At 38.4% G+C, this 57,671-nt stretch carries 44 protein-coding genes (2 of these 44 cut by a window edge); 29 read left to right on the plus strand and 15 right to left on the minus strand.

Features of this window, described 5'->3' with window-relative positions; genetic code table 11:
• Positions 1-575 carry the beginning of an alpha-ketoacid dehydrogenase subunit alpha/beta gene (locus MM214_RS01925; protein ID WP_241291355.1) on the minus strand. Its footprint begins 1,432 nt before the window's first position, so the window shows 575 of its 2,007 coding nt (coding positions 1-575); its start codon is at positions 573-575; its stop codon lies beyond the left edge, outside the window.
• 333 nt (positions 576-908) lie between these two features.
• Between MM214_RS01925 and MM214_RS01930 the strand changes: the two genes are divergently transcribed.
• A complete protein-coding gene (locus MM214_RS01930) occupies positions 909-1,466 on the plus strand; it encodes a helix-turn-helix domain-containing protein (protein WP_241291357.1) in 558 nt (185 codons plus the stop codon).
• A gap of 94 nt (positions 1,467-1,560) precedes the next feature.
• On the opposite strand, the gene MM214_RS01935 is transcribed toward MM214_RS01930, so the two are convergent.
• Positions 1,561-4,356 (minus strand): TonB-dependent receptor, encoded by a 2,796-nt coding sequence (locus MM214_RS01935; protein ID WP_241291359.1) that lies wholly within the window; start codon positions 4,354-4,356, stop codon positions 1,561-1,563.
• A gap of 1,092 nt (positions 4,357-5,448) precedes the next feature.
• Between MM214_RS01935 and MM214_RS01940 the strand changes: the two genes are divergently transcribed.
• Positions 5,449-6,099 carry a hypothetical protein gene (locus MM214_RS01940; protein WP_241291361.1) on the plus strand — a complete coding sequence of 217 codons (651 nt, stop codon included), beginning with the start codon at positions 5,449-5,451 and terminating at the stop codon, positions 6,097-6,099.
• Between the two features lie 41 nt (positions 6,100-6,140).
• On the plus strand, positions 6,141-7,055 hold the full coding sequence (locus MM214_RS01945) for a glutaminase (protein ID WP_241291363.1): 915 nt from the start codon (positions 6,141-6,143) through the stop codon (positions 7,053-7,055).
• Between the two features lie 112 nt (positions 7,056-7,167).
• Here the strand turns inward: MM214_RS01945 and MM214_RS01950 are convergent, their stop codons facing one another.
• Entirely contained in the window at positions 7,168-9,867 is a 2,700-nt protein-coding gene (locus MM214_RS01950; protein WP_241291365.1) for an OmpA family protein, read from the minus strand.
• 3 nt (positions 9,868-9,870) lie between these two features.
• Positions 9,871-11,031, minus strand: a complete 1,161-nt coding sequence (locus MM214_RS01955; protein WP_241291367.1) for a hypothetical protein — start codon at positions 11,029-11,031, stop codon at positions 9,871-9,873.
• 312 nt (positions 11,032-11,343) lie between these two features.
• Here MM214_RS01955 and MM214_RS01960 point away from each other — a divergent pair, with 312 nt between their 5' ends.
• The 6 genes from MM214_RS01960 (at position 11,344) to MM214_RS01985 (ending at position 16,232) form a co-directional block, all read left to right on the plus strand.
• The gene (locus MM214_RS01960) at positions 11,344-12,351 is read left to right on the plus strand and encodes a DUF4407 domain-containing protein (protein WP_241291370.1); all 1,008 of its coding nucleotides are present in this window, start codon (positions 11,344-11,346) and stop codon (positions 12,349-12,351) included.
• A gap of 93 nt (positions 12,352-12,444) precedes the next feature.
• Positions 12,445-13,248 (plus strand): alpha/beta fold hydrolase, encoded by an 804-nt coding sequence (locus tag MM214_RS01965; RefSeq protein WP_241291373.1) that lies wholly within the window; start codon positions 12,445-12,447, stop codon positions 13,246-13,248.
• A 263-nt stretch (positions 13,249-13,511) separates the two neighbouring features.
• The gene (locus MM214_RS01970) at positions 13,512-13,961 is read left to right on the plus strand and encodes a MarR family winged helix-turn-helix transcriptional regulator (RefSeq protein WP_241291375.1); all 450 of its coding nucleotides are present in this window, start codon (positions 13,512-13,514) and stop codon (positions 13,959-13,961) included.
• 91 nt (positions 13,962-14,052) lie between these two features.
• On the plus strand, positions 14,053-14,568 hold the full coding sequence (locus tag MM214_RS01975; protein WP_241291377.1) for a YceI family protein: 516 nt from the start codon (positions 14,053-14,055) through the stop codon (positions 14,566-14,568).
• A gap of 112 nt (positions 14,569-14,680) precedes the next feature.
• Positions 14,681-15,631, plus strand: a complete 951-nt coding sequence (locus MM214_RS01980) for a ring-cleaving dioxygenase (protein ID WP_241291380.1) — start codon at positions 14,681-14,683, stop codon at positions 15,629-15,631.
• Positions 15,624-16,232, plus strand: a complete 609-nt coding sequence (locus MM214_RS01985; protein ID WP_241291383.1) for an alpha/beta hydrolase — start codon at positions 15,624-15,626, stop codon at positions 16,230-16,232. The genes MM214_RS01980 and MM214_RS01985 overlap by 8 nt, the downstream gene beginning before the upstream one ends.
• A 61-nt stretch (positions 16,233-16,293) precedes the next feature.
• Here the strand turns inward: MM214_RS01985 and MM214_RS01990 are convergent, their stop codons facing one another.
• Positions 16,294-16,458 carry a hypothetical protein gene (locus MM214_RS01990; protein WP_241291385.1) on the minus strand — a complete coding sequence of 55 codons (165 nt, stop codon included), beginning with the start codon at positions 16,456-16,458 and terminating at the stop codon, positions 16,294-16,296.
• Between the two features lie 204 nt (positions 16,459-16,662).
• Here MM214_RS01990 and MM214_RS01995 point away from each other — a divergent pair, with 204 nt between their 5' ends.
• On the plus strand, positions 16,663-16,854 hold the full coding sequence (locus MM214_RS01995) for a hypothetical protein (protein ID WP_241291388.1): 192 nt from the start codon (positions 16,663-16,665) through the stop codon (positions 16,852-16,854).
• Positions 16,855-16,933: 79 nt separating this feature from the next.
• On the plus strand, positions 16,934-18,085 hold the full coding sequence (locus tag MM214_RS02000; protein ID WP_262916568.1) for a DUF4221 domain-containing protein: 1,152 nt from the start codon (positions 16,934-16,936) through the stop codon (positions 18,083-18,085).
• Between the two features lie 338 nt (positions 18,086-18,423).
• Here the strand turns inward: MM214_RS02000 and araA are convergent, their stop codons facing one another.
• The 3 genes from araA to MM214_RS02015 form a co-directional block, all read right to left on the minus strand.
• Entirely contained in the window at positions 18,424-19,923 is a 1,500-nt protein-coding gene (araA, locus tag MM214_RS02005) for an L-arabinose isomerase (protein WP_241291393.1), read from the minus strand.
• Between the two features lie 31 nt (positions 19,924-19,954).
• Positions 19,955-21,829, minus strand: a complete 1,875-nt coding sequence (locus MM214_RS02010; protein WP_241291396.1) for a sodium/sugar symporter — start codon at positions 21,827-21,829, stop codon at positions 19,955-19,957.
• Positions 21,830-22,143: 314 nt separating this feature from the next.
• Positions 22,144-22,854 carry an NUDIX hydrolase gene (locus MM214_RS02015; protein ID WP_241291398.1) on the minus strand — a complete coding sequence of 237 codons (711 nt, stop codon included), beginning with the start codon at positions 22,852-22,854 and terminating at the stop codon, positions 22,144-22,146.
• Between the two features lie 839 nt (positions 22,855-23,693).
• Here MM214_RS02015 and MM214_RS02020 point away from each other — a divergent pair.
• The 9 genes from MM214_RS02020 (at position 23,694) to MM214_RS02060 (ending at position 36,428) form a co-directional block, all read left to right on the plus strand.
• Positions 23,694-26,051, plus strand: coding sequence for a glycoside hydrolase family 127 protein (locus MM214_RS02020; RefSeq protein WP_241291400.1), 2,358 nt, complete (start codon positions 23,694-23,696; stop codon positions 26,049-26,051).
• Positions 26,052-26,090: 39 nt separating this feature from the next.
• Positions 26,091-27,638 carry an alpha-N-arabinofuranosidase gene (locus MM214_RS02025; RefSeq protein WP_290294017.1) on the plus strand — a complete coding sequence of 516 codons (1,548 nt, stop codon included), beginning with the start codon at positions 26,091-26,093 and terminating at the stop codon, positions 27,636-27,638.
• Between the two features lie 164 nt (positions 27,639-27,802).
• Positions 27,803-29,755 carry a glycoside hydrolase family 97 protein gene (locus MM214_RS02030; RefSeq protein ID WP_241291403.1) on the plus strand — a complete coding sequence of 651 codons (1,953 nt, stop codon included), beginning with the start codon at positions 27,803-27,805 and terminating at the stop codon, positions 29,753-29,755.
• 14 nt (positions 29,756-29,769) lie between these two features.
• The gene (locus MM214_RS02035) at positions 29,770-31,446 is read left to right on the plus strand and encodes a ribulokinase (protein WP_241291405.1); all 1,677 of its coding nucleotides are present in this window, start codon (positions 29,770-29,772) and stop codon (positions 31,444-31,446) included.
• Between the two features lie 79 nt (positions 31,447-31,525).
• Complete coding sequence (locus MM214_RS02040) at positions 31,526-31,864, plus strand: four helix bundle protein (RefSeq protein WP_241291408.1); 339 nt, start codon at positions 31,526-31,528, stop codon at positions 31,862-31,864.
• Between the two features lie 119 nt (positions 31,865-31,983).
• The gene (locus tag MM214_RS02045; protein WP_241291411.1) at positions 31,984-32,682 is read left to right on the plus strand and encodes an L-ribulose-5-phosphate 4-epimerase; all 699 of its coding nucleotides are present in this window, start codon (positions 31,984-31,986) and stop codon (positions 32,680-32,682) included.
• A 12-nt stretch (positions 32,683-32,694) separates the two neighbouring features.
• Positions 32,695-33,843, plus strand: coding sequence for an aldose epimerase family protein (locus MM214_RS02050; RefSeq protein WP_241291414.1), 1,149 nt, complete (start codon positions 32,695-32,697; stop codon positions 33,841-33,843).
• 183 nt (positions 33,844-34,026) lie between these two features.
• Entirely contained in the window at positions 34,027-35,691 is a 1,665-nt protein-coding gene (locus tag MM214_RS02055) for a Na/Pi cotransporter family protein (protein WP_241291417.1), read from the plus strand.
• A gap of 83 nt (positions 35,692-35,774) precedes the next feature.
• Positions 35,775-36,428: a Crp/Fnr family transcriptional regulator gene (locus MM214_RS02060; protein WP_241292006.1), complete on the plus strand. Its 654-nt coding sequence runs from the start codon at positions 35,775-35,777 to the stop codon at positions 36,426-36,428.
• Positions 36,429-36,486: 58 nt separating this feature from the next.
• On the opposite strand, the gene MM214_RS02065 is transcribed toward MM214_RS02060, so the two are convergent.
• Complete coding sequence (locus MM214_RS02065) at positions 36,487-37,302, minus strand: hypothetical protein (protein ID WP_241291420.1); 816 nt, start codon at positions 37,300-37,302, stop codon at positions 36,487-36,489.
• 123 nt (positions 37,303-37,425) lie between these two features.
• Here MM214_RS02065 and MM214_RS02070 point away from each other — a divergent pair, with 123 nt between their 5' ends.
• On the plus strand, positions 37,426-38,298 hold the full coding sequence (locus MM214_RS02070) for an SDR family oxidoreductase (protein ID WP_241291423.1): 873 nt from the start codon (positions 37,426-37,428) through the stop codon (positions 38,296-38,298).
• A gap of 60 nt (positions 38,299-38,358) precedes the next feature.
• Here the strand turns inward: MM214_RS02070 and MM214_RS02075 are convergent, their stop codons facing one another.
• Together MM214_RS02075 and MM214_RS02080 are read right to left on the minus strand one after the other, a co-directional pair.
• The gene (locus tag MM214_RS02075) at positions 38,359-38,874 is read right to left on the minus strand and encodes a hypothetical protein (protein WP_241291426.1); all 516 of its coding nucleotides are present in this window, start codon (positions 38,872-38,874) and stop codon (positions 38,359-38,361) included.
• Positions 38,875-38,941: 67 nt separating this feature from the next.
• Positions 38,942-40,135 (minus strand): ATP-binding protein, encoded by a 1,194-nt coding sequence (locus MM214_RS02080; protein ID WP_241291429.1) that lies wholly within the window; start codon positions 40,133-40,135, stop codon positions 38,942-38,944.
• Positions 40,136-40,438: 303 nt separating this feature from the next.
• On the opposite strand from MM214_RS02080, the gene MM214_RS02085 reads away from it, so the two are divergent.
• The 5 genes from MM214_RS02085 to MM214_RS02105 all read left to right on the plus strand — a co-directional run bounded on the left by MM214_RS02085 (position 40,439) and on the right by MM214_RS02105 (position 49,358).
• Positions 40,439-40,819: an HYC_CC_PP family protein gene (locus MM214_RS02085; RefSeq protein ID WP_241291433.1), complete on the plus strand. Its 381-nt coding sequence runs from the start codon at positions 40,439-40,441 to the stop codon at positions 40,817-40,819.
• Positions 40,820-41,251: 432 nt separating this feature from the next.
• Entirely contained in the window at positions 41,252-45,118 is a 3,867-nt protein-coding gene (locus MM214_RS02090; RefSeq protein WP_241291436.1) for an efflux RND transporter permease subunit, read from the plus strand.
• A gap of 313 nt (positions 45,119-45,431) precedes the next feature.
• On the plus strand, positions 45,432-45,824 hold the full coding sequence (locus MM214_RS02095; RefSeq protein WP_241291439.1) for a four helix bundle protein: 393 nt from the start codon (positions 45,432-45,434) through the stop codon (positions 45,822-45,824).
• On the plus strand, positions 45,821-47,449 hold the full coding sequence (locus MM214_RS02100; protein WP_241291442.1) for a TolC family protein: 1,629 nt from the start codon (positions 45,821-45,823) through the stop codon (positions 47,447-47,449). The genes MM214_RS02095 and MM214_RS02100 overlap by 4 nt, the downstream gene beginning before the upstream one ends.
• A 190-nt stretch (positions 47,450-47,639) precedes the next feature.
• Complete coding sequence (locus tag MM214_RS02105) at positions 47,640-49,358, plus strand: efflux RND transporter periplasmic adaptor subunit (protein WP_241291444.1); 1,719 nt, start codon at positions 47,640-47,642, stop codon at positions 49,356-49,358.
• Between the two features lie 70 nt (positions 49,359-49,428).
• On the opposite strand, the gene MM214_RS02110 is transcribed toward MM214_RS02105, so the two are convergent.
• Together MM214_RS02110 and MM214_RS02115 are read right to left on the minus strand one after the other, a co-directional pair.
• Positions 49,429-50,112: a PAS domain-containing protein gene (locus MM214_RS02110; RefSeq protein ID WP_241291447.1), complete on the minus strand. Its 684-nt coding sequence runs from the start codon at positions 50,110-50,112 to the stop codon at positions 49,429-49,431.
• 516 nt (positions 50,113-50,628) lie between these two features.
• Entirely contained in the window at positions 50,629-51,282 is a 654-nt protein-coding gene (locus MM214_RS02115) for a DUF4494 domain-containing protein (RefSeq protein ID WP_241291450.1), read from the minus strand.
• Positions 51,283-51,431: 149 nt separating this feature from the next.
• Here MM214_RS02115 and MM214_RS02120 point away from each other — a divergent pair, with 149 nt between their 5' ends.
• Positions 51,432-53,723, plus strand: coding sequence for a patatin-like phospholipase family protein (locus MM214_RS02120; RefSeq protein ID WP_241291453.1), 2,292 nt, complete (start codon positions 51,432-51,434; stop codon positions 53,721-53,723).
• A 1-nt stretch (position 53,724) separates the two neighbouring features.
• Here MM214_RS02120 and MM214_RS02125 read toward each other — a convergent pair whose 3' ends face one another.
• Complete coding sequence (locus tag MM214_RS02125; RefSeq protein WP_241291456.1) at positions 53,725-55,743, minus strand: monovalent cation:proton antiporter family protein; 2,019 nt, start codon at positions 55,741-55,743, stop codon at positions 53,725-53,727.
• 143 nt (positions 55,744-55,886) lie between these two features.
• Entirely contained in the window at positions 55,887-56,366 is a 480-nt protein-coding gene (locus MM214_RS02130; protein ID WP_241291459.1) for an Mpo1 family 2-hydroxy fatty acid dioxygenase, read from the minus strand.
• Between the two features lie 90 nt (positions 56,367-56,456).
• On the opposite strand from MM214_RS02130, the gene MM214_RS02135 reads away from it, so the two are divergent.
• On the plus strand, positions 56,457-57,578 hold the full coding sequence (locus tag MM214_RS02135; protein ID WP_241291461.1) for an NAD(P)/FAD-dependent oxidoreductase: 1,122 nt from the start codon (positions 56,457-56,459) through the stop codon (positions 57,576-57,578).
• Positions 57,579-57,630: 52 nt separating this feature from the next.
• Positions 57,631-57,671, plus strand: the beginning of a protein-coding gene (nhaC, locus tag MM214_RS02140) for a Na+/H+ antiporter NhaC (protein ID WP_241291464.1). The gene runs 1,441 nt beyond the window's last position; 41 of the gene's 1,482 nt are visible here — the first part of the coding sequence; its start codon is at positions 57,631-57,633; its stop codon lies beyond the right edge, outside the window.

Consider the following 57,671-nt stretch of genomic DNA (forward strand, 5'->3'; position numbering starts at 1 on the left):
AGTCCGTAACCATTATGTTCTACCACAAAAATCACAGGTAGTTTCCAAACTGCTGCCACATTCAAACCTTCATGGAAATCCCCTTCCGAACTTGCTCCATCTCCAGTAAAGACCAAAGTAACTTTGTTTTCATTAGATAGTTTGTGAGCAAGTGCTATTCCATCAGCAATTGCAAGCTGTGGTCCAAGGTGTGATATCATTCCAACGATAAAATGCTCCTTGCTTCCAAAGTGGAACGACCGATCCCTTCCTTTAGTAAATCCAGATTTTTTTCCTTGAAATTGCGCAAACAATCTCTCTAAAGGAATTTCTCTTCCTGTAAAAATGCCTAAATTTCTATGCATAGGAAGAATATACTCGTCTTTTTGCAAGGCATTCACAGCGCCAATTGAGATTGCCTCTTGTCCCCAGCCGCTAAACCATTTTGATATCTTCCCCTGCCTTAGCAAAATGAGCATTTTCTCCTCAATCCTTCTAGGTAAAAGTAGAGACTTATACAATGAAATTAACGTTTGATCGCTGTAGGCCTTTCGGTCAAAAATAACAGGAGTCTCGGCTGTGATATCTCTATTCATTATGGGTTTATTTTGGTATACCAAAATAGAGTTTTCTTTTTGAAAAAATTAAATCACACTAACAATTTTGTAATTTTTTCTACCTTGGTTTGTATCCCCAAAGACCCCAGATCCCTCATTTTGATAAAACAATCCTTTTATTACATTCTCTTAGACTGTACACTTGGACTTAATTTATCGAGAACAAGTAATTAGCCTTTTCTCATCCTTGCACTATGTCATTAGGAATTATAAATAAAAGTTGACCATAAGGTGAGGCCTCAATACTTTTTACATACATTTTGTTTAAAAAGCTTTTCATTAGAAGTGGGATTCTTTTGTAACTTTACTGATATGGATACATTATTGATCAAAAATATGGTATGTCCGAGATGTGTAATGGCTGTAGAGCAATTACTTATCGAGGAGTCAATTTCATTCCAGAATGTGTTTTTAGGGAAAGTTTTGCTTGATAAACCACTTACAAATCAAGAAAAATCGAAAGTGGAGTTGAAGCTGAAAAACTTGGGTTTTGAGATTCTTGAAGATAGAGACATAAGAAGAATTGAAATGATCAAAAATAGTCTTAGAGAAGTTCTCTTAAATAATGAATTATCATCAGAGTTTAACTTATCTGGATATATAAAATCAAGGCTTACGGAAGATTATAGTATGTTGAGTCATCTATTTAGCAGTATGGAGGGGGTTACTATAGAGAAATTTTTTATAGAACTTAAGATTGATAAGGTGAAAGAGCTTTTGTTTTATGAGGAATTGACCTTAAGCGAGATTTCATATCATCTAGGGTATAGCTCAGTTCAGCATCTTTCAAATCAATTCAAGAAAGTCACAGGAATGACACCTACAGCCTATAAGAATCTTGTCAAAGGAAAAATGACTGGATGGAAATAATTGGATGGGTTTTTAGAGAAATTGGTTGATTGATAAAAAAAGCCTCTTGAAAAAATCAAGAGGCTTTTAATATTAATTTAAAAAAGTTGGTGGTTTAGAAGTTGAAGTTCAATCTAGCAAACAAGAACCTTCCATTGAAACCCATTTGCTGCACTCTTCTAGAGTATACAAATCTTCCAAGGCTGAAGTTGTTGCTGTGTGTATGTACATCTTGGTACGTGTCGAATACATTATTAGCTCCTATATTGAACCTGAAGTTTTCATTGAATTTATAGCTAACTGTAAGATCAGTAACTACTTTAGGGCTGAATGTTTGATCAAGTGTTTCTCGCTGTCCAGTGAAAGTATTTACAGGCCAAGTATTAGGATCTGTGCCCATAGTAGGATCAAGGTATGTGACTGCACCAAACCTAACAGCTCTAGCCATAAAAGTAAATTTCCCAACATTGTAATTAGCCATGAAGCTCACTTTGTCTCTTGGATTGGCAACTTCGATTCTACTTTGGTCTTCTCTATTGAAATAGTTCCCAAGTTGTCCAGTGGCTTCAAGTATTGGAGACCCATTGATGATAGGATTGCCATTGGCATCTTTTTCCACTGAATTGTCTATCAAGGTTCCTGCTAAGATCAAGTTCAAACTAGAGTTGTTTTGGAAAAATATATTGTATGTGATTACGGATTCTATTCCTCTAGCTCTTGTGTTGATGGCATTGGTGAAAAAAGTAGCTCTTTCTGCTCCGGCAGCTCTTAGTTGAGATTCTAGATTTGGGTCCCCACCTGCAGTGAAGTTATTCGTCAAAACAATTCTATTGTCAATGTCGATTTGATAAGCATCGATTGTGATTTCGAGATTGTCAAATGGGGTAATGGTAGTGCCCAATGTAAAGCTTCGTGATGTTTCTTCCTGTAAAGTTGGAATACCAAGAATTCTGGCTGGCTGACTATCATTTCTAAAAGTACCTACTTCGAAAGGAGTAAGGTTTCCAGCATTGTCAGTAATGAATAGCGTACTTACATTAGAGTAAAATCTTTGCTGCATGGATGGTGCTCTAAATCCAGTAGAAGTCGAAGCTCTCAATACGAAAGCATCTGAAACTTTATACCTAGAGGCAAGCTTATAGTTCAAAGTACTTCCGAAATCAGAGTAGTTTTCAAATCTTAAAGCACCCGCGAGCATAAATGACTTGCTAAATTCTTGCTCTAAGTCTAGGTATATACCTACATTGCTTCTATTCCATGATCCTTCAGTAGCAGGAGGGAATCCTGGGAAGACTTGTGATCCAGCTGCTACTCCAGCACTTGGATCAAAATTTCTATATGATGACTCTTCTCCGGCGTTGATGCCGAAGCTTTCTATTCTATATTCTGCTCCAGCTGCCACATTCAATCCATGCATCACATCATATTTTTTTGATGCATCAAAGTTGATGGTGTTTTGTAAGTAATTGAGACCACCTGCATTGAATTCAGTCTGAAAGTTTGGTGTAGAAATAGCTTGAGAATAATTGACTGAGTTTCCAATCATGAAGTCAAACAAGTTTTGTCCATATGTATTTGATAGGTCAAAATTCCATTCTCCGAGCTTACCAGTTATGCCAACTACACCCGATAAATCAGTAATGTTTGTATTGATCTCTGGCAGGAAGCCATTTGGGTAAGTTTGAAATACATTGTTTCTAGCAGCAGCAGGGACAGCATTTGGGTATCTGTAGAAACCAGCTGCATTTCCTCTTTTGTTGTTGTATCCACCAAATGAATAGAACTCCAAGTCTTTTTTGATAGGTAATGTAAGGTTGTACATGATTCCACCACTATTGATTGCTGAATTACCAATTCTCATGTCAAAATCCGCTCTTGTCAAACCTCTAGCGGCTAGTTCAGTGTCGTCAACATTATTTCCACCTACAGCGGGGAAGATTTGTCCAGTGTAAGTGCCTGATCTATTGGTGTAGCCTCTACGTGCGTATTCGCCAGTAAGGTTCAAGAATCCCTCTTTACCTAGTTTTACACCATAGTTTAAAGCAGCGCTGACCATTGTTCCATCATTTGCTGACGCACCTGCATTCTGTCCATTATTGATCGCAAAATTCCTGTCATAATTAGTAAGGTGTGTTCCTGAGGCGATATTCCCAGATATACCTTCTTGCTTTTTCAAAACAATATTGATTACACCAGCAATTGCATCAGAACCATATTGAGCGGCAGCTCCATCTCTTAGGATTTCTATTTTTTCTACTGCATTGGCTGGGATCGCATTTAGGTCTGTTCCAACCTGTCCTCTGTTTACGGTGCCGTTTACGTTCACCAGGGCTGACTGATGCCTCCTTTTTCCGTTTACCAAGACTAATACTTGGTCTGTTCCAAGACCTCTTAATTGAGCTGGATCCATGTGGTCTGTTCCATCAGAAATTGTCTGACGGCTTGACTGAAACGATGGGGCTATGTAGGTAAGGATTTGATTCAAGTCAATCTGGCCTACTGCATCTATAACTTTGGATACGGGGATGATATCTACAGGTACTGGAGAGTCGATTCGAGATCTGGCGCCTACTCTAGTTCCTGTTACGATTACTTCAGAAAGATCTTTATCGTCACTTTCGAGTACCACATTGACCTCGCTTCTATTGGCAATGTTGATTTCCTGAGCCTTAAGACCTACGAAAGAGACAATAATAATGTCTCTACCTGCGGGTACTTCAATACTAAAATACCCATCAATATCGGTTGTAGTTCCCAAACTTGTTCCCTTTACGCGTACAGACGCACCAGGAAGACCCAGCTCATCTTCATCCGTAGTCACTTGCCCTTTGACAATTTTAGATTGGGCAAATGCTGTCTGACTAAAGCTGAAGAGCCCTAAAATCAAGCAAAATAGTAATTGTTTCTTCATAGGATTATAGTTTATTTTAAATAGTGATTGTTTAAAAAAGCGAAAAGAGAAGATGCCTTTTCATCTTAAAATTTATTCATATTCTAAAGCGATTACCTATCGAGAGATATTCCGGAAATCAGTTGCAGCGTAAAATTTTAGTGTGTTCATTTTTAGGAGATACATTATTGTACAGCTTAAAGCATCTCGAATGATCTAGAATTTAAACTATTATGATGTTAGTCTATTTGATAAAAGTATTTCTTATTTTTAATCATTGCCAGTAAAGTCTCATGCCTAATGTTGAAAATTCCTGATAAGCAGTTCTTATTCCTGATAAACGGCGAGATGCAAAGAAATAAAATTAAAATTCATTTTTCCAATTTTGCGTAGTTAAAAAAGAAAAATCAATTGATTGTTTTGTGTTTTGGATTTGCGTAGTGCCGAGATTTTGGGAAAACGAAGTTTTTTATAATTGAAATGTCTTAATTTCTATCTAAGAATGGAAATTGAAGGGTTCGTATGTAAATCATCCCTGCGGGACTTTTTGGAAGGTGGAGAGGTTTTTGATTCCGTGGGTTGAAAACCACGGGTAAGATGTCGTTCGTGCCGCTGGCACTTTGGGGTGGTGCTGAATAGCTTTTTCGAGATGGATGGATTCTGATTTTTATGTAATCATTGTAGAATTGTTGATTTGGCATTGAGTAGCTCCATAGGAGCGGTCGACATCTTGACAACGGGTTTCAACTCGTTGAGAGTAGGCATGAACGACAGGCTCTAGGCATGCTTGATATATGGTCTCTGTAAATCATCACTCTCCATATAACTGAATCAAAGCCTCGGTGTCAGCAATGCTTCTGTCCAAAATACGAGGTAAGATAAAAATACTGACAAATAGAAAAGCTATTGAAGTTAAAATCATTCCCATAAATAACTTAGCAAAAAAGCCCTCTTGTACTCCTTGTTGCCTGTAAACAAAAGTATAGCCGTGCATACTTATTATGGTATTTGAATCAAGAGGGTGAGTAGCTTTGATTAATATTGATTAAATATTGAATTAGTTTTATTGGTGAAAAATTAATGTATATTTGTATAAAACAAATTAGAAGTAAAATGGAAACATGTTTTAAAGTGATTATTGCATTTATCGGTGTTTTGTTTTTTACTAGAGCTGAGGCGCAAGGCTTAGTAGACTTAGAGCTATATGGTGGGTTAAATATTAACTATTTTGAAATGGGACAATTCTCTAATCTGCAAGATACTGAACTTTCAAGTAGACTAGGTCAGCATGCTGGAGCAAACCTTCTTCCGAAGATCAATGAAAAATGGCAACTGAGTTTACAAGGAGAATGGATGAGGTCTGGAGTACATGTTGAAACCACTAACTTAAATGAAAATACTATTTACAGAAACTATGGTAACTATGCCATAGGTGCAAGGTATAATTTTAACAAAGGGGAAAAAGCTTTCTATGTTCAGCCTTCTGCTGGTATTTCGCACCATAAGTATAATAAAAGATTGCTTGGGCTTGTTTTTGAGGATTATAGAGAAGTTGTTTTTGTGGCGAGAGTGGAAGCTGGAGTTAAGTTGTACACGAGAAAAAGTAACTATGTAAATATAGGGCTTAGACATCAGCAAGGTTTTGATGGTACTACTCCGTACGGTAGTGAAGAAACGGGAGGACTTCCATTGACAAGTAGGAATTCCTACACGGGATTATTTGTTGGTTATGGGTTTAGTTCGAAGAGTTGGTTCAAAAGGTAGTAATCCATGATAGAGGTCTGATTTTTGCCTATTTATTTATTATGGATTATCAAAAAATTATAGAGGAAGTATACGAAGAAGTGCAGTCAGAGAATTTGCGCGGAAAAGTAGCAGATTATATTCCAGAATTAGCTAATGTAGATCCAATTCAATTTGGAATTGGATTGGTAGATTTGGATGGTAATGTTTTTGGTGTTGGTGATTACGAAGTACCGTTTTCTATCCAAAGTATTAGCAAAGTTCATACACTTGTAATGGTATTTCATGTTTTCAAAAGTAAGCTTTGGTCTAGAGTGAATGTAGAGCCTAGCGGCAACCCTTTCAATTCTATAGCTCAATTGGAATTTGAGAAAGGGATACCCAGAAATCCATTTATCAATGCTGGTGCTTTGGTCATTACTGATGCTTTGTGCAGTAAGTTTGAAAATCCAATAGAACAAATCTCTAATTATATCAATGAGCTTTCGGGCAAGTCTTGTGTTCGGATCAACTCTTCTGTAAAGGAATCAGAGAAAAACCACGCAGAAAGAAACACAGCGTTAGCGTATTTTCTAAAAGCTTATCAGAATTTTGAAAATGAAGTAGACGAGGTTTTAGACGTTTACTTTTCTCACTGCGCGATGGAAATGAGTTGTGTGGACTTGGCAAGATCATTTTCATTTTTGGCCAATGATGGTTATTCTATATTTGCGGACAGAGAAATTGTTTCCGAAAGCCATGCTAGGAGAATCAATGCTTTGATGCTGACTTGTGGTTTCTATGATGAGGCTGGCGAATTCGCATTCAGAGTGGGTCTACCTGGTAAAAGTGGTGTTGGTGGTGGAGTGGCTGCTGTGATGCCTCATAAATTTAGCATTGCAGTATGGAGTCCCGAGCTCAATGAAAAGGGGAATTCTGTAAAGGCAATCAGAGCTCTTGAATTACTGACAGATAAATTATCCTTTTCATTATTTTAGAAAAAAAGGCTTTGGAAATATCTATCCAAAGCCTCTACCAATTAGCTATAAAAAAATAATTTTATTCCATCGGACAATAGAATCATATATCACCATTGATCCTTAGTGGGTATCAATTGTTTTTTTCTACCCTGACTTCTACTCTTCTATCCTGATCATTGCTACTTCTTTGTGATCCTCGGATCACTTGCCCACCTGATTCGGTTATGATTTTTGATTTAGGAATACCGAATTGTTCAGAAAGAATTTCTGCTACTGAATTTGTTCTATCTTCGGCTAACTTCAAGTTGTAAGCGACATTGCCTGTATTGTCAGCAAATCCTGTCAAAATAAGAATGTGGCCTTCATTTTCTTTTATAAAATCAGCTAAATCAGCAAGTTTTCTTACCTCTTCTATATTTGGGCTGCGTTGGTTTATTTGAAAAAAGATGGTCTCCTTAAACCTCAATAATTTAATCTCAATCTCTGGATCTCTTTCTATAAATACAGTGTCAGCTTTTGGTTGTGGACGTTCATTGATCAGTTTTTCGTCAGTAGGTTGTTCCACTTTTTCTTGGGTATTGGCTCGCTCTTGCTGAGCTAACATGTCAGGGCTTATGCCAAGCATTACAAATCCCACGCTTTGAGCTACTCTTTTGGATCTTTCAAGTTGCTCTTTTTGCAGTTCTGTTTGATTGGCTTGATTGTTTCTATATTCTTGAACTGGCCCACTAACCACCTCTCTGCTTACCATTGGGAAGTTGTTATTTGTGTTTTGTGACCTTGAATCCAAAGCCCTAGAGGCAGCTGCACCTCCAAAAAAAGCAGCGATCGACCTCCATAGGCCACGTCTTTCTCTTTCTTCTTGTACCGCTACATTATTATTGGAAGTAGCAGCTGGCTGTTGTTGATATATGACAGTTTCTTGAGGTCTATTTGTGTCTCTAAATGATTGGTTGATCATGGATGGCCTTTCATTTGTGCTTGCTTGTGAAGTGTTGGTGTTATTACTTCCCAAATATATCACCTCTCGTGGGAGAGCGTTTAAGCTATCTTTTTGTCTCTGAAGTGACCTTGTTTGATCCTCTAATTGTCTTATCCTTTGTTCCTGCTGCGCCACTCTATTGTCGTTTAGCTGCTGATTTGCTAAGTTGGTTGCGATCAGGTTTTCTTTTGAATTCGGAGCTACTTCTTTTGTTTGCTTACTTGCAGAATTATTACTCAAGCTCTCACTTGGTAGATCTGATAGTGGTTTTATTGAATTTTCATTAGATATATTATTTCTGCTTACAGGAGCATTCTTTTTATCATATAAACCGGTCGTATCTGAAAGTATTTTAGGTTCTTCTCTACCAAAAGTGCTGTCAAGATTGGATTTGTTTACATCGAATCCAAAAATACTTCTATCTAAGAAGACAGCTCTTCCTTTCCTCAATTGCTGATTCTTGATCAGGTTATTCAAACTATCAACTTGAATAAGCAATTCCGCCTCTCTTCTCTTAATACTATCCAATGAATACCTTAAGTCGAACCTTTTGGCTTCTGTGGCTTTCAACAAGGAATCCTTAGAAGTTGCTCTTAATAATGTATCAGCTTTAAGAGCAAGTTCTTGGTCAGCGACTCTTTGTTGAATATCCACCAGAGATTTTTCTTTAACTTTTCCCTCTAAGATTTGTCTTTTTTTTCCCTCTATTTGTTGGTTCCACGAGAGAGCTTGTGTTTGGAATTGGAGGCTATCTAATTTCTCTTGATCGGTTATTTGAAAATTATTGAAGTAGTTATATATATTTCCTCCAAATGGTTTACTCGGTATGGAGTCCAATGTAAGGATCTCTTCGTCGATCTTTTTAGGTGCTTCTATTTTTGTTGGCTTAGACCCAACTGGCTCATTATAATCTGGATAGTGTGTGCTAAGTTTTGGTGCTCTAAATGAAGATTTTCTTGCTCCAAAGTTATATTTCAATCCAACTCCATGATAGATTATCCAATCATTTTGACCATTATTTTCACCTCTATTTCTAGTATTCGGATCAATTATATTGGTTCCTGGCTGTGCGGCATATGCTTGAAAAGCGTTGTCGTAGGTCTCCCGATAGGTACCACTCACATCATCAAGATAACCTGTAAAAGAGTGTATCAAATCTGTTTGAGCGAAGAGTTCCACTCTGTGTCCTAATCTAAATCTAATTCCAAGACCTAAATTGGCATAGAATACCCCTAAGTCATAGCCATTCTCTAGTTCTGTTCTGAGCGGAGACAATTCTGTTTCATAAATCCCATTTGGGGAAACCGTGGGATCGAGGTAATTGTAAGGATTCCCATTGTCATCAAGAAGGTCTCCCTTGACAGTATAGTCTATCAATCCAAATCCCAAGGTAGCATAAGGTGCTATCCAAGATTTAGCGGGAAGTAATCTATCGTTGTCCGTTTTGAAGACAAAAGCAATTCCCATGTCTCTTGCATCAGTCTGGAAGTTGAGTGCACGGTCAAAGTTTCTTGCATCAGTCATAAGCTGACCATTGCGCATTCTGTACCTATCAGACATGGCAAATTGATACTGACCATAACTAAACTGCAAGCCAATGGTAGGGCTCAATTGTCTTTCCAAGGAGACTTTCCAAGAGTATTGGTCGAAGTAGTTCTCATTGAAATATAATAAATGCTGAATGGCATCTAGATTTGAAATTCCACGTATTCTATGGGGAGTGAGATCCCCATAATAGTTGCTATAGCCTCCACTTACTCCTATCCTCCAGTCATATGCTTTTTGCTGTGCATTTAGGACAGATAGTGTGAATAAGCTGAGGCAAAATATGATCATCAGCTTTTTCATGGATTACCTCCTATTATTAAACCCTAACCAAAGATTGAGTTCCAAACTCATACCTACATAAGGTTGGATGTAGTCAGTACGCGTATTCATATTAGAATCGTCCATATTGATAAGCACAGCTCCTGCATTGAATCTCATCACATTGAATAACTTGTAACCAAGACCTGCGTAGATTGGTAGATTTACTATGGGTCCTGAAATTCTTTCTCCACTACTTGCATTGAAATTTTGAAGAAATACACCTGTAGAAAATGAAGCATTACCCAGAAATCTTTTGAAGGTTTTGTTGCCTAATGGTAAAGAAAGACCGACATAAGGACCGTTAAAATATTCAGTAGAGCTTAGGTGTCTTTTGACTGCAAATGCGCCATACCCGAAATTGAGAGGCAAAACGCCAGGCTTTCTCTCAGTAGGATACGAACTGATATATCTCACATCTACCAATGACATCAAGCTTCGGGATAAGTATTGGTTAAGTTCATTTTCTACAGCTTCTTCTAGTTCACTTATATATTTGTTGGCGTAGGCTGCCTTATCATTATCTTTTTCTGCTTTTCCTAAGATATTGAATCTAGCTCTTCTCAGCTTCAATTTATTCCTTTGATCTAATTTTTGTCTCACCAAATCAGAAAATCCACTAAAATCTCTACCCAGAAAATGCCTATAGTCTTCTAGTCCATTTTCTACTATTTGATTCATCTGTGTTATCATCACTTGATCACTATTGGACGACCTAATACCACTTGCGGTAACTTCAAAATTTGCTCTGATGTAAGAAGATAAATTGCTTGATATTGACTCTTTTACTTCTTGCATTTGTTCTTCACTTGCTCTTTCATAAAAAGTGAATTCAAAATCATAGTTCGTATTGCTTTTTAGTGGTTCACCAATAAATAGTTCATATTGATTCACTTCATAATCGAAAGCTCTTTTCCATTCGTAGGTATCGGCTTGCTTTAGACCCTTGTTTGGCCTGTTTACCCTTACTTTAACATACTCGATTCCTCTTGGTAATGAACCTCTGATGTAAAAAGGTTCTTCTGCAGGTAGTGCTACACCTGAATTAATTTGGTTTGCAACTACATCAAAAGCTACCGATTTAATTTGTGCTTGACTGAAATTCATCAAGCCAACCAAAAGCGTAAGTAAAACCAGTTTTTTCATAAAATTTTGTTTTGGAAAATGAAAATAATTTAATGGGCCAATTGGCAAGCCCTTCTCTTAATTGTTTAATTATAAATTGATTCTTTTTCAATATCGAACACTTATTGTTCGAAAATGTTGGAAATGGAACACCTTGAAAATAGGTAAGCTGGGTTGATAAGCATTTAGTGTTTTGTATTTCAAAACAGGTTATGTACTCTTTGACCCAAATTTGTGCGTTTGGTCACATTTTTTTCTCAAATATTTTGTCTGTTCATAATTTGGCTTGAAATTATCATTGGATTTTACTTAACATCTAAATCTAAATACGAAATGAACAATCTGAAAAGATTCCTATGGTTTTGCTCGGGCGCTAACTTTAATTTGCTTAAAAGAACTCCCACAGAATCAAGCAAATATGTTGGAATTGGGGGGACTGTATTGTTCACAGGTATTTTGGCTTCATTGTCTGCTGGATATGCGCTTTTTACTGTATTTCAATCACTTTGGTATGCTGTAGGCTTTGGAGTACTCTGGGGTCTTATGATTTTCAATTTGGATCGGTTTATCGTCTCAAGTATGAGAAAGGAAGTCAGTAAAAAGTCTGAATGGAAAATGGCAATACCAAGATTTATGATGGCAATCATATTGGCATTGGTTATATCAAAGCCTTTAGAATTAAAAATTTTTGAAAGGGAAATCAATAGGGAGTTAGACAAGAAAAAGATTGAAATGGTAGCTGAAAGTAAGGCCAAGATTGCTTTAGGGTTTCCAGAAGTGCTGCACTTAGAAGTTCAAAAGGATAGTCTAAAGGCTGAACTCAAAGCTATGGAAAATTTTAGAGATCAGTTGCAAAAGGAGTATGATCTGGAGCGATTTGGGGTAAAAACAAGTGGGAGCTCGGGCATAGTTGGACTGGGGACAAATGCAAAAAAGAAAGAACAACAATTAGATGCGGCTCAAAGAGATTTGGATCAATTTAAAAAAGAACACCAAGTGCGAATCGATAAAATTGACGATAGATTGGTAGAATTATCAAAGATAAAAGAAGCTGAGTTTGCCAAAATTCAACCGCAAATCGATGGTTTTGATGGAATGGCAGCGCGAATAGATGCGCTTTCTGCCATCAGTAGTCAGAGTGAGTCTGTCAAACTTGCTAATTTAATGATTGTCTTGCTCTTTATCGCTGTAGAAACAGCTCCGATATTTGTAAAGCTAATCTCCCCTGTAGGTCCTTACGATCGACTTTTGGGTTTGACTGAAAAAAAAGTAGAAGTATATGTCCATGAAAAAACTACTCTATTAGTCCGAGAAAGTGAATGGAGGTTAGAAAATTGTTGATTTGATAAAGTTTTTGTTTTGATGCCGTAACTTTTTTGAAGATTTTGGATTTGTATGGTTGAAACCTTAACTTGAGACCTTAACTCATCCATCATGCCATCCATAAAGATCAATCAAGTTGAATTATTTTATACCGATACTGGAGAGGGAAAGGCTACTGTAGTCCTGTCACATGGATTGCTTTGGGATCACAGGATGTTTGACAAGCAAGTGGAAGTACTCAAAAGCAAATATCGCGTGATAGCCTTTGATCACAGAGGTCAGGGGAAGTCTTCTTTATCAAATGAGGAGTTTGATATGGATGATCTCACCGAAGATGCTCGTGAATTGATAATTCATTTGGTAGGTAGTGCTGTTCATTTTGTAGGTTTGTCTATGGGTGGTTTTGTGGGAATGAGATTGGCTGCTAGATATCCAGAGTTGATCAAGAGCTTGGTGCTGCTAGAGACATCTGCTAATGCAGAACCTGTAGAAAATATTCCAAAGTATAAGATGCTAAATGGAACGGTGAAGTGGTTTGGAGTTTTACCAATGGTAGCACAAGAGGTGATGAAAATATTGTTTGCTCAGAGTTGGCTAGAGAACCCTAAAAATAAGACAGAGGTTAAGAAGTGGTTTAAAATCCTCAAATCAAATAAAAAATCTATTGCTAGATCTGTAGATGCTGTAATGAGCAGGTCCGGTATTGAGGACGAGATCAGGTTGATTTCATCTCCCACCATGATCATTGCAGGGGATGAAGATGTAGCAACTAAACCTGAAAAAGCGAAATTCATTCAAATGTCTATTCCCAACGCCACTTTGCACATGATTCCGGGTGCAGGTCATTCCAGTACCATTGAAAAGCCTCATGAAGTGAATAAACTACTCTTGGATTGGTTAGATTCTTTTAAATAGCTGAATAGTTTTTCGCATAAATGTATTTTTAGAAATTCACTTAAATCCTTGATCAAGCAATATTCAAGGATACTCTCCAATTGAAATTTAGAATCAAGTTTTTTTGCAATGAAACTATAGAATCAACTCTTTTCACATCCATTTTTTTTATCATATGAAATTAAATGACTGAAAAACAAGGTGTTAAAATATTTTATTAGAAAGTGAGGAACATTTTTATACATTTGCATGTATATACATTATATACAATTTAAGGTATTTCCATGAGGATAGAAGATGAGATCAAGCAAAAAGCTTTCAAAGACCCTTATAATAAAGTAGTGGTAAACTTACTTTATACCCACAGTTACTTCGTTACCAAGCAAAGTGCCTTGTTCAAGCCGTATGGTCTTTCCCCAGAACAATACAATGTGATGCGAATACTTAGGGGTCAGCAGGGGAAACCAATTACAGTCTCTTCGATTCAAGATAGGATGCTAAATAAGATGTCGAATGCTTCCAGACTGGTTGAAAAACTTAAGCAAAAGGGCTATGTGGTCAGGGAGGAGTGCCCTTCTGATAGACGTCAAGTGGATATAGTTATCACAGAGAGTGGGCTTGATATTTTGAATCAACTGGAAGAATCTGTGTATGCTTTCAATAAAACTGTCGTTAACCTGTCTGAAGAAGAAACAATTCAACTTAATGAATTGTTAGACAAATTCAGAGGCTAAGCTTCGGAGGTAAAATATTTAATCTAATAATTGTATATACATAAAATGTAATCACAAATAAATTTCAAATCACTCAATAAACAAGAAAATTATGAGCAACTTAACAAAATGGTCTATAGACCCAACACATTCAGAAGTATCCTTTAAAGTGAAGCATTTGGTAATCTCTACAGTTACTGGTTACTTTAGAAAATTTGAAGGAGGAGCAGAGTCTTCTTCAGATGATTTTGAGGGAGCAAAAGTTAACTTTACTGCCGATATCGATAGTATAGATACTAATCAGGCAGATAGAGATGGTCACTTAAAGTCGGATGACTTCTTCAACGCTGAGGCTTATCCTAAGCTTTCATTTGAAGGTGTGGTAAGCGGAGGAAAGTTGAAAGGTGACCTAAGCATCAGAGAAGTTACCAAATCAATAGAGCTAGATGTAGACTTTGGAGGAGTAGCAGAAGATCCATATGGAAATACAAAAGCGGGATTTGAAATCGAAGGAAAGATTAGCAGAAAGGACTTTAATTTAAAATGGAATGCAGTAACTGAAGCTGGATCGGTTGTTGTTTCTGATTCAGTTAAGCTTATCCTGAGTGTACAATTGGTGAAGCAATAATCTGAATTGGATTTCAAATACTTCAAAAACTCAAACCTAGATATTGAATAGAATACAATAGGCTGAAGCAATTTTGCTTTGGCCTTATTTAGAATTATAAATCCCACAAAATATGACAGCCTTAATCACTGGTATTCATCACATCACTGCGATAGCAGGCAATGCTCAAAAAAATGTAGATTTCTACACGGGAGTCTTGGGGCTAAGGTTGGTCAAAAAAACGATCAACTTTGATGCACCTGATGTTTATCATTTCTATTTTGGAGATACTTTAGGTACGCCTGGGACGGTATTTACCACATTTCCATTCGATGGTGCTCGCAAAGGCTCTAAAGGAACTGGAGAGCTTACCTATACTGCATTCTCTATTCCATTAGATGCCATATCTTACTGGAAGGAAAGGTTAGGGCGGTTTGGAGTGCCTACTTCAGATGTGTTGACTAGATTTGGTGAGCAGCTGATTAGGTTTGAAGATCATGATGGGATGGGAATAGAGCTGATCGCTACGGATAAAGATGATCGCAAGGGTTGGATTGGAGGACCTGTGCCAGAAGCATATGTGATAAAGGGATTCTATGGTGCTACGCTGAATTTGAAAGCGAAGGAATTAACTGTGAAATTGTTAACCCAATTTATGGACTACAAATTCATCGCAGACGAAGATGGGAGATATCGCTATGGTACTGAGGGAAAAGCAGGGGATATCGTCGATATAGTGACAAGTCCATCAGGTAGACAAGGTATTCAAAGTGCTGGATCAGTTCATCATATAGCTTTCCGAACAGCAAACACTCAAACTCAATTAGAAGTACAAAAGTTACTAATCAACAATGGCTATCAAGTCACTGAGGTGAAGGATAGGAATTACTTCAAATCCATTTATTTTAGAGAGCCTGGAGGAGTGTTGTTTGAAATAGCCACTGATGAGCCAGGATTCGCTATAGATGAAGATGAAGCACATTTGGGTGAATTGCTAAAATTACCAGAATGGGCTGAAACTCATAGGGGACAGATTGCCTCAAATCTTCCAAAAATACATCTAAACACAAGCAAGTATGAGTGATATGAAAATAGCAGGATTGCCTTTGGGTGAAAGCACAAAAGTGGCTATCATGATCCACGGTAGAGGTGCTTCGGCATCAAGTATCCTGAGTTTGGAGCGATATCTCAAGTTGAATAATTTTACACTTATTGCTCCTGAAGCGTATGGAAATACTTGGTATCCTTACAGTTTTATGGCTCCAGATCAAAGCAATGAGCCCTCTTTGAGCCAAGCGCTAGATAAGATTGAAAGTATCGTTCATGATTTTTTGAAGCAAGGATACTCTTCAACTCAGATTTACTTCATTGGGTTTTCCCAAGGTGCTTGTCTTTCATTAGAGTACGTGGCGAGAAATGCCAAGAAATATGGAGGAATTGTGGCTTTTACAGGAGGTTTGATAGGTGAAAAGCTAGACACTTCCAAGTACCTGGGCGATTTCGATGGCACACCGATTTTTATCGGTTCAAGTCAACAAGATATGCATGTTCCATTGGATAGGATCTATGCTTCAGTAGAAGTGTTGGAGAAAATGCATGGAAAAGTAAAAACCTTGATATTTCCAGATCCTGAACATACGATAAGAGAAGAAGAAATCGATTGGGTGAATTCCCATATCTTGTAAACTTTATTATAGTTTGTTTCTGATTGAAAAGAGCTGGTGGTTTCACTGGCTTTTTTTATACCTAAAGTTCTGTTTCCCCTACAGGATTTTTCCCAAGTTCTGTTTCCTCACACACCTTCAATCCTCCAAGTTCTGTTTCCTCACACACCTTCAATCCTCCAAGTTCTGTGTCCTCACAGAGCTTTAATGCCGAATACTCCAATAAGTTTGTGGGGATACAAACCATGGGGAGGGATTTTAATGAAAATAGGCTTGTGAGGACACATGCCAAGGGACTAATTTCAGTTTCCTCAAGCTTCTATCAAAAAAACTATAGATTTAATGGGCTAATTTTGTAATTTCATATTATTATTATTGAGGAAATCAAATTTAGTTTGGTTAGGCTTTTGCCCTGTCTGCATATTGTTAAGGGTATGAAATTATAACTGGTATGCGTAAAGTGTTTCTATTTTCTTTTGGGCTTATGTCCCTAGTAGCTTTTACGACATTTACTTCTCAACCTACTCAAGCACTTTCTGGTCGTTGTATGTGGAGTGATTTTGAATTGGGTTGTGATCCATCATATGCAGATGGTCACTGTGCGGTACCTGATGGTTGTACGGATGTTGTTGTCGTTGAATAGTTTGACTTTTCCACCGATCTGTAGTATCTGATCGGTGGTTTTGATTTTATGATTTTTGACTAAAAACTGTTTATACAAAATGCCTGAAATTAAATACTTAGGATTATTTATTAGCTTCTTAATATTTCTTTCTTGTGTTTCAAAAAACGTTGACTTTGAAGATATCTTAACTTATCGTACTGAATCTATAATAATACCGATTGACCATACGGTAGTACCCAACACTTTATATATGCAATATGTTGATGGAGAATTGTACTGGATGAGCAGAGATAGAAGAACAGTCCATATATTTGATTTGAAGTCCAAGGAGTTTTGTCTATTATTTAAATATCAGGAAGAGGGGCCAGATGGTTTGGGTAGTCCATTGGGTTTTTATGTGGTGAATCAAGACTCTCTATATTTCCCAGTACAGCATAGGCTTTCTCTTGTTAATCACAGGGCAGAACTCTTAAGAACTTATGATTTTTCATCAACTCAACTTATTGGGCCAATGTCTTCTCGAACAAGGTATTCTCATCAGTTTACGAGACTTAGAGATGGGATTTTAATTGGTTTAAATTCTGGTTTAGTTTCAAAAAATTTATTGAATAAAAGTTTTTTGGATAGCTATTATCCATTTGTGATTTTTGATTCAGTAAATGAAGAAATTAAAGATTTTCCATTCAGATTTGATCAAAAGTTGTTTGATAATGGTGCTAATCTCATAGGGTGTAGCTACTCAGGAGATAAAGATGATTTGTATGTGATTACCCAATACAGTGATTTAATTCATCATTATAATGCTAGCACTGAGGAGACTAAGATTATTACTTTAGCATCTAGTTTGGTTAATAACTTTTCTGATACGTATTTCAAATCTGACCCAAGGAATAATTCTGCAAGTGAAAATGTTCGGATGATCTATCGAAACTCTTCAAATCTTGGTTTACTTTACGATTCTCATCGAGGCTTGATTTATAGAATGGGTTGGAAAGGAGAAGAAATCGGGAAGAATTTTAATTTTATGAAGTTTTCGGAGTTTTTGCCCCACTTTGTGGTTGGGGTATATGATGCTGAGACCTTTGAATTACTGGCTGAGTTTGACCTTCCAAGGAACAAATACCTTGCGCATCATTACTTTGTCAGTGAAGATGGCTTGAATCTTTTCTTGAACCATCCAGATGATCCAGAAGCCAAGGAAGACGAGATCAATATAGAAGTATTTGATTTTTCTAAATTGAAGCATTGAATTCATATGAATTAAATCAAATGAACAGATTAAATAAATTATATCGACTAGAGTTGGTTCCCTCTTCCCAAGATTTGTAACCTAATAATCTTTTATCAATAATGTTCCAAGTTCTACGTACTTACAGAACTTTAATTCCCAATATTCCAATAGGTTTGTGGAGACACAAACCACGGGGGAGGAATCATATTATAAATTGGTTTGTGGGGATACAAACCATGGGGAAGGTAATTCATTAAAAATTGGCTTGTGAAGACACAAGCCAAGTAGTGTTTGAAAATACAAAGGAGATTGGCGTCAGCCAATCTCCTTTTATTCTTTTCTAGAGTTTTATCAGCTTAAAGACCTAGCTTATGAAAAGTGTCACTCCATTTGATTTCATTCTGGAGTTGTCTAAGGTTGATATCTTTATCGATAATGATATTTTCTATACCAGCAATTTTTGCAAAGTCAGTCAAATGCTCCGAAGTCAAGCTTTGGCTAAAGCAGGTATGGTGTGCTCCGCCTGCATAGATCCAGCCTGCACAGCCTGTATTCATGTCAGGAAGTGGTTTCCACATTACCCTAGCTACAGGAAGTTTCGGCAAAGCATGAGGAACTTCCACAGCTTCTACTTCATTGACTACTAATCTGAATCTATTGCCCATGTCTACAAGGGATGCATTGAGCGACGCTCCAGCTTTACCATTGAATACCAATCTCACTGGATCTTCTTTTCCACCGATTCCAAGAGGATGAACTTCACAAGTTGGTTTTCCACTTGCCAAGACTGGGTCTACTTCTAACATGTGTGCACCAAGTACCATGCTATTGCTTGGGTCAAAATGGTAGGTATAATCTTCCATAAATGCATTTCCACCTTCAAGGCCTGTCCCCATTACCTTCATGGCCCTTACCAAAGCGGCTGTCTTCCAGTCACCTTCTCCGGCATAGCCGTATCCTTCTGCCATCAGTCTTTGGGTAGCAATCCCAGGAAGTTGCTTCATGCCATGCAAGTCCTCGAAGGTGTTGGTGAAGCCTTTGAAGCCACCATCCTTTAAGAAATTTCGCATTCCAATTTCGATTTGTGCAGCATCGATAAGTGAAGATCTTTTTGCTCCGTTGGTTTTCAAGTTATCTGCTAAAGTATAACTTGATTCATATTCCTCTATTAGGGCTTTTACTTCAGCATCAGTAGCCGCATTGATTCGCTCTACCAAGTCACCCACTGCAAAAGTATTGACAGCAAAGCCAAATTTCAATTCAGCTTCCACTTTGTCCCCTTCGGTCACGGCTACATTTCTCATGTTGTCACCGAATCTTGCAAACTTCGCTCCTTGCCAGTCATTCCATCCTGATGCAGCTCTTGCCCATGTGTCAATTTGTGACTTTACTTGTGGGGCTTGCCAATGTCCTACGACAACTTTGCGCTCGATCTTCATTCTAGACACGATAAAGCCAAACTCCCTGTCTCCGTGAGCACTTTGGTTGAGGTTCATGAAATCCATATCGATGCTTTCCCATGGAATGTCTCGATTGAATTGTGTGTGGAGGTGAAGCATGGGTTTTTGAAGAATTTTCAATCCATTGATCCACATTTTTGCTGGAGAGAAAGTGTGCATCCAAGCAATTACACCAATACAATTTTTGCTCTGATTTGCTTCTTGGCATACTGCGTAGATCTCTTCCGTGGTCTTTACCGTAGGCTTGAAGATTATACTTACACTGATTTCTTCAGCTTGATTGAGTTCTTTGGCTATGATTTGAGAGTGTTCAGCAACTTGACGAAGCGTTTCTTCTCCATATAGGTGTTGGCTTCCTGTGAGAAACCAAACCTCATTTTGTTTGAGGTTAGTCATGTTTCTATTTTATTTTTATTCATTATTTTAATTACATCCAGAAGAAATAGTAGAGTAATCCTACTATAAGAATGATGCCTGCTGCACCAAGGTTAAAAGGAGTGGCAGTGTTATAGAGTTCAGGATCTACTGTAAGTGACTTTGGATCTGCCGTTTTCATTTTTACATTAGTATATAGTATTACTCCTAGCATCAGTAGCATTGCTGACATCATGAAAGCAGACTCTATCCCTATTGACGCCCAAGTATTGAATTGAACGATACCTACTATTGTCATCATTATACCGAGTAGCATGAAGAAATATCCTGCATTCAAGGTGGTACTTCCTCTTCCATCTGCCTTGTAACCTGGGTTTTGATAGGTTTTTTTCTCTGCAAAACTTATCAAAGAAGCGATAAGTAATAGGATAATAAATACATATCCCATTCTTAAAATAAATGGCATATCAGGATATATTACTTTGAATACTATGCCAGCTGGTATCGTAGCTATAGCTGTCCATAGGGCCGCGTTTCCGGTGATTTGCCTCCAGAAGAGTCCCATACAGAAGACAGCAACCACGCCTGGGTAAATATACCCTGTGTACTCTTGGATATATTGGAACACTTGGTCTAAAGATGCCAGCTGTGGAGCTACAAGCATGGCTATACCTAAAGCGACAATTGCTACCAATCTTCCAGATCTTACCAATTGATTGTTTGATGCGTCTGGTTTGAAGTATACCTTATATATATCCATGGTGAATATGGTAGAGGTACTGTTGATCATAGATGCCAAAGAAGACACGATAGCAGCAGCTAATGCGGCAAAGGCAAGTCCTCTGATTCCGGCTGGTACAAAATTCTTCAAAAGCCATGGATATGCTTCATCGGACTTGTCAATGGTGCCGATTTGCTCGAAAGGTACATTTAGCATTGCCGATAGTTCTTCAGGAGTAGATTTGTTGATCAAAACCCATGCGGCAATCCCTGGGATCACAACCAATAGAGGGATAAGAATCTTTAAATATCCCGCAAAGATTAGACCTCTCTTAGCGTCTTCAATACTTTTGGCAGCTAGTCCTTTTTGGATTATGTATTGATTGAAGCCCCAATAGCCAATATTGGTGAGCCACATACCTCCAAGGATTACAGCTATACCGGGTAAGTCCTGAAAAGCATCCTTAAGACCGCCAGTACCATCTGGGATCATAATTTCTCCTTTGGGAATGATCATCACAAAGTGTTCTCTTGCGCCTTCATACAGGTTAGCCATACCCGCAATCACACCTGAACCTTCACCTACTGCGTCTAGAGCCAAGAAAGTAGTAACTAATCCTCCTGCAATTAAAACCACTACTTGTACTACATCTGTCCATGCTACAGCCTCTAGGCCTCCATAGATAGAATAGATTCCTGAAAATACAAGAAGTCCAATGATGCCATATTGTAGAGGAACCCCCATGATTTTTTCTAGGGCTAATGCTCCGAGATAACTTACGGAAGTCAGATTTACAAAGACATATACCAACAACCAAAAAACAGCGAAAGCTGTACTTACTCGCTTATCAAATCGAGATTGTAAAAATTGTGGCATGGTATAAATGCCGTTTTTTAAAAAAACTGGTAGAAAATATTTAGCTACTACGATCAAAGTAATAGCAGCAATCCACTCATAAGCAGCGATTCCAAGACCGATAGCGAAGCCAGATCCTGAAGTGCCAATAAAATGCTCAGCAGATATGTTGGCTGCAATCAATGAGGCACCTACTGCCCACCAAGTGAGTGATTTGTCTGCTAAAAAATATTCTTGTGCTGTTTTTTGAACTCCCTTTTTGGATCGTGAGACCCAAAGTCCAACGGCTACTATGACTACGGCATAGACTGCAAATACAATATAATCCAGGGTAGAAAATCCTGCTTCCATAAGGTGTGATGGGTCTAATAGTTTTAATTGTCAATCTTACACATTAATTTTGACAAATAAAAGTAAATAAGTGTCAGTGAAACACTAAAGAGATTAAAAAGACTAGGGTCTAGGTGTATGTTATTGATTATAAGATATTAAAAGGTGTTGTGGTTTTGTTGCTTTAGATCTCTTGGTTAAAGTTCTTTTTTAGAAAACCATCATAAAAGTGATGGGAGTAAAACAATTGTATTCCTCTATTTAGTAAGCAATCGCTTGTTTTGATATGATTAAGGTTCTTGGAGTCATATTTTTGATGCAAAATATTCATAAGATTATTCATTACCTACTGGGATTTCATTTCTAGGGATGAAATTATGAATATTGGTAAAATTCTCTTTGTAGTGCTCTTCGTCAAGAGAGTAGTAATAAGCACCTTTTTTAGAGCTTGATTTATCTTTTTCATTTTCTTTCTTCAGCAAGTTAGTAGACAGTACTTTTCTGGTGAAATTTCGTTTGTCAATTTTGGTATCGTACAGTCCCTCGTACATGGCTTGAAGTTGCGGTAAGGTGAACTTTTCCGGTAACAGTTCAAAGAGGATAGGGTGGAAAGCTGCCTTGTATCGAAGCTTGTTCAAGGCGAGTTCAACCATTTCTTTATGGTCAAAGATCATGTTAGGGAGTGACTTGATATTGTACCAACGTGCATGGAAATCATCATTGATTTGTGTTTTGTACTTTTCAATATCTATTAGGGCTACATAGGGAAGGGCGATAACCCGCTCTATTGGGTCTCTTTCAGGAGTGCTAAACGCTTGAATTTGTTCCATATAGACCTCTTTTAGACCGGTGAGTTGTTCAAGAATTCTTGAAGCAGCTTCATCTGCTGACTCGCTAGGTTGTATAAATCCACCCATAAGACTCCACTTTTCTTTTTCTGGAGCAAATCCCCTCTGTATCAGGAGAAGTTTATAGTCTGCACCGTCAAAACCAAATATTACACAATCAACAGCTACAAGTAGCCTGGTTTGGTTTGAATATTTCATAAAAGCTGAGATAAATGATTCGCTCGCGTTAGTTCAAGTTTGAAATATAGGTAAAATTAGGATATAAATCCAGTAGTGACACTTAATCTAAATCAATTGAAAGAATTTTTGTTTTGTGACAACATTTGAAGAAGGGACTTAGGCTATATTTTTTAATAGTGTAAAAAATACAGTTAATAATTTGTCTGTTTATAATTTATTTTTTAATATTCGCATCTTAAAGAATTATTCAAGCTCATTTTAGACTATGTTTCGAACAAGCTTGTTTGGTTATGTCGTTTAATATTAGATTATTAACTTTATTTTATGTGATATTAATAGGGTAAGTAGTTTTGTAAAAGCGGGTTTCTGGTGAATCGCTAGAAACCTTGCCTTTCTTACTTTTACCATAAGATATAGGAGTGATTCTCCCCTCAAATTAATCTCAAACCTATAATTTAAAAAAGCAAGTCAGTTGTTTGGCTTGCTTTTTTTGTGATAATGATAAGATACTTTTGATAAGATTTTTTGATTAAAATGATCAATCATTTTTAATAGTGTATAAAATACAATTAATAGTTGTGACTTTGGATTATATTCTCTAATATTCGTTCTAAATGCTATTCAGTTAATTAAACAAGTAAATGAAGATTCGAAGACTTCTTGTTAAAATCAGTTTTGCTTAGTCCAAAGCATATATTAAATGTATTAAATAGCCTTTCAATAATCAAAAATGTAATGTCTATTCTTAATTATTATAGCATTTGAATAACAAGGCTTTGGTGTTACGCTTATTGTTGATGTTATAATAACTATAATCATTTAGAATTTTATAATCAGTAACCATACAACCCTCTAAAATGACCTCAAGTATCAAAATAGTGATGTTCTCATTTTCGCTTTGTGTAAGTACGCTCGCCTTTGCTCAGAAAGAGCGGCTACATTACTTCCCTTTGGATAAAGTCAAACTCCTTGATAGCCCATTCAAAAAAGCTCAAGAGGTAAATAAAAAATACATCCTTGAAATGGATGTAGATAGACTTCTCGCTCCTTACATGAAGGATGCAGGGGTCACTTGGGAAGCCGAGAACTATGGGAACTGGGAAAACACAGGGCTGGATGGCCACATTGGAGGACATTATCTTTCGGCGCTGGCCATGCTATATGCTTCCTCTGGTGATGTAGAAATTAAAGAAAGGCTTGACTACATGATAGCCCAACTTAAATTTGCTCAAGACAAAAACGGTAATGGGTATCTTGGTGGTGTGCCGGATGGACAGAAAATATGGGAAGAGATCCGAGCAGGTAAAATTAAAGCTGGTGGATTTTCTCTAAATGATAGGTGGGTACCACTTTACAACATCCATAAAATATACGCAGGCTTGCGTGATGCCTATTTGATAGCTGGAGTTGATGAAGCGAAGGATATGTTGGTAGATCTCACAGATTGGTTTGCTGAGCTGACCAAGGATTTTTCAGATGAGCAATTTCAAGAAATACTTATCAGCGAGCATGGAGGATTGAATGAGGTATTTGCTGATCTTGCTGAGATTACTGGTGATCAGCGATACTTGTCTTTGGCTATCAAAATGTCGCACCGTGAGATCATGGATCCTTTAGCTCAAGGTAAAGATCAATTGACAGGTAAGCATGCCAATACACAAATACCAAAGGTGATAGGTTTCCAAAGAATAGCTCAGTTAGATGAATCTTCTGAATGGAATAATGCTGCGGAATATTTTTGGGAAAATGTCACCAAACAAAGGTCGATCTCTATAGGAGGTAATAGTGTAAGAGAGCATTTCCATGGAACTGATGACTTTTCGCCGATGCTATCTTCGGATCAAGGACCAGAAACATGCAATACATACAACATGATGCGTCTGTCAGAAAAACTATTCGAAAGTGCTCCAGACAGAAAGTATATAGATTTTTATGAAAGGGCTATGTACAATCATATTCTATCTTCACAGCATCCAGAGCATGGTGGATTTGTATATTTTACCCCAATGAGGCCGAATCATTATAGGGTATATTCTCAGCCTCATGAGAATTTTTGGTGCTGCGTGGGATCTGGTCTAGAGAATCACACCAAGTATGGTCAAGTGATCTATGCTAATCAAGAAAATGATCTTTTTGTAAATCTATTTATTCCTTCAGAATTGACTTGGTCTGACAAGGGAGTCAGGCTTATCCAGCAGACAAATTTCCCATACGAAGAATCTACTACACTGACATTTGATCACAAAGGGAAAAAAGATTTCAATTTAAAGATTAGATACCCAAGCTGGGTTGAAAGAGGTTCTCTTAAAGTAAAAATTAATGGAAAAGTACAGCCTATAACACTAGCTTCTGATGGCTATGTACTGCTCAATCACAAATGGAAAAAAGGAGATCAGGTAGAAGTGATATTACCGATGAAAACCAAAGTGGAGTATTTGGCCGATGGATCACCTTGGGGTTCTTTTGTACATGGCCCCATAGTGCTAGCAGCTGAAACAGGGACAGATGAACTCAAGGGGCTTATTGCTGATGATAGTCGAATGGGACATGTAGCAAGTGGCAGAATGCATCCAATCTATCAGACTGATATTCTTAGCAAAATTGAGCTAAATGAAATGCCTCAAAAGCAAGGGGATAGTTTCAGGTTTTTACTTGCTGAAAATAGCTTTCATAATAGAAAAGAAGCTGTGAAATTGATACCATTTTATGAATTACATGATAGTCGATACCAAGTATATTGGCCCATATTGGATGTAGAAGAAGTAGAAAGTTTTAGGGAATCTTTGAAATCAAAAGATGAATTGATGCTAAGATTGGAAGCGATGACATTAGATCAAGTTGCAGCAGGTGAGCAGCAGCCTGAATCAGAGCATGATTTCCGAGATGTAAGTAGCAAGACCGGACAAGTAGACGGTCGCTTCTGGAGAAGTACTTCTACTTCTTTTCAATACACGCTAAAGAATCCAGCAAATGAAGGAGCTACGCTTAGAGTGACCTACCTTCCTGCCCAGAGTGGAAAACCTTTCCATGTACTGATCAATGGGGAAGTGATAGCCAAAGAGCAAATTACCTCAGAAGGCGAGGCTTTGATTATAGACAGAGATTATGATATCGCAGGCCTAGATCAAGACACTTTGGAAGTTAAATTTGAAAGTGTAGATGGTGAAGAAACAGCACCTGTGCACTTTATCAGGGTCCTAAAGAGAGGACGATAGAATTAAAATTGAATATAATAAACCTATAATTACAAATAAATGAAGACACAAAACTTAAAAGGAATGATGCTTATCACTGTGATGTTTGTGACATTCTTTGCTCATGCACAAAACAGGTTGATCGTCAATGCGGACCAAGGGAATATTACCATAAATAAACATATCTACGGACATTTTGCAGAGCATTTGGGAAGGTGTATTTATGGAGGAATTTGGGTAGGACCTGATTCTGATATTCCCAATGAAGATGGTTACCGAAAAGATGTGATGCAAGCATTGATTGACTTGGAAATCCCAAATTTGAGATGGCCAGGTGGATGTTTTGCTGATGAATATCACTGGACAGACGGTATAGGTGATCCAGCAGATAGACCAAAAATGGTCAATACACACTGGGGTGGTGTGACGGAGGATAATTCCTTCGGTACCCATGAGTTTATGAATTTTGTAGAAAAGATAGGTACAGAGCCATATATTACAGGTAATGTCGGAAGTGGTTCTGTAGAAGAAATGTCAAAGTGGATAGAATACATCAATTTCGATGGTGTAAGTCCGATGGCAGATCTTAGGAGAAAAAATGGACAAGATAAACCTTGGGGTATAAAATACTGGGGTGTAGGTAATGAAAGTTGGGGCTGTGGTGGAAACATGACACCAGAGTACTATGCCAATGAATACAGAAGGTATGCCACTTTTGCTAGAAATTATGAAGGATCAAAACTGTATAAGATTGCTGGTGGTGCCAATGATTGGGACCTGAACTGGACAGATGTCTTGATGAAAAATATCCCTTTGAACATGATGGATGGATTATCCCTACATTATTATACAGTCACTGGGACTTGGGAAAATAAAGGTAAGGCCACAGAGTTTGACAAGCAAGAATACTTAGAGACATTAAGAAAGGCAGCTAGAGTGGATGAGTTGCTTACCAAGCACAGTACAATCATGGATAAGTATGATCCTAACAAAAGGGTAGGTATCATCCTTGACGAATGGGGAACGTGGTTCCAAGTGGAGCCAGGGACTAACCCTGGATTCTTGTATCAGCAAAATACCATGAGAGATGCTCAAGTAGCTGCCATTTCACTTAATATTTTCAATAAGCACGCTGCCAGGCTTCACATGGCTAATCTTGCTCAGACTGTAAACGTCCTTCAAGCGGTGATTTTAACCAATGAAACCGACATGATCTTGACCCCAACGTACCATGTCTTTGATCTTTACAAACCACACAAAGATGCGACTTTGCTTTCGCATGATTTGAAAAGTGAGGAAGTCAGCTTCGGAAAAGAGAAGATGGAATCTTTACATGTGTCTACATCAAAATCAGAAGATGGAACCGTGAATATCAGTATCGCCAATATCAATCCTGATAAAAAGATTGACCTAGATGTAGTGCTAAGAGGCATTGACGCAAAATCTGTGACTGCACAATTCATCACTGCTCCAGCTGTAAATTCTCATAATACATTTGAAAATAAGAATGTAGTGAAAAAAGCAGAATTCAAAGATTTTAAATTGAACAAGGATAACTTGAAAATTGCCGTTCCAGCAAACTCTGTGATGATGGTTCGGGTCAAGTAAACTTGATCGAATGGGGAGTGTCCAATGCATCAGCGGTGGTTTCATTCCTTACTTTAACCTGTCAACAGTTGACATTCCGATCATGGCATTTCGTGAGGGTAGTCGACTGTTGACATTGTTGGTTTCAAAATATTTAGCATTAGAAGTAAAATCTAACCACCAGAATGAAAAGTTCAATCAGAGTAATTATACTAGCTTTGCTCGTAGTGTGTGCAATTGCATGCGCTCAAAACCATGATCATCAACACTACACTGTAGGTAGTCCAGATAAACAGACTCAAGTAGCTTTTAGCATAGAATCAGGGGAGCTTTTCTATGAAATATATTATAAGCAGGAGCAAATTTTAGAACCATCAAGGTTAGGTTTGGTGTGGGAAAACTTTGATTTTTCCAATAACCTTCAGCTTACAGCTGTATCAGAAGTGTCTATTGTAAGTGATACCTACGAGCTTGTTCATGGAAAGCAGAAGTCTCATGAATATCAAGCTAACGAAAGAATCTTGACCTTGGAAAATAATGAGGGGAAAGAGCTTCAAGTGATATTCAGAGTGTCAGACAACGGCTTAGCTTTCAAGTATGTACTTCCAAATCTTGGTGCTTCAAAAGTAAAAATGCTTGAAGAATTGACCACTTATAATTTTAAGACATCTGCAAAGACTTGGATTCAACCTATGGCTGACCCAAAGACAGGTTGGGAAAAAACCAACCCTTCTTATGAAGAGTCTTATGAGAAAGGAGTAGCTGTAGGGAGCCCATCACCAATTGCCTCTGGATGGATTTATCCAGCACTTTTTCAATCGGATGATACTTGGGTACTGATCTCGGAAGCAGGAGTAGGAGCTGATCATGCAGCTAGCAGGTTAGCAGCAGATTCTCCTAATGGCGAATACAGAATTACTTATCCTTCAGACCAAGAGAAAATTTTTGATGGAGCAGTTTTTCCCTCGGCAACCAAATCTTGGGAAAGTGCCTGGAGGATTTTAGCAATTGGCTCATTAGAAGATATAGTTCATTCTACATTAGGGACAGACCTTGCAACCCCACAACGAACCGATTTGGATTTCGCTTACGTGAGACCAGGAGCTGCGTCCTGGAGCTGGGCTTTAGGAAAGGACGAGTCGATATACTATGATATTCAAAAAAGACACATCGATTATGCATCTGAGATGAACTGGAACTACTGCCTAGTAGACGTGAATTGGGATACAAATATTGGTTATGAAAAGATAGGAGAATTGGCACGATATGCCCAAAGCAAAGGTGTAGGTTTGATTTTGTGGTATAATTCCGCAGGTGATTGGAACTCTACTCCCTACACACCAAAGCATCAATTGTTAACTAGAGAAATGCGTACAGTAGAGTTTAACAAGATCAGAGATTTGGGGGTCAAAGGAGTGAAAATTGATTTTTTTGGAGGTGATGGCCAGTCTGTGATGCAGTACTATCACGATATTTTGGAGGATGCGGCTAAGTCTAGTTTGGTGGTCAACTTCCATGGGGCAACATTACCTAGAGGTTGGCACAGAACATATCCCAACTTGGTCACTGTAGAAGCGGTCAAGGGGTTTGAGATGATTACCTTCGATCAGAAGTTTGCTGATGAAGCACCCAAGCACATGGCTATACTTCCATTTACAAGGAATGTGTATGATCCGATGGATTTTACGCCCATGGCACTACATGAAATCCCAAATATTATAAGAAGAAGTTCCAAAGGCTTTGAGTTGGCATTATCAGTATTGTTCTATTCTGGAATCCAACATTTTGCCGAATCACCTGAGGGAATGACCAAACAGCCTGAAGAGATAAAGGATTTTCTCAGAAAGCTTCCTAAATCTTGGGAAGAGACTAAATTTATAGCAGGATTTCCTGGAGACTATGTGGTATTAGCCAGAAGAAATGGATCTGATTGGTATATTTCAGGAATCAATGCACTTGAAACTTCTCAATCTATCGATATAGATCTTTCCAAACTCGGGCTTTCATCCTCCAAAGGCTTCTTAATCACCGATGATGAATCTAGTGAATCATGGCGTTTTGAAGATTTGGGTGATTCCTCCAATTTATCCGTAGAAATGAATCCAAACGGTGGATTTGTAATCCATTTATCGAAATAAAAACAAGCGTAATAATGAATAATGAATTTGTAATCGGACTTGATTATGGCTCAGACTCTGTCAGGGCAGTATTAGTAGATACTTCAAATGGGAACTGTCTTGCCAGTCAGGTCTATTGGTATCCAAGATGGAAAGCAGGAAAATACTGTGATCCTGTTTCAAATAGGTTTAGACAGCATCCAAAAGATCATCTTGAAGGCCTAGAGGAGACGATCAAAGGTGTACTAGCAAGCTCAGGGGTGGACAGCAAATCTGTAAAAGCAATCTGTGTAGATACCACAGGCTCTTCGCCTATGCCAGTAGACGAGCAAGGTCAGTCTTTGGCACTAAAGCCAGGGTTTGAAGAAAACCCAAATGCTATGATGGTGCTCTGGAAAGACCATACAGGAATCAAAGAAGCCGATGAAATCAATCATGTGTCTAGAACGTGGGGAGGAGAAGATTATACCAAATATGAAGGTGGGATTTACTCTTCAGAATGGTTTTGGGCAAAAATCCTCCATGTGGCCAGAGAAGATGAGGCAGTGAAAAATGCAGCTTTTTCATGGATGGAGCATTGCGATTTCATCACAGCTCAATTGATTGGAAGTAAAGATCCATTGGCATTCAAAAGAAGTAGGTGTGCAGCTGGTCACAAAGCGCTATGGCATGAGTCCTGGGGAGGTTTGCCACCTAAGGAATTTTTGGGGCTATTTGATCCTTATTTGGCAGAATTGAGAGACAGGCTTTTTACAGAAACATATACTTCAGACGAGATTGCAGGCAATTTGAGCTCCGAATGGGCAAGTCGTTTGGGATTGTCAGAAGATACCATAGTGGCTGTAGGGACATTTGATGCCCATGCAGGGGCTGTGGGTGGGGAAATCACTGAAAACACCCTGATCAAAGTAATGGGTACATCCACATGTGATGTAATGGTAGCATCTAAAGAAACTATTGGCGATAAGCTAGTCAAAGGAATCTGTGGACAGGTAGATGGCTCCGTGATCCCTGGGGCAATCGGATTAGAAGCTGGACAGTCTGGTTTTGGTGATGTACTTGCTTGGTTCAAAAATCTTGTGGTCAAGCCAACTATCTCTGTGATTAAGGATTCTGATCATATCAATCAAGAACAAAAAGATAACTTAATAGCTGAAATAGAAGATAGGATCATCGTTCAACTTTCAGAAGATGCATTAAATATCCCCGTTTCTGAGTCCAAGATTGTATCCTTGGATTGGATCAATGGTAGAAGAACACCAGATGCCAATCAGTCTTTGAAAGGAGCTATCAGAAACCTAAACATGGGATCTGATGCTGCAAGAGTATTCAAATCCTTAGTAGAAGCTATCAGTTTTGGATCCAAACGCATAGTGGAGCGTTTTAGAGAAGAAGGGGTTCAAATAGATGCAGTAATTGGTCTAGGGGGAGTCGCCAAGAAATCCACTTTGGTGATGCAAACATTAGCTGATGTGCTCAACATGCCGATCAAAGTAGCCACTTCTGATCAAGCTCCCGCACTTGGTGCAGCAATGTATGCGGCAGTGGCAGCAGGAATTCATCCAGACACAGCATCCGCAATCAAAGCCATGAGCAACGGCTTCGACAAAGTCTATGAACCAATCCCAGCAAATGTCCCAGTATATGAGAAGCTCTATGCTGAATATGTGGAATTCGGGAAGCTAGTAGAAGGTGTAAAGGATGAAGGATGAATTGAGAAGGATGAATTGTAGCGGGATTAAATTTGAATATGATCATAATTCCATATTTTAGTTAGAAACTATAACGATTATGGAAAGAGATCTTAAAGCAAGAACAAAAAGGTTTGCATTAGATATTATTGATCTTGTGGAAAAACTACCTAACACTATTTCTTCAAGAGCGATAGCAAATCAATTGATAAGGAGTGGAACATCTGTTCCAGCTAACTATCGTGCTGCAACTAGAGGAAGAAGTAATAAAGAATTTATAGCAAAATTAGGAGTCGTAATCGAAGAAGCTGATGAAAGTGAATTTTGGCTAGAATTGATACAAGATAAAGGATGGTTAGAAGTTAACTCCCTTAAGACCGAGGCTTCTGAATTAGTTGCTATTTTTGTTTCGATTGTGAAAAAAATGAAAAACAAATAGACAGGATTCCAACTCATCCTTCATCCTTCATCCCTCATCCCTCATCCTTCATCCCTCATCCTTCATCCTTCATCCTTCATATTTCATCCTTCATCCTTTAATAAAATCTAAAATAAACAATGTACAAAGAACTAAAACAAGCCTGTTACGAGGCGAATATGGAATTGCCGAAGTTGGACTTGGTGGTCTATACTTTTGGAAATGTGAGTGCTGTGGATAGGGCAAATGGAGTGTTTGCTATCAAGCCTAGTGGAGTACCTTACGAGAGCTTAAAGGTTGATGATATTGTTATTGTCGACTTTGATGCCAAGGTAGTGGAGGGAAAAATGAGACCTTCATCAGATACCAAGACCCATGCGTTTTTATACAAGCACTGGGAGCATATTGGTGGGATATGTCACACGCACTCTACCTATGCAGTAGCTTGGGCACAAGCCATTATGGATGTGCCTAACTTTGGGACTACTCATGCAGATCACCTTACGGCTGACATCCCATGTGCTCCACCTATGGCGGATCATTTGATAGAAGGGGATTATGAATACAATACTGGACAGCAGATTTTGGACTGCTTTGCAGAGAAAAACTTGAGTCCAGAAGAGGTGGAAATGATATTGGTGGGAAGCCATGGTCCTTTTGCTTGGGGAAAAGATGCCGCAAAGGCAGTCTATAATAGCAAAGTGCTTGAAGAGGTGGCGAAAATGGCTTACCTTACATTGCAAATTAACCCAAATGCAGCCAGGCTAAAGAATGCGCTTATCAAAAAGCACTACGAAAGAAAGCATGGAAAGGACGCATACTATGGTCAAGGTTGCTAAAAAATAAAACACATGAAGAAGACAAACTTTAAAACAATAGCCTTATTGTTTTCAGCATTCCTAGTAGGAATGTGGAGCTGTTCAGCTCCCAAATCAGAAGAGACTTCTGAAGAAGTTGAGGAAGTGAAATTTTTGTCCAATGTTTCCGAAATAAAAGTAGGAGATCAGCAGGCAAAAGTATTCCATCTAGAAAATAGTAATGGAATGGTCGTTGAGATTTCTAGCTTTGGAGGTATCGTTACCAAGCTGATTGTACCCGATAGAGATGGAAAGTTGGAGAATGTAGTGCTTGGATATGAATCTATAGATGGGTATGATACCAATGATTACTACTTGGGAGCTACTGCAGGAAGATATGCCAATAGGATAGCCAAAGGAAAGTTTGAGCTAGACGGTAAAGCCTATCAAGTGACCACAAACGATGGAAATAATCACCTACATGGCGGTACACTTGGCTTCAATCGCAAGCATTGGGATGGTACACTAGAAGAAGAGGATGAAGCAATCAAAGTGAAGTTAACTTATAGAAGCCCTGATGGAGAAGAAGGATATCCAGGTAATCTGTCTACTACTTTAGTCTATACTTTGACAGAAGATAATAAGCTCTTGATAAGTTTTGAATCAGTGACAGATAAGCCGACTATAGTGAATCTTACACATCATGGATACTTCAACTTGAGTGCCATGAAAGAAGATATCCTAAGTCATGAACTTACCATCAATGCCGCAAAATACACACCAGTAGACGGAGAATTGATCCCAACGGGAGAGCTCAAGGAAGTTAAAGACACACCTTTTGATTTTAACAAATCTACTCCAATCGGTGAAAGAATCTCAGATGTACCAGGAGGATATGACCATAATTATGTAGTCAAAGAAAAGCATGATGGGAAACTTGCCAAAATGGCAACTTTATATCATGCTGGTTCAGGTAGGGTTATGGAACTTTATGCAGATTCCCCAGCTGTACAATTTTATTCAGGGAACTTTCTAGATGGCGCATTGACGACCAATGGCATCACATATTCTCAATACATGGGGCTTTGCCTTGAGCCTCAGACTTTTCCAAATGCACCAAACGAACCTAGCTTCCCTTCTGCCAGATTGAATCCTGGAGAAAAGTACGTTCACAACATTGAACTCCACTTCTCTGCGAAATAAACTTCTTTCGATACATTATTATTTTAAACTGTGGTTTGGATAGGTTTCTTATCCAGACCACAGTTGTTTTATAAGCCCTACAAGTTTTGTAAAATCAGATAGTTTAATTTTCATATCACATGAGGTTTCCCTAGTTGATTTTGCCTTTTCTAGTTAATTTGTCATAAAATATAATTCTAAATTATGGAAAACGATGCTTTTGACTTTTGGAAGTTTTTAGCTGGGATCGGTGTATTCCTTTGGGGAATGAATCTTTTGGAGGGAGCTATCAAAGAATTAGGAGGGAAGTCATTTCGAAACCTCTTACAGAAATCTACCAATACAGCTCTTAAAGGTGTGCTTATTGGTGCCTTGATTACCGCTGTACTCCAAAGTAGTTCCTTAGTAACCCTCATGGTACTCGCTTTCTTGGGAGCTGGGATAATTAATTTAAAAAATGCGATAGGGGTGGTTTTAGGTGCTAATTTGGGGACTACTATTACAGCTTGGATAGTGGCCACTTTAGGTTTCAAACTTAGTGTAGCGGCTTTTGCTTTACCTTTTTTGGGAGTTGGCTGTATTTTGTATTTGTTTTTGACAAATAGGCCCATTTTAAAAAACACTGGTGCATTTGCTATTGGGTTCGGATTGTTGTTTTTAGGATTGGATTTCATGAAGACAGCTATCGAAGCAGTTGCTGAACAGATAGATTTGAGCATATTTGCTTCTTATGGCCTTTGGGTTTTTATGATTATTGGCATAGTGGTCACTGCATTGATCCAATCCAGTTCTGCTATGATTGTGATAGTGCTTTCTGCAATGAGTTCCGGAGTTATTGATTTGACTGCTGGAGCAGTTGTGATCATAGGAGCCAATATTGGAACCACCGTTACTGTAGGTTTGGGGTCTTTAAAAGGAACTCCTGATAAAAAGAGATTGGCTTTGGCTCACTTTTTATTCAATGCAGTGACAGGTATAATTGTGTTTATTTTTATTGAGCGTTTGATTTTTTACACCATGAAATTTTTTCATATCAGTGATCCTTTGATGGAATTGGTATTTATCAATACGGTCATTAATTTGATTGGCTTGATTTTATTCTTCCCTTTTATCAGTCAATTAGAAAAATGGTTGAATTCAAAATTTGTCAAAGGAGTAAGTGATAACGTCGCTCAATATATTCATAAAGTGAGTCCAAGCATCCCTGAGGCTGCAATAGCTGCTTTAGAAAAGGATGTTCTGTTGGCAATACACTTATCGGGAAACTTTATCCAGCAAGTTTGGGGTAGTAGTGACAATGTCGAAAAAGAGGGGCCTATATGGAAAAGGATAGTTCGAGAGCCCAAAAACATAATGGTAGATTATCAGAATATCAAGGTGCTGGAAGATGAACTGACAGCGTATCACATCATCATCCAAAAAGAAGAGCTAGATATAGACTTGGCCAACAAAGCTACTTCTTTGATGTTAGCTTTAAGATTGGCAGTCTATGCTGCAAAGGATTTCAAAGATATCATTCATAATGTAGAGGAAATGAAAGATGTGGATGATTTGTATATTAAAGAATTGTATAGATCACTAACAAATTTCACACATGATGAGATTTTGAGGATGAATGAACAAATTGACGAAAAGTTAAATATTGAAAGCAATGCATGGATCAGTTTGCATGATAATACCTATCAGTTGATGATTGATGATCTCTATCGGAATGCTAAAGATGGAAAGTTAGCCTTGCCATTTTCGACATTAACTAATGTAATAAAACAGACTATCTCTGGATTAGATAATTATGGAGATGCTTTACTGCACAGAAAGTATTTGGAGACCAATGTGATAGATTTGCCTTTGAGTGAGCTACACAAGTAAGTGAAAGAGTCGAATTGTCTTCTTTGTGACTTTTGTTACAAAGCTGTGAAATACGAATATTTAATTTTAAAAATATGAATGAAATTGAATTGAGTGCATTGAAACAAATTTTACCTGAAATAACAGATCCTTTTTTACTAGAAGAGATGGTGAAACAAGGAGGTGTTTATAATTTTGAACAAGGTAAGACAATTACTGAGCCTGGACAATTTGTGAAAATGGTACCCATTGTCCTAGAAGGAGCCATCAAAATCTTAAGAATGGATGAAGAAGGGAGGGAGTTGTTTTTGTACTACCTTGAGCCTGGAGAAACATGTGCGCTATCATTAACTTGTTGTTCTGCTTCCAGGCCTTCTGAGATCAAAGCTGTCGCAGAAGAGCAGACAAAGATTCTTGGTATTCCTGTACAGTTGCATGAATTATGGGCGGATAAGTTCAAGCAATGGAAAGATTTTGTTTCAAGTACTTACCAGAGAAGGTTTCAAGAGCTGCTCGTTGCACTGGATGCTGTTGCTTTCAAAAAGATGGATGAACGATTGATGCGCTATATAGTGATGAAAATGAAGCAATTGAAAGCAAATGAATTGCATACAACTCATCAAGAAATAGCTAATGAATTAAGTACCTCAAGGGAAGTGATTTCAAGGCTTCTTAAGCAACTAGAAAAGAAAAAATGGATTGAGCTTGGTCGGAACGTGATTTATGTCAGAGACGATTTTGAAGAATTGATGAGCTAGTGTTAAGTTGAATTTGTTCAAGATTTTGATTTTTCTATAATCCCATAAAAGCGATATTTCATGGAGTGAAATTCAATACCCTGCCATCATTTAGCCTTATACTAGCTCTAGATTCACAGTTTTCTAATTGCGTAAACGTGAGGGTATGCGTGACGGAATGTGTTGTTGATCTTGACATTTCCCAAGTTTCTATTCCTGAACTGGCAATTACTAAGCCTTCATTGAGACATTCTTTTCGGTAGACCCGCGGAGCTGTTTGTTGCATTTTGATTGCCCTTCCTGTTTTGTTTCTACCTGTCAGTATGCCGTTACTATTGATGTTAGAAATCGAGTCGTTGAGATATTGGATTTGATATTGATAATTTCCACTTATTTTTGAGCTATTAAGGTCTTCATCAATGATCAAAAGATCTTCAAAGGATTCATTTACCCTGCGAGTACTTCCTATTCCAGAGGATTCATAAAATGTCCTTTTCCCCTCCAAGGTTTTTTTTCGCACTTTGTAGTTGTCATATTCTATAGTCACCAATTCACTGTCTGAACTTTTTCCTTCAAACGATAATTTGATAGTTCCCATTCTGCTTATTTTTTTGGTTGGGCAATTACCAGTTTCAATATCTACAAAGGTGAGCTTCACCGACATATCATCATCTGACCATTCGATCAATGGGCAACCCATAATAGCGGTGGTCCCACTGGTTTTATAGTCTTCAAAGCTGTAAAGTGCAAATCTTAAACTTTCTTCTATGGCTAAAGAAATTTCAAAAATCTCATTTGCTTCAACTTGTAAATCAGTAGTGATTTCTTTGTCAATATCATTTGAACAAGATAAAGTGGTGAATATACTTATTAGGAAAATGAATAGCTTTTTCATGAGGGTAATTTATAAGTGCGAATTTACTTCCTTTCACATATAAAAAAAATGATGCCAATTCTGATTTGATTCTTTCATTTGAAGAATGTAATTGATATCTTAAGTTTTTAAACCCAAAAATCAATGATGCACACAGAAGGAATGTTGAAAGAAGGTGCCCTCAATGGCAAAACAATCATTATCACTGGAGGTGGTACTGGATTAGGTAAATCTATGGGCTTGTATTTTTTGAAACTTGGAGCAAACTTGGTAATTACATCAAGAAAACTTGATGTATTACAAGGTACTGCACAAGAAATGGAGAAGGAGACTGGTGGAAAAGTATTAGCGGTGTCTTGTGATGTAAGGGAAATAGATCAAGTTGAATCCCTCTTTGATCAAGCAGAAGCTACCTTTGGAAAGGTAGATGGTGTATTGAATAATGCAGCAGGAAATTTTATAAGCCCTACAGAAAGGCTCTCAACCAATGCTTTTAATACTGTCATTGATATCGTGCTCAAAGGGAGTGCAAATGTCACCATGACAGCAGGTAAAAGATGGATCCAAAATAAACAAAAGGGTACATTCTTGAATATTGTAACCACTTACGCATGGACTGGATCTGGCTATGTAGTGCCGAGTGCAGCGGCTAAAGCTGGAGTACTTGCTATGACGAGATCACTTGCTGTAGAATGGGCAAAATACAACATCAGGTCAAATGCTATTGCACCCGGACCATTTCCCACTGAAGGAGCTTGGAGTAGGTTGTTGCCTGGGGATTTGGTTAAGAAATTCGATCCCGCAAAGAAGGTACCAGTAGGTAGGGTTGGCGAACATCAAGAACTGGCCAATTTAGCTGCTTATTTAATGTCTGATTATTCAAGCTATGTCAATGGCGAGGTGATTACGATAGATGGAGGTGAGTGGCTTCAAGGCGCTGGGGAGTTCAATAACCTAGAAGCAATTCCTCAAGAAATGTGGGATATGCTTGAAGCATCTAGAGGAAAAAAGCCATAAGCCCCAAATTGCTTTGGGGCTATTTGAAGGCAAAATGGAAATTCAGCAAGCTTTGATAAATCAGATTCCTTGCATTTTCAAAGCTTGCTTATACTTACGCTTTAGCTTTCGGTCAAGCTGGCGAACCAAGAACTTTAAATTGTAATTGGTGTCATTTGAAGATTCTTTGAAGACAGTCTCCACAATTTCATCATTAGAATTCCTTACATTGAGTTGGATAAGAAATTGATCATTTCTTTCGCCATAGTTTTCAGTAATGTCTATCGTGACATAGAAGTTTGCCTCATCAGTCTTTGAATCTTTCGTTACATTAAATTGTGAAAAGCTGTAGTTTTGGCGAAAAGCATCCTCCAGGTTTTGGTTGAAATTGTCTGTTTGCCTTTTTAGACGATCAGCACGCCTGTTTTGGTTATACTTTCTGTGTAGATTGATATCATCATCTCTGTCAGAAAGAAATACATATAATGTATCATCATGCAGATCTTGAATGTCCTCTAGCTTCATCAAACCAACTAAAGATGGGGCGCAAGCACTGGATAAAATAATAAATCCGAATATGAAAAGTCTCTTGATCATGTTTATGAGAATTTGAATGAATGTATACCAATGAACGTGAAGATTTGTTTCTAGTTCTAAAGGTTTTTTAATACAAAAAACCGAACAACCAAAGTGGTATTCTTTTTTGATTGCCATACTCGATATCGTCAGCAGCGATAAAACTATTTTTGACACCTTTGATCTGTTCAGAAGTTTTATTTTTCCCACCTATTTCAAAAGTATATTTACGGTCTACTCGAAAATCACCGTCCTTGATATACTCAAGAGAATGTTTATAGGAAACCTGATTGATGAAAAATGTTTCCCTTAGGTTACCCAAATCTGTATTTTTTGGAGTAAATGCAAACTGAAAGTTGGTGTTTTCTAAGTAGATTTTTTCTGGTTTTTGCATCTGGGTAATGCCCTTTATATCCTTATACAGGTTTTTAGTGATATGTGCTTCTTGAAGAAAAAACAAGTAGCTAATCAAAGTATTTCTGTTGATTCCAATTTGTTGACTTAATTTGCTGATGTTGGGCATGAAAGGCACTGATTCAGAAATTATTTGAAGAAGTTGCTTGATTTTGGGAATATAGGAGATATCTACTTTTCTCAATAATGGCAGTTCTATTTCCAAGGTCATGTTTACAACTTCTTCTAAACGCTGATGATAGAGTATAGGAACTTCTCTGTAAAATGGGAAGTAACCAGCATTGAGATATTTAGGAAAAAGCTCAAAAGGCTTGATTTTGGAAAGTATGTTCCTGCAAATTTCAGTATGGCTCTCTACGATTTCTTGCAAATTTACAGTAGAAAACTCGTGGCCAGTTTGAATGGCGACATACTCTCGAAAAGACAATCCTTGCAAATGGTAAATCACAGCTCTTCTACTGAGATCTGCTCGTGCATTCAGTATTTCAAGCATAGAAGAGCCTGTGAAAACGATTTTCAGTTCTGGGTAATCATCATAGATGTTTTTTAGAACCACTGACCAATCTTGGTATTTGTGAACTTCATCAAGAAAAAGGTATTTGCCTCCTTTTTTCACGAATTCATCCACTAGGTCTATCAGACTATTGTGTGCAAACCAAATATTATCCAGACTGACATATAAGGTTTGATTATTTATCGGAAGGTTTTGTTTGATGTATTGTAGTAATAAAGTAGTTTTTCCAACTCCTCTTTGTCCTTTTATTCCTATCAATCTAGCTTCCCAGTGAATTTTATGGATCATACTTCGGACAAATGCCAAAGATGTAGTTTCCATTTTCTTTAAAAACCTTTCCTCAAAAGACTCCATATTTTGCTTGTTATAATTAGCAAATATATAAATTATTGCTTATTGTAACAAGCAATAATGTCTAAAAATTGCTTGTTGTGATAAGCGTTTTTGGTCGATTGTTTCAAAAAGAATGAAAGTCTGAGTCAAGCATAATTAAAAAGTATAACTATAATGCTTTTATATATTGGCTAGATGTAAATGGTTTTTAATTAATTTTATAGGCTATTCTTTTTGTATAATCAACAAAGTTGTAAACTTTTACAAAAATTTTATACCTTTAACTCTTATAACCTTATTACATTTGAAGCGTAATTTTATACTGTGAAGTCATTCATCAAAATAGCACTCCTTGTTTTCTATGTGTTTTTCAACGCAGGGTTGAGCTATTCCATGCATTTTTGTGGAGATGATTTTCAGAGGATTAATGTATTTACAGAATACAAAACTTGCTGTGAATCGAATACGCCTATGCCAGGCTGTTGTGATGATGTCTCTAACCTAGATCTTCCCAATACAGATCAGCAGGTTTCTGATATCTTGAATTTCCAACCTCAGACTTTTGAGTTGCTGAATGCTGAGGTTAGATTTGAATTACCCTTAGATTTAACTGCTACAGAAGAGAAAACAGCCTTTGCTGATTCCTCTCCACCGATATTTCAAGATACACCGATTTATATTTTTTGTCAGGTATTCCTGATTTGATTTTTTTGTTTCACGCAAAGGCGCAAAGACTGCAAAGAATTATTTATTGCATCTATTTTAGGTTGAAGACCTGTCAGGTTTTCAGAACCTGACAGGTCTAGCCACAGCTCTCCCCGCTATTTCACCTCTTTATCAAAGTGAAGTTTTGCTTTGGGTTTTAGTATCTACCAATATCCAATTCCGAAAAAGCGGAACAAGTCATCCACAATGTAATTTCTTTAGAAGACCTACCAGGTTTTAGAAACCTGGCAGGTCTAATCCGCTTCTTTATTACTTAAAATCGGTTTGAAGACACAATTTTAGAAATCTAATATCCACCAATAACTTGTCCGACGTGGCGGATCTAGTCCGCCGCAGGCGGTCAAGTATCCATCAATATCTGCCTCCATCACTCAGAAGAGTTGCAGATGGATTAAACTAAATTCAGAATTTATGTTAAATAGTATCATAAAATTCTTCCTCGAAAATAAACTGGTCACCGTCATCCTACTTGTCCTTGTAGTGGCATGGGGAATCGTGACGGCACCGTTCAACTGGAATACCGGTTTTCTTCCCAATGACCCTGTGCCGGTCGATGCCATTCCGGATATCGGGGAAAATCAGCAAATCGTATTTACCGATTGGATGGGACGCTCTCCGCAGGATGTGGAGGATCAGATTACTTATCCTTTGACCACTTCTCTTTTGGGAATGCCCGGAGTAAAATCTATCCGTAGTACTTCCATGTTCGGTTTTTCTTCCATCTACATCATTTTCGAAGATGACGTGGAATTCTACTGGAGTAGATCCAGGATTTTGGAAAAACTCAATTCCCTTCCGTCAGGATTGCTACCAGAGGGGGTACAACCCAAGCTCGGGCCTGATGCGACAGGTCTTGGGCAGGTATATTTTTATACACTCGAAGGAAGAGATAAAAATGGCAACCCAGTCGGTGGCTGGGACCTGCACGAACTCCGTAGTATTCAAGATTACTATGTGCGCTATGGACTCGCAGGTACGGAAGGAGTTGCTGAGGTAGCGATCATAGGGGGCCATGTCAAAGAATATCAGGTGGACCTGGATCCTGTGGCCATGAAGGCGCATAATGTGTCCATGATGCAGGTAATGAATGCCATCAAGCAATCCAACCTCGATATCGGGGCCAATACCATGGAGATCAATCAGGTGGAGTTTATTGTCAGAGGCTTGGGCTATGTAAAATCCTTGGAGGATATCGAAGGGGCAGTTGTAAAAACTACCAACAATGTTCCTTTGAGAATCAAAGAAATTGCAAAAGTGAACATTGGACCTGCAAGTAGGGCTGAAAGGGCTATTTTGGATAAAGGAGGTGCTGAAGCAGTAGGTGGCGTGGTAGTGGCCCGCTATGGAGATAATCCTCTTCAGGTAATTGATGCGCTAAAAGCTAAAATCGATGAAATCACCCCAGGACTTCCGAGCAAAACGCTGGAAGATGGTACGGTCTCCAAGGTGACTATAGTACCTTTCTATGACCGTTCTGGTTTGATCAAGGAAACCCTGAATACGCTTAATGAAGCCATCAGCTTGCAGATTTTGATTACCATCATGGTGATCATGGTGATGGTGTATAACCTTCGGGCTTCGATTTTGATCTCTGCATTGTTGCCATTGGCAGTCTTGATGTGCTTTATCATGATGAAGTATGTGGGCGTGGATGCTAATATCGTGGCGCTATCAGGAATTGCTATTGCCATCGGAACCATGGTGGATTTGGGGATTATTCTGAATGAAAATATACTTAGGCATCTCGAAGAATCAGATGATAAAAAGTCCAAACTCCAGATCATTTATGATGCCACCACAGAGGTGAGTTCGGCGATCTTGACGGCTGTGATGACTACGATTGTCAGCTTTTTGCCCGTATTTACTCTGCAAGCAGCGGAAGGGAAGTTGTTCGGGCCATTGGCTTATACCAAGACCTTTGCTTTGATCGCAGCATTGATCTTTACATTGGTTTTTATGCCGGCTTTTGCCCATTGGGTGTTCGGAGCGAAAGTGAAGTCCAAGAATTATAAGACGGTGCTGAATATAATTATGGCAGCTTTGGGCTTTGTGCTACTGTTCTACTTCTCTTGGGCAGGATGGGTCTTATTGGCTTTTGCGATCAATCATTTAATCCACCACTTTTTCCCAAAACAAACCAGCGAAGGAAAATATAAAAATCAGATTGCCATGCTGATAGCTGTGGTGGCAGTATCCGTTTTATTGGCGATTGAATGGAGGCCTCTAGGTCTGACACAATCAGTATTTGTTAACTTTCTTTTTATTGGTCTGGTAGTGGGTTTGGTTTTGGGTCTTTTCTCTTTATTCATCAAATATTATGCTCACATGCTGAAATGGTGTTTGGAGCATGCTAGAGTTTTTCTTCTACTTCCTGCATTGGTTATCCTATTTGCTGCCAATATCTGGCTCGGATTCAATAGTGTTTTTGGCTTTGTCGCCAAAGGTTTCGATCAGGTGGGGTGGAATATCCGAACGACTTCTGTTTGGTCAGGTCTTACCCATGCACTACCGGGAATGGGCAAGGAATTTATGCCTGCCTTGAATGAAGGTTCTTTCCTTTTGATGCCTACCTCTATGCCGCACTCCGGTGTGGAGGCTAATATGCAGATTGTGAAGCAGCTTGACATGTTGGTGCAAGCCATTCCTGAAGTAGAAATGGTGGTTGGAAAGGCAGGCCGTGCAGAAAGCCCGCTTGACCCTGCTCCCATGTCCATGTATGAAAATATCATCAATTATAAGACTGAATACCTTCAGGATGATGATGCCCGCAAGCTCCGATTTGAAGTAGATCGTGAGGGAAATTATCAGCTTGAGGTTAATGGGAAAACCTGGTGGTATGACCGTCAGGATGGAGCTATATGGGATGATGAAAAGAATTACATGGAGGAGTCCCAGCGCAGGTCGGTGGCCAGAAATGTCGCCAAATACTTGGTGCCAAATGAAAGACGTGGTCAATACTTCCGTCAGTGGAGGGATGAAATCCGCACGCCTGATGATATCTGGGATGAAATCCAGATGCGAACCTCCAATCTTCCGGGGGTAACTTCCGCACCTAAACTCCAGCCGATCGAAACCCGCTTGGTGATGTTACAGACGGGAATGCGCGCGCCTATGGGGATGAAAGTGTATGGCCCCGATTTGGAAACCATAGAGGATTTCAGCTTGAAGTTGGAGTCGGTGCTGAAAGAAGTGCCTTCCGTAAAGTCTGAGGCAGTTTTTGCAGACCGATCTTTGGGTAAACCGTATTTGGAGATTGATTTGGATAGAACCCAGCTGGGTAGGTTTGGGCTGAACGTTGCCGATGTGCAGGAATTTATCGAAGTGGCGATAGGCGGAATGACTTTGAGCACTACGGTAGAAGGCAGGGAGCGCTATGCCATACGTGCCCGATATGCCAGAGAGTACAGGGATGATCCCGAGGCTTTGAAGCGGATTTTGGTCAGCACGCCTACAGGTGCACAGATTCCTTTGGGTCAGTTGGCAGAGATCAATTACCGACCTGGCCCCATGATGATCCGTGGGGAAAATACCTTCTTGGTGGGCTATGTGCTTTTTGATAAGCGAGATGGTTTTGCAGAAGGTTCAGTGGTAGATGATGCGCGCAACTTTATCCAACAAAAAATTGACAGTGGTGAGTTGAAAGTACCAACTGGGGTATCCTACACTTTCTCCGGAAGTTACGAAAATCAAATCCGTGCCGAAAAGCGACTGGAGATCGTGATACCGCTGTCTTTGGCGGTGGTTTTCCTGATACTTTACCTTCAGTTCCGCTCCACAGCCATGGTCTTGATGATCTTCTCAGCCATTGCCATGGCATTTTCAGGAGGCTTTATGATGCTTTGGCTGTATGGTCAAGACTGGTTTTTTGACATCAACTTCTTAGGGACCAACATGCGAGAACTCTTTCAAATGCGCACCTTCAATCTTTCGGTGGCTGTTTGGGTGGGCTTTATCGCCCTCTTCGGTATCGCCACTGATGATGGAGTGGTGATGGGGACCTATTTAAAACAAAGCTTCGAAAAATCCCAGCCAGAAGACATCAAAGCAGTTCGCAAAGCAGTGCTGGAAGCCGGGCTGAAAAGAGTTAGACCTTGTCTGATGACAACAGCAACCACTTTATTGGCTTTGCTTCCTGTACTGACAAGTTCCGGACGAGGTTCCGACATCATGATCCCTATGGCCATTCCGGCTTTTGGGGGGATGACGGTGGCACTTATCTCACTATTTATTGTGCCGGTGCTTTATGGGAAACTTAGGGAGTATCAGATAAGGAGATAGATATTAAATTGATATTGGATATTAGTAGATATTGGTTTTGGGATCAGATGTTTATTTGGTTTTGGAGAAGGGGTTGAGGAAATTGAATTGGTATTCATAGATATTGGATATTAGTGCATATTGATTTTGAAATCAGATGTTTAACTGGATTGGAGAAAGTGATGAAGTGTTTTTTATGGATATTCATTGATATTAGATATTTATAGATATTATTCTGGTCTTCAGGTGTTTAATTTGAATATTTAGCTGGTTGGTAAATGAGGGGGGGATAGGTATCATTAGTAGTCTTTGGTTTAAGTAATATTTTAAAGTTATGGAAGAGAAAAGAGGATATATAAAATTAGAGGAATTGGAGGTGTATAAATTGTCAAGAGAGCTGTCACGGATGGGATGGACTATTTATAAAAAAATGGATTGGCAGACACGGAAAATAATTGGTGATCAATTTATTGAATCGACGGATTCTATTGGGGCAAATATTGCCGAGTCCTATGGTCGGTTTCATTATCTGGATAGAATCAGGTTTCTCTACAATAGCAGAGGTTCTATGATTGAATCCGTTAATCACTGGTTAAGCTTAATGCTTGAAAGAGAAATTATTTCAAAGGAGGAGTTTGGTGAATTCAAGCAAGTATCTGACAAACTTTCACTCAAACTCAACAACTACATTCAATCTATTTACAATTCAAAAAAGGAATTGAAATGAAAAACGAATTGAAAAAGCTTAATACAAAGGGGGTATTCAATATTAATACAAAGGGTTCTCAAGAGAAAAAATATCTATTAATATCGAATTCCGAAAAATCGGAACAAGTTGTCCACCAATATCTATTCTTAATAAAATTCCCACCTATTTCTACCACATTTCAATATCAATCAATATCCAATATCCACAAATATCTAGTTCTGATAATATTTCTACTTATTTCCACCATATTTCCATCCTACACCCAGTCTCTAGACCAATACCTAGAAGAAGCAGCCGAAAATAACCCCGCACTTCAAGCATCCTTTAAAGGGTATCAGGCTTCATTAGAAAAAACAAACCAAGTAAGCCTTGAATCACCGCAATTGAACATTGGTGTTTTTACCAGACCTATGGAACTGTTGATGGGGAATCAGCGGGCGGAGGCATCGGTCATGCAGATGTTTCCTTGGTTTGGGATGCTCAGGACGCAGAAGGATGAAGCTACATTGATGGCTGAAGCCAAATACGAGGAATTCAGACAGCAGCGGAATGTACTTCTGTATCAGGTCAAGGAAACTTACTTCCAATTGCAGCAATTGCAAAACACCATTGACATTACCGCATCCAATTTGGAGATTTTGAAATCATTGGAGCAATTGGCCATCATCCGCTATCAGGGAGGAAGTACTTCTGAGGCTGTTTCATCTGTTTCATCAGCGGTAAGGAGACCAACAAGTGGCAGCCAGCAGGGAAGTGGAAATGATGGAATGGGCATGGGTGGAGGAGGTTCTTCCGCTACTTCTTCTTCTAGGCAATCCTCAGGTGCTGCTTCCATGAACAGTATGGGCTCAGGTGGAGGCTCTGGAAAGCTCACCGATGTGCTTCGACTGCAAGTTCAGATCAAGGCTTTAGAGTCTGATTTGGAACAGTTGGAGGTGGACAAGCGCCCTTTGATAGTAAGGTTCAATCAACTGTTAGGTAGGGATAAAAACGAATTTGTAGCCATAGAAAGCCAGTTGGAAAGTCAAAAGGCCATGGGTTGGGAAGTGGAAATGCTCGAGCAGATCCTGGAAACCAATCCCATGCTGTTGATGCTGGAAAAAGAAGGGTTGGCCTATCAGAAGCAAGGTGAAATGGCGAAATTTGAAGGAAAGCCTATGTTTGGGTTGGGATTGAATTATATGGTCTTTTCCCCTAGGCCTGAATCAGGTGTGCCAGGAGGCATGGGCGGAATGGATTATATGCCAGCAGGTATGGGCAATAATATGATCATGCCGATGGCTACGGTATCATTACCCATTTACCGCAAAAAGTACAAAGCCATGGAAGCAGAATCCAAGCTTTACTGGGAAGCCAACGAGCGTCAGAAGGAAGATTTGCAAAGGAACTTGGAGGCCGAGTTTGAAACCATCTTGGTGGCCATCAAAGATGCAGACCGTAAAATCCGACTCTTTGAAGATCAAATTGAATTGACCGAGCAAACGCTGGAGCTCTCCGTGACTTCATACGCAACGGAGGGCAGTTCCTTCGAAGAGATCTTGAGCATCCAAAGAGAATTACTGGATTTTAGGTTGAATTTGCTGAATACGAAGATTGAGAGGGAAATTCAGTTGGCGAGATTAGAAACCTTAGTTGGGGTGTGAAATAGATATTTAATGATATTTATGGATACTAATTGATATTAAGATATTGGCTTTCGGTGCCGTGTTATTGATTGGATCCATGTTCTAGTAGCGAATTCAATATCTATGAATATCTGATCCGCCATGGCGGATCTAATATCTATCAATATCTTTTGATAAAATGAATTAGAGGTAGATTTTAAAAAACATCATGAACAAAAATAAACATATAGTAATCATCATCCTCGGCTGCCTTTTCTTTGGGGCGGTAGCAGGATATCTGATTCGTGGGGGAGGGGAAGAGCATCCTGATCACGAACATACGCATATTGACGAAAACGGGGTAAAATACACTTGCTCTATGCACCCTCAAATCCGTCAAAATGAACCTGGGCAATGTCCGCTTTGCGGGATGGCACTTACTCCAGTCAGCAATAAAAAGGGCGGAGAATCAAGCCCCTTTGTGTTGGAAATGACTCCCGAGGCAGTTGCATTATCCAATGTTCAGACCACTAGGGTGAAATCTGGATCAGGTTCAGGAAAACTAACTCTGACCGGGAAAATTCAAGCCAACGAACAACGGGTCAAAAGCCTTACCGCCAATTATGCAGGAAGGGTAGATCAATTGTTTGTCAACTTTACCGGGCAGGAGGTCAGAAGGGGTGAAAAATTAGCGACCCTTTATTCCCCCGAACTGGTCAATGCCCAAAAGGAACTGTTGGAAACGGCCAAAATCAAAGAGCGTCAACCGGCACTCTACCAAGCTGCTAGAGAAAAACTGAGACTTTGGAAGATTTCGGAGGAGCAGATTGCACAGATAGAAAGTTCTGGTGAGGTACAGTCACAGTTTGATATCTATGCGGATGTGGCAGGTGTAGTAACGGCTAGAAATGTGTCTGTTGGTGACTTTGTCAGCAGGGGTTCTGTGCTTTTTGAGATTGTGGACTTGAGTACGGTATGGGTGATTTTGGATGCTTACGAACCTGATCTAGATGCTATCAAAAAAGGTGATGATTTGAGTTTCTCGGTTTCCGCTTATCCAGGAAGGACTTTCAATGCCAAGGTGACTTACATAGATCCGGTCTTGAACCCAGATAGCAGAACTGTAGGAGTCCGTGCCGAAGCAACCAATCGGAATTTTGAGTTGAAACCGGAGATGTTTGTTTCTGCCAATATCTCTACTAGCCAAGCAGGCCAGTCAGGTTTGATGATTCCTAAGACAGCGATACTTTGGACAGGTCCTAGATCGGTGGTCTATGTGCAGGTAGGGAATAAGGAAGCTCCGGCATTCGAGATGCGTGAGGTAGAGTTGGGGCCAAGGGTAGGGGAAGACTACTTGATTTTGTCAGGAGTAGAAGAAGGTGATCTGGTGGTCAGTAATGGGGTTTTTGCCATTGATGCAGCGGCACAGTTGAGTGGTAATTACAGCATGATGACCAGGCCAGAAGTGAAGACTTTGGATACGCCTGAGGAATTTAGAAAACAGCTTACGGCATTTGTGCAAAGCTATCTTCCTATCAAAGATGCCTTGGTCAAATCCGATGTGGATGTTACGCAGAAAGCAGTCAGTCCAGCCAAAGTAAGCTTGTCCAAAGTTGATATGAAGCTGCTAGAAGGAAAGGCACATGATATTTGGATGGATTTGTTAGCACCTCTGAAGAGTAGCTTGGACAGAATCAGCCAAAGCAAAGATATTGATGAACAGAGGAGGCATTTCGAAACTTTATCAGATAACTTAATTGAGGCAGTAGAGTATTTTGGGGTGAGGGAATTGAATCTTTATCGACAATATTGTCCTATGGCATTCAGAGATAAAGGCGCATATTGGTTGAGTTCTGTCAAAGAGATACAAAACCCATATTTTGGAGATGTGATGTTGACCTGCGGTGAGGTGAAAAGTAAATACGAGTTTGATGATATTATCCATTAAAAAAACAAAAAGAAAATGGCGAATGAATCGCCATTTTCTTTTTACGTTTGATCTGGCTAATCCCCCGAATTTAATCTGTTGGTCTTCGAAACTTTGTGTTCATGGAACTTGAAGAGTGGATACTCTCTTGCAAAGCCGTATCAAGCTTCTGAGCTTCATCTTTTAGAATCGCAATCAGTTCTGGGATTTCCTCAGGGTTATTTTGAGGCTGTATGACCTCTAATATTCCTATGATATTAGCAAGTTTTGACCTCATGAGATGTGATTGATTAAAAGTGAGTTTTTTCAAAAATTCACTTTGCTGTTCAAGTATCCCAATAGACTTTTTTTCTTTTCTTTTAGAGGATTTTTTTTTCTCGGATTTCAAAACAGGTATAGAGACAGTCTTTTTGACTGCATCATTTAAAATATCATGACCAAAACCAATCATTCTAAATTGAGAAGCAGGAGATTGAATCAATTGAAATTCCCAGCGAGTCCATTTAAACTCATTTTCTTCTATTGTCTTGACTCTCATCTCCATAGTGAATGATGCTTCATTTTCTCTCATGGCATTTTCCGTTCGACTTTGGAAGAGGGTATAATCCTCTGGATGAAGCATATTTTCAATACTTTCTTCTGATATTGACTCTGATAGGAAGGATATTTGATTTCTAAGTTTACTGTTGGCGTCTATTATGACTCCTTGTTCGTCTATTTTTAAATGATAGAAATAGTTGGATTCTATGATTGGTCTTTTTTCAGTAGCTTTCATTTCGGTGATGTGTAGCAGTTGCAAAGGTAACGAATAATAGGCTAAATTTATTTAAAAAGCAAAAAATATTATTTGAGATGCAAAAATGTAGGTATAACATTTATTTTTTTAAATTAATATTCTTTGCGAAATGCTTAATTCTTGTTTGAGCTGTGTTTGCTGATATTTTTTGCCTTTTTTTAGTACTATTTGAATTTATATTTGTAAAAATTACTTTTTTTCAAATGTTCATTTTTGAGAATATCTAGAATAAAAAAATATGGATATACGGAACTTTGCCATTAGCATTACAAATTTCCGATTTATCTAACTTCCGATATAAATTGATATTGGATACTTAGGGATATTGACCATTAACAAACTGTTGAGCCAATGAATTGAAGTTGCTGGCAAAAAAGCGTATAACCAGAAAAAAAAATGTTCAAACCTTAAAATTTGAAAGCCTCTACAGAAATATTTCACGCATAATGCAATTGAAATTTCTATAGAGGCTTATGTTAGGCCTAATACTCAGAGTTACCGATTTGGGTCTTCTGTGTCGTCTTCGTCTAGGGATTCCTCTTCATACTGAGTGAATTCTGGCTTTTCTTCGATTTCCCCGTTATCATCAAAGGCTTCCTCTTCTTGTGGGACTTCTATTGGCCGATTGGATGCACGTACTTCATCTCTTCTATCCAGTTCAGCTTTCACTTCACTCAAAGGCTTAAGGTTCGAAGGTGGTGGAGGCAATAGTTCTTCGTCGTCGCGCTCATACGGAAATACTTCTACAATTGGGCTTTCTGTAATATCAGGAACTCTGAAAGTAACGAGCATATTATTCAAGCTTTCAAAAATCCTTTCATATGCTTCTTTTACATCATGGGCAGTGACAAGCATGAACTGCGTGACCTTTTTTTCTTTTCCGCTGTCAGCATCTGTAATTATGTAAGTGATCTTACATTTATGCCAGATGTCAATATCCTCGTAAGGAAATACATCCACAATATTGCTTTTGCTGATATTTGTGACTTGGAAGTCACCTCTAATGACTGACCCCAATAAGTCATATATTCTTGCTTCTGCCTCAGTAAAGGATACCGCATCCACTAAATATTGTTCGGATACGTTTTTTAAAAGACCTTCTTCATTCTCTTTGGCATACTTTACTTTACACAGGAACCAAACTCTCATATTAAATTAATTTTTGTGCTTGCGAAGGTAAGACTAATTGTGAAAAGCCACAATCCAACAGGAACGAAAAGGCAGATAATTTAACTTTTGATAACTTGTCCTGAGCATATTGTCCTTCGTGAGATTTTTCTCGTATATTCCATTCAAGTATGTTAGAAAAAATTCAATATAGCTTTCCCATCCAACTCCTTCTGCTACATCTGAAAAAGAATCTAGCCTTGTTATTCCTATGGGTGATTTTAATTTTGATTATCACTCAAAACTTTGGGACTGTCTTGGGGATTCCATACCTTTTTTTAGATCCTGAGTATTTGAATGTTGTGGATTGGAAAGGTTTTTTTTTGATGGGGATTTCGCTGGCGGTTTTTACCATGTCATTTCACATGACTACGTATATTTTGGATGGAGCGAAGTTTAAATTTCTAGCAGTTGTTTCTAGGCCATTCATCCAATTCTGTGTCAATAATGCACTTATTCCTCTAGTTTTTTACTTGATTTATGTTTACTCTTTTATGAGTTTTCAATTTGATAATGATCCTGAAAACTTATGGAGTGTTTTCAAACTGCTTATCGGTTTCCTGGCGGGTACCTTTTTGAGCTATATGCTGATATTTATTTATTTTGGGTTTACCAATAAGGATGCTTTCTTACTTTTTGCTGATTCTGTAGAGAAGAGGTTGAAGAAGAATCCAATCACTAGAGCAAATATGCTCAAACGAATAAAAGAGAGTAAAGAGTCGAAGTATAAAGTTCTTGATTATTTGGATTTTAGAATGAGGGTTCGCTTTGTGAATAGTGATTTGTCAAAGTTTAAGCAATACCAGTTGCTTCGCGTTTTTGATCAAAATCATTTAAATTTATTTATCATCCAGACCATACTGATAAGTCTGATTTTATTACTTGGTTTTTTTCAAGAATATCCGGTGCTACAAATCCCAGCAGCTACTAGTGCAACTCTTTTGTTTTCTATCATTACCATGCTTGTAGGTGCTTTGGCTTTTTGGTTGAGAGACTATTCTACACCTGTTTTGATTGGAGTTCTTATTTTATTCAATGGATTTTCAAACATCTCCCTATTCAATCGACCTCATACAGCGGTAGGGTTGGATTACGAAGTGTCACCTGCCAGGTATAATTTGGATAGATTAGAGGCAAACCTTCATCCAGACACTATTGCCAAAGATAAAGCAGGTACTTTGGAAATTTTGAATAACTGGAAAGGGAAGTTTCCTAATGATGCCAAGCCTAGAATGATCCTCATCACTACAAGTGGTGGTGGACAAAGGGCTGCACTGTGGACGATGAATGTCTTACAACAAATACAAGCGCATTCAGATGGACAAGTTTTCAAACACACACAGTTGATTACAGGTGCCTCTGGCGGTTTGGTTGGAGCTGCATTTTTTAGAGAAATTTATCTGCGGCACCAGAAGGAGGAAATTCCTAATCCTCTTGATAAGATATATCTCGACCAAATATCAGCGGATAACCTCAACCCGATCATTTTTACTTTGATGGTAAATGATCTTTTTATTAGAAGTCAGTATCATGAATATAAAGGTAGAAGATACTTAAAGGATCGAGGTTTTTCTTTTGAAAGGCAGTTTAATAGTAATACTAAAGGATTTTTGGATAAATCATTGAAGGATTATGCTGAACCCGAGCTGAAAAGTCAAATACCTATGCTTCCGGTGACGCCATTGATTATCAATGATGGAAGAAAGCTTTTCATTTCACCCCATAGCATGTCATATATGGGAGTCTCAGTATCTAGGGTAGATGCGGTAAATGAAAAGAGTCAAAGTATAGATTTTAGACGATTTTTTGCAGAGCAAGAGGCTGATAATTTACATTTCATAAGTGCTTTGAGGATGGGAGCCACTTTTCCATTTATCACCCCAAATATTCAACTTCCTTCCGATCCGCAGATGGATGTGATGGATTCGGGGCTTTCTGATAATTTCGGAATGCAAGATGCGCTCAGGTTTTTACATGTATTTCAAGATTGGATCAAAGAAAATACCTCTGGAGTCACTTTGATCACCATTAGGGACTCTGAGAAATTTTCTGAAATCGAACCCAAGCTTCAACCTAGAATTTTCGAAAAATTAATCACTCCGCTCAAGAATATTTATATCAATTGGGATAATGTGCAAACACTCGATAATGAGGTTTTGTACTACAAGCACAAAGAATGGCTTCCTTTTGAGCTTGATAGAATTGAGTTCGAATATTCTACTAGCCAATTTGTGAGAGATAGGGGACTTTTGAATCAAGATGGTGATGCGGCTCAGCAAGCGCATGAGATACAGCGTGCATCGCTCAATTGGCGGTTGACTAGTAGAGAAAAGAAATCTATCTTGGAAGCAATAGATAGCCCGTTGAACAGAGGAGCATTACAAAAAGTAGCTAGGATTCGCTTCCTAGCTACAGATGAGTGAGTTAAACAATTTCCACTTCCTCTTCAAAGATTTCTAAAGCTGTCGGTGTACCTACCACGTAGACTACATCACCAAGCTTCAGTTTTTCATTCCCTGTGATTTCTGAGATTGTTTTATTGCCCTTTTTTATCGCCACGATATTAACTCCAAAATTCTCTCTGATTTTGGCATCTCTTATGCTTTTGTTCAATATTTGACTATTGTCTTTCTCAATTTTTAGACTCACAAAATTGATTTGTGGGAGGTCTATTTTAAATTTTGCTCCTCCCTCGGCAGTAATTGACCTGAACATTTCATAATTGCCAGACCTCACTTCCAAAGTGAACTCTTCGATGTCATTTTTTGGAACTAAGTATTTGTTCAATACCCGTGTGAAAATTTCTATCGATGTTTCAAACTCTTCTGGAATAACCTCATTGGCACCCAGATTGATATTAGCTTCCATCTCTCCAAGATAGCGTGTTCTTACGATAATGTAGGGGTTTTGGGTAATGTGGCGAATTGAAGAGATGATTCTTTTGGTAGCATCGGGATTTGAAATTGCGATCACGGCGACCCTAGCTTTGTGGATAAAAATATGCTCTAGAATAGCTTCGTTTGCAGCATCTCCATAGATGATTGGTTCTCCTTTGCTTGCTTCTATTTTTACTGTTTCAGGATTAGTTTCTATGATCGTATAAGGGATTTTTGCTGATTTTGCAGCTTTTGAAAGATTCCTTCCATTGAGTCCATAGCCTATGATGACGAGGTGATCTTTTAAGCTATCTTCATCTAAGTTGATATTTTCTATATCATCTGACTTGTTTAGCTTGTTAGCAAATCTATTTGGAAGAGGAAGGTTCAATACGCCACAGGCCAAGTTTTCTCTTTTCTTGAGAACAAATGGCGTCACTGTCATAGTCAAGATCGAGATCGCTAAAAAATACTGGTAAGTTTCAGGATCTAATAACTCATATTTCACTCCCTCTTTAGCCAATAAAAGAGAGAATTCTCCCACTTGGAATATGGAAAAAGCAACCATTAAAGCTTCTTTATATCCTTGTCCAATGGCTTTGACAGAGAAGACTACCATTAGGAACTTTACTCCAAAAGTAAGCAAGGTCAATGCAAAAATGATCGCTATGTGTTCCCATAGGAAAGTAATGTCAAACAACATCCCTACGGATACAAAGAAAAAGCTTAAGAAGATCTCTCTAAATGGGAGGATTTTTCCTGTGGCATGGTGACTATAATCGGATTCACTGATGATCAAGCCAGCCAAAAATGCTCCCAAACCTAACGAAAGACCCAAAAGGGAAGTCAAATAGGCAACAGCAAAACAGGTTAAAATAATGCAAAGCAAAAATAATTCTTCATTTCTAGTTTTGGTGATGCGAAAAAGTACTTTTGGCATGATGTATTTGGCACTGACAATCGTAATGACTATCACTATGGCTCCTTTTATGGCCATGTAGAGTAGTGAAAGTGCGATGTTGTCGGATTCACCTGCAAGCATGGGAGTGAATAGCATCAAAGGAACTATAATAATGTCCTGAAATATCAGAATAGCCAATGTAGTTCTTCCTGGAATGGTGTTTACTTGCCCTGATTCTTGCAGCATCTTCAGCACTATAGCAGTACTACTCAAGGCAAAAAGAAATCCGAAAAATACAGCCACATTCCAATCAAATCCAAAACTGTAAGTTAAAAGGGTAGTTGCTACTATGGTTAGTATTACTTGAAGAGAACCTCCTACAAAAACGGCTTTTTTAATTGAGAGCAAACTTTTCAATGAAAACTCCATGCCTATCACAAACAACAATAGTATGACGCCAACTTCTGATAAGACCTCAACCGCGGTGGAAGCGTTTACCAAAGATAAGCCATATGGGCCAGCAAGAGCTCCTGTAAATAGAAATCCAATGATAGTTGGAATTTTGAGTCTCATAAAAAGTAGGATTACCAAAGTAGCTAATCCAAAGATGACAACAATGTCAGAAAGTAAAGGAATTTCGGCACTAGCAATAATAAAGTTGTTCATGAAAAAAGAATGAAAATTGATTGTTATAATACTTAGTTAACTCTCAAAAATACAATATTTATGCTTATTTTCCGAATCTAGAGATGTACTGAGAATTTGAATATGTAGGTGTATCACCATTTTTTTGTCTTATTTCACAGCCATTAATAAGCAAATCCCATCTTTTTATAGATGAAATGCATCAACCATGCTGGACCTATCAAAAGGAATTGAATGTCTTTCAAGAAGGATGGTTTCTCACCTTCGATCTTATGACCGTAAAATTGAAGTACCCACGCAATAATGAAAATTCCAATAGATATACTCCATAATGGAATAGGTGAAATCAAGTAGATCAAATTAGCTACAGCCAAACATAATGCAGAAAAAAAGAACATTCCTAGTGCCAAAGGTGGTGAAATGGTAAGGTAATAAACTAGAACCACAGCTAGGACAATTGTCGCCCAATTTGCAAAGTTTTGTAGAAAAGGAAGATACTCTTCAATGAGACCTGAAGGTATGCTGAAAATCAGACCAACAATACTAAAAAAAATGGCTGGGACACAAATCCAGTGTATAGTTTTGTTAGTTTCATTTTGGTGACTTAGTCCATATTCATGCAATAAAATGTCTATTTTTCTCATGATCGTGCGTAGTAGAATACCTTATCTTTTGGAAAATCATTCTTAATTTAATAAATAGTAGTGATAATTATCTAACTGTTCAAAATAAATATGTTAAGCTACTGGGAAAAGGAGTATTTGATAAATTATGATTTGATCATTATCGGTAGTGGGATAGTAGGCATGTCCACAGCGATTTGGTACAAAGAAAAATATCCCAATTCGGCTGTTTTAATATTAGAAAGAGGATTGCTTCCGAGCGGTGCTAGTACAAGAAATGCAGGATTTGCATGTTTTGGTAGCTTGACAGAGTTGATTGATGATTTGAAAGTGATGAGTGAAAGTGAAGTTCGGGCTCTGGTCAAGAGAAGATATGATGGTCTTTGCGCCATGAGGTCATACTTTGGAGACAACCGTATCGGTTATAATCATACAGGTGGATATGAACTTATTTGTGAAGGAGAAGAGGCTATTCTAGATCATATTCCCACAATCAATGCACTTCTCAGGCCTATATTCATGGAGGATGTTTTTGAACAAGTGGACGAGATTGAAGACATGGGGTTTGGAAAGCAGGTAGTAAGGCTGGTGAAAAATAAATTCGAGGGTGAACTAGAGACGGGAAAATACATTGATTCTTTACTAAATACTTGCCAACTTAAAGATATAAGAATCATAACAGGGGCGGATGTAATTGAAGTTGAACCAAAGGTTTTGGTTAAAGATCCGCTTGGAGGATCGCCGATAGCCTTTTTATCAAAAAAAGTAGCTGTGTGTACCAATGCCTTTACAAAAAGATTTTTTCCAGAGTTAGATATTGATCCGGGCAGAGGGATGATTATGGTGAGCAACACGCTGGCAGATCAAATACCTTGGTCAGGATCATTTCACTACGATAAGGGTTTTGTCTATTTTAGAAAAGTTGGGCAAAACAGGTTGCTTGTTGGTGGAGGAAGAAACGTTGACATTGAAGGTGAGCAGACGACATTATTTGGTATCAACCCTAAAATCAAAACATATTTACAGGCATTGATTCATGAAGTAATTTTGCCAAAGCAAGAGATTACTATTGAGTTTGAATGGTCTGGGATCATGGCTTTTGGGAACACGAAAGAGCCTATCGTAAAAAAAATATCTGATAGATTGAGTGTGGCTGTGCGACTTGGCGGAATGGGTGTAGCTATAGGGTGGGAGTTAGGCAGGTCTTTATCTGGTTCTTTTAGTGAAGGATAATTTGCAAAATTTTATTAATTTCAAACTTTATATGAATTCCAAAAAATATTGAATGGTAAAGACGCGTAAAGAACCCAGCCTAATAGAGGCTAT

The sequence above is a fragment of the Belliella kenyensis genome (genome assembly GCF_022549675.1).
Lineage (GTDB): Bacteria > Bacteroidota > Bacteroidia > Cytophagales > Cyclobacteriaceae > Belliella > Belliella kenyensis.

Coding starts and splice junctions, on each gene's coding strand:
- MM214_RS01930 (WP_241291357.1), top strand. CDS start 909: ATGGATACATTATTGATCAAAAATATGGTATGTCCGAGATGTGTAATG.
- MM214_RS01935 (WP_241291359.1), bottom strand. CDS start 4,356: ATGAAGAAACAATTACTATTTTGCTTGATTTTAGGGCTCTTCAGCTTT.
- MM214_RS01940 (WP_241291361.1), top strand. CDS start 5,449: ATGGAAACATGTTTTAAAGTGATTATTGCATTTATCGGTGTTTTGTTT.
- MM214_RS01945 (WP_241291363.1), top strand. CDS start 6,141: ATGGATTATCAAAAAATTATAGAGGAAGTATACGAAGAAGTGCAGTCA.
- MM214_RS01950 (WP_241291365.1), bottom strand. CDS start 9,867: ATGAAAAAGCTGATGATCATATTTTGCCTCAGCTTATTCACACTATCT.
- MM214_RS01955 (WP_241291367.1), bottom strand. CDS start 11,031: ATGAAAAAACTGGTTTTACTTACGCTTTTGGTTGGCTTGATGAATTTC.
- MM214_RS01960 (WP_241291370.1), top strand. CDS start 11,344: ATGAACAATCTGAAAAGATTCCTATGGTTTTGCTCGGGCGCTAACTTT.
- MM214_RS01965 (WP_241291373.1), top strand. CDS start 12,445: ATGCCATCCATAAAGATCAATCAAGTTGAATTATTTTATACCGATACT.
- MM214_RS01970 (WP_241291375.1), top strand. CDS start 13,512: ATGAGGATAGAAGATGAGATCAAGCAAAAAGCTTTCAAAGACCCTTAT.
- MM214_RS01975 (WP_241291377.1), top strand. CDS start 14,053: ATGAGCAACTTAACAAAATGGTCTATAGACCCAACACATTCAGAAGTA.
- MM214_RS01980 (WP_241291380.1), top strand. CDS start 14,681: ATGACAGCCTTAATCACTGGTATTCATCACATCACTGCGATAGCAGGC.
- MM214_RS01985 (WP_241291383.1), top strand. CDS start 15,624: ATGAGTGATATGAAAATAGCAGGATTGCCTTTGGGTGAAAGCACAAAA.
- MM214_RS01990 (WP_241291385.1), bottom strand. CDS start 16,458: ATGGTTTGTATCCCCACAAACTTATTGGAGTATTCGGCATTAAAGCTC.
- MM214_RS01995 (WP_241291388.1), top strand. CDS start 16,663: ATGCGTAAAGTGTTTCTATTTTCTTTTGGGCTTATGTCCCTAGTAGCT.
- MM214_RS02000 (WP_262916568.1), top strand. CDS start 16,934: ATGCCTGAAATTAAATACTTAGGATTATTTATTAGCTTCTTAATATTT.
- araA (WP_241291393.1), bottom strand. CDS start 19,923: ATGACTAACCTCAAACAAAATGAGGTTTGGTTTCTCACAGGAAGCCAA.
- MM214_RS02010 (WP_241291396.1), bottom strand. CDS start 21,829: ATGGAAGCAGGATTTTCTACCCTGGATTATATTGTATTTGCAGTCTAT.
- MM214_RS02015 (WP_241291398.1), bottom strand. CDS start 22,854: ATGAAATATTCAAACCAAACCAGGCTACTTGTAGCTGTTGATTGTGTA.
- MM214_RS02020 (WP_241291400.1), top strand. CDS start 23,694: ATGACCTCAAGTATCAAAATAGTGATGTTCTCATTTTCGCTTTGTGTA.
- MM214_RS02025 (WP_290294017.1), top strand. CDS start 26,091: ATGAAGACACAAAACTTAAAAGGAATGATGCTTATCACTGTGATGTTT.
- MM214_RS02030 (WP_241291403.1), top strand. CDS start 27,803: ATGAAAAGTTCAATCAGAGTAATTATACTAGCTTTGCTCGTAGTGTGT.
- MM214_RS02035 (WP_241291405.1), top strand. CDS start 29,770: ATGAATAATGAATTTGTAATCGGACTTGATTATGGCTCAGACTCTGTC.
- MM214_RS02040 (WP_241291408.1), top strand. CDS start 31,526: ATGGAAAGAGATCTTAAAGCAAGAACAAAAAGGTTTGCATTAGATATT.
- MM214_RS02045 (WP_241291411.1), top strand. CDS start 31,984: ATGTACAAAGAACTAAAACAAGCCTGTTACGAGGCGAATATGGAATTG.
- MM214_RS02050 (WP_241291414.1), top strand. CDS start 32,695: ATGAAGAAGACAAACTTTAAAACAATAGCCTTATTGTTTTCAGCATTC.
- MM214_RS02055 (WP_241291417.1), top strand. CDS start 34,027: ATGGAAAACGATGCTTTTGACTTTTGGAAGTTTTTAGCTGGGATCGGT.
- MM214_RS02065 (WP_241291420.1), bottom strand. CDS start 37,302: ATGAAAAAGCTATTCATTTTCCTAATAAGTATATTCACCACTTTATCT.
- MM214_RS02070 (WP_241291423.1), top strand. CDS start 37,426: ATGATGCACACAGAAGGAATGTTGAAAGAAGGTGCCCTCAATGGCAAA.
- MM214_RS02075 (WP_241291426.1), bottom strand. CDS start 38,874: ATGATCAAGAGACTTTTCATATTCGGATTTATTATTTTATCCAGTGCT.
- MM214_RS02080 (WP_241291429.1), bottom strand. CDS start 40,135: ATGGAGTCTTTTGAGGAAAGGTTTTTAAAGAAAATGGAAACTACATCT.
- MM214_RS02090 (WP_241291436.1), top strand. CDS start 41,252: ATGTTAAATAGTATCATAAAATTCTTCCTCGAAAATAAACTGGTCACC.
- MM214_RS02095 (WP_241291439.1), top strand. CDS start 45,432: ATGGAAGAGAAAAGAGGATATATAAAATTAGAGGAATTGGAGGTGTAT.
- MM214_RS02100 (WP_241291442.1), top strand. CDS start 45,821: ATGAAAAACGAATTGAAAAAGCTTAATACAAAGGGGGTATTCAATATT.
- MM214_RS02105 (WP_241291444.1), top strand. CDS start 47,640: ATGAACAAAAATAAACATATAGTAATCATCATCCTCGGCTGCCTTTTC.
- MM214_RS02110 (WP_241291447.1), bottom strand. CDS start 50,112: ATGAAAGCTACTGAAAAAAGACCAATCATAGAATCCAACTATTTCTAT.
- MM214_RS02115 (WP_241291450.1), bottom strand. CDS start 51,282: ATGAGAGTTTGGTTCCTGTGTAAAGTAAAGTATGCCAAAGAGAATGAA.
- MM214_RS02120 (WP_241291453.1), top strand. CDS start 51,432: ATGTTAGAAAAAATTCAATATAGCTTTCCCATCCAACTCCTTCTGCTA.
- MM214_RS02125 (WP_241291456.1), bottom strand. CDS start 55,743: ATGAACAACTTTATTATTGCTAGTGCCGAAATTCCTTTACTTTCTGAC.
- MM214_RS02130 (WP_241291459.1), bottom strand. CDS start 56,366: ATGAGAAAAATAGACATTTTATTGCATGAATATGGACTAAGTCACCAA.
- MM214_RS02135 (WP_241291461.1), top strand. CDS start 56,457: ATGTTAAGCTACTGGGAAAAGGAGTATTTGATAAATTATGATTTGATC.